45 protein-coding genes (1 of these 45 running past the window's edge) are annotated in these 57671 nt (G+C 72.5%); 10 read left to right on the top strand and 35 right to left on the bottom strand.

From position 1 onward, the window contains the following. From F5972_RS30510 to F5972_RS30500, 3 genes are all read right to left on the bottom strand, one after another. A protein-coding gene (locus F5972_RS30510) for a GNAT family N-acetyltransferase (RefSeq protein ID WP_150938477.1) crosses the window boundary here: on the bottom strand, positions 1–201 show its beginning. The gene continues 255 nt to the left of window position 1, outside the view; the window shows 201 of its 456 coding nt (coding positions 1–201); the start codon lies at positions 199–201; its stop codon lies beyond the left edge, outside the window. A 144-nt stretch (positions 202–345) separates the two neighbouring features. After that, positions 346–1344, bottom strand: coding sequence for an NAD-dependent epimerase/dehydratase family protein (locus F5972_RS30505; protein ID WP_150938476.1), 999 nt, complete (start codon positions 1342–1344; stop codon positions 346–348). Between the two features lie 89 nt (positions 1345–1433). Then, a complete protein-coding gene (locus F5972_RS30500) occupies positions 1434–2351 on the bottom strand; it encodes an SDR family oxidoreductase (RefSeq protein WP_150938475.1) in 918 nt (305 codons plus the stop codon). A 120-nt stretch (positions 2352–2471) separates the two neighbouring features. Between F5972_RS30500 and F5972_RS30495 the strand changes: the two genes are divergently transcribed. After that, positions 2472–3038 carry a TetR family transcriptional regulator gene (locus F5972_RS30495; RefSeq protein ID WP_150938473.1) on the top strand — a complete coding sequence of 189 codons (567 nt, stop codon included), beginning with the start codon at positions 2472–2474 and terminating at the stop codon, positions 3036–3038. A gap of 136 nt (positions 3039–3174) precedes the next feature. On the opposite strand, the gene F5972_RS30490 is transcribed toward F5972_RS30495, so the two are convergent. The 3 genes from F5972_RS30490 to F5972_RS30480 all read right to left on the bottom strand — a co-directional run bounded on the left by F5972_RS30490 (position 3175) and on the right by F5972_RS30480 (position 9119). Next, positions 3175–4368: a YncE family protein gene (locus tag F5972_RS30490; RefSeq protein WP_150938471.1), complete on the bottom strand. Its 1194-nt coding sequence runs from the start codon at positions 4366–4368 to the stop codon at positions 3175–3177. Between the two features lie 267 nt (positions 4369–4635). Beyond that, a complete protein-coding gene (locus F5972_RS30485) occupies positions 4636–4947 on the bottom strand; it encodes an STAS domain-containing protein (RefSeq protein ID WP_150938469.1) in 312 nt (103 codons plus the stop codon). Beyond that, a complete protein-coding gene (locus tag F5972_RS30480; protein WP_150938467.1) occupies positions 4947–9119 on the bottom strand; it encodes a SpoIIE family protein phosphatase in 4173 nt (1390 codons plus the stop codon). The genes F5972_RS30485 and F5972_RS30480 overlap by 1 nt, the downstream gene beginning before the upstream one ends. A 282-nt stretch (positions 9120–9401) precedes the next feature. Here F5972_RS30480 and F5972_RS30475 point away from each other — a divergent pair, with 282 nt between their 5' ends. The 4 genes from F5972_RS30475 to F5972_RS30460 all read left to right on the top strand — a co-directional run bounded on the left by F5972_RS30475 (position 9402) and on the right by F5972_RS30460 (position 14239). Next, positions 9402–10787 (top strand): NtaA/DmoA family FMN-dependent monooxygenase, encoded by a 1386-nt coding sequence (locus F5972_RS30475; protein ID WP_150938465.1) that lies wholly within the window; start codon positions 9402–9404, stop codon positions 10785–10787. Then, entirely contained in the window at positions 10784–11971 is a 1188-nt protein-coding gene (locus F5972_RS30470) for an LLM class flavin-dependent oxidoreductase (protein WP_150938463.1), read from the top strand. The genes F5972_RS30475 and F5972_RS30470 overlap by 4 nt, the downstream gene beginning before the upstream one ends. 70 nt (positions 11972–12041) lie before the next feature. Further along, the gene (locus F5972_RS30465) at positions 12042–13097 is read left to right on the top strand and encodes an LLM class flavin-dependent oxidoreductase (RefSeq protein WP_150938461.1); all 1056 of its coding nucleotides are present in this window, start codon (positions 12042–12044) and stop codon (positions 13095–13097) included. Then, positions 13094–14239, top strand: coding sequence for an LLM class flavin-dependent oxidoreductase (locus F5972_RS30460; RefSeq protein ID WP_150938459.1), 1146 nt, complete (start codon positions 13094–13096; stop codon positions 14237–14239). The genes F5972_RS30465 and F5972_RS30460 overlap by 4 nt, the downstream gene beginning before the upstream one ends. A 48-nt stretch (positions 14240–14287) precedes the next feature. Here F5972_RS30460 and F5972_RS30455 read toward each other — a convergent pair whose 3' ends face one another. The 12 genes from F5972_RS30455 to F5972_RS30400 all read right to left on the bottom strand — a co-directional run bounded on the left by F5972_RS30455 (position 14288) and on the right by F5972_RS30400 (position 28362). Continuing rightward, the gene (locus F5972_RS30455) at positions 14288–15718 is read right to left on the bottom strand and encodes a serine hydrolase domain-containing protein (RefSeq protein WP_191910391.1); all 1431 of its coding nucleotides are present in this window, start codon (positions 15716–15718) and stop codon (positions 14288–14290) included. A 266-nt stretch (positions 15719–15984) separates the two neighbouring features. Next, the gene (locus tag F5972_RS30450; RefSeq protein WP_225312036.1) at positions 15985–17031 is read right to left on the bottom strand and encodes an LLM class F420-dependent oxidoreductase; all 1047 of its coding nucleotides are present in this window, start codon (positions 17029–17031) and stop codon (positions 15985–15987) included. Continuing rightward, positions 17028–18044: a glutathione S-transferase C-terminal domain-containing protein gene (locus F5972_RS30445; RefSeq protein WP_150938457.1), complete on the bottom strand. Its 1017-nt coding sequence runs from the start codon at positions 18042–18044 to the stop codon at positions 17028–17030. Before F5972_RS30445 ends, F5972_RS30450 begins: the two co-directional genes overlap by 4 nt. A gap of 68 nt (positions 18045–18112) precedes the next feature. Beyond that, a complete protein-coding gene (locus tag F5972_RS30440) occupies positions 18113–19270 on the bottom strand; it encodes an NAD(P)/FAD-dependent oxidoreductase (protein WP_150938455.1) in 1158 nt (385 codons plus the stop codon). Continuing rightward, positions 19267–20919, bottom strand: coding sequence for a dipeptide ABC transporter ATP-binding protein (locus tag F5972_RS30435; protein WP_191910390.1), 1653 nt, complete (start codon positions 20917–20919; stop codon positions 19267–19269). Before F5972_RS30435 ends, F5972_RS30440 begins: the two co-directional genes overlap by 4 nt. Further along, the gene (locus F5972_RS30430; protein WP_150938454.1) at positions 20916–21779 is read right to left on the bottom strand and encodes an ABC transporter permease; all 864 of its coding nucleotides are present in this window, start codon (positions 21777–21779) and stop codon (positions 20916–20918) included. The genes F5972_RS30435 and F5972_RS30430 overlap by 4 nt, the downstream gene beginning before the upstream one ends. Next, positions 21780–22739, bottom strand: a complete 960-nt coding sequence (locus F5972_RS30425; protein WP_150938452.1) for an ABC transporter permease — start codon at positions 22737–22739, stop codon at positions 21780–21782. Then, positions 22736–24385, bottom strand: a complete 1650-nt coding sequence (locus F5972_RS30420; protein ID WP_150938450.1) for an ABC transporter substrate-binding protein — start codon at positions 24383–24385, stop codon at positions 22736–22738. Before F5972_RS30420 ends, F5972_RS30425 begins: the two co-directional genes overlap by 4 nt. A gap of 85 nt (positions 24386–24470) precedes the next feature. Next, a complete protein-coding gene (locus tag F5972_RS30415) occupies positions 24471–25583 on the bottom strand; it encodes a sensor histidine kinase (RefSeq protein ID WP_150938448.1) in 1113 nt (370 codons plus the stop codon). Next, complete coding sequence (locus tag F5972_RS30410; RefSeq protein ID WP_150938447.1) at positions 25576–26286, bottom strand: response regulator transcription factor; 711 nt, start codon at positions 26284–26286, stop codon at positions 25576–25578. The genes F5972_RS30415 and F5972_RS30410 overlap by 8 nt, the downstream gene beginning before the upstream one ends. Before the next feature lie 5 nt (positions 26287–26291). Next, positions 26292–26960, bottom strand: coding sequence for a VanZ family protein (locus F5972_RS30405; RefSeq protein WP_225312035.1), 669 nt, complete (start codon positions 26958–26960; stop codon positions 26292–26294). A gap of 142 nt (positions 26961–27102) precedes the next feature. Further along, positions 27103–28362: a serine hydrolase domain-containing protein gene (locus F5972_RS30400; protein WP_150938443.1), complete on the bottom strand. Its 1260-nt coding sequence runs from the start codon at positions 28360–28362 to the stop codon at positions 27103–27105. Between the two features lie 91 nt (positions 28363–28453). Between F5972_RS30400 and F5972_RS30395 the strand changes: the two genes are divergently transcribed. Further along, entirely contained in the window at positions 28454–28648 is a 195-nt protein-coding gene (locus F5972_RS30395) for a hypothetical protein (RefSeq protein WP_318527646.1), read from the top strand. Here F5972_RS30395 and F5972_RS30390 read toward each other — a convergent pair. Then, a complete protein-coding gene (locus tag F5972_RS30390) occupies positions 28624–30714 on the bottom strand; it encodes a WD40 repeat domain-containing serine/threonine protein kinase (RefSeq protein ID WP_150938441.1) in 2091 nt (696 codons plus the stop codon). The genes F5972_RS30395 and F5972_RS30390 overlap by 25 nt on opposite strands. Positions 30715–31040: 326 nt before the next feature. On the opposite strand from F5972_RS30390, the gene F5972_RS30385 reads away from it, so the two are divergent. Beyond that, positions 31041–31733: a GNAT family N-acetyltransferase gene (locus F5972_RS30385; RefSeq protein WP_150938439.1), complete on the top strand. Its 693-nt coding sequence runs from the start codon at positions 31041–31043 to the stop codon at positions 31731–31733. 95 nt (positions 31734–31828) lie between these two features. Continuing rightward, positions 31829–32440, top strand: coding sequence for a DedA family protein (locus F5972_RS30380; protein WP_150938437.1), 612 nt, complete (start codon positions 31829–31831; stop codon positions 32438–32440). A 30-nt stretch (positions 32441–32470) separates the two neighbouring features. On the opposite strand, the gene F5972_RS30375 is transcribed toward F5972_RS30380, so the two are convergent. The 8 genes from F5972_RS30375 to F5972_RS30340 all read right to left on the bottom strand — a co-directional run bounded on the left by F5972_RS30375 (position 32471) and on the right by F5972_RS30340 (position 40802). Next, positions 32471–33703 carry a sensor histidine kinase gene (locus F5972_RS30375; protein WP_150938436.1) on the bottom strand — a complete coding sequence of 411 codons (1233 nt, stop codon included), beginning with the start codon at positions 33701–33703 and terminating at the stop codon, positions 32471–32473. 105 nt (positions 33704–33808) lie between these two features. Beyond that, positions 33809–34948 carry a sulfite oxidase gene (locus tag F5972_RS30370; protein ID WP_225312034.1) on the bottom strand — a complete coding sequence of 380 codons (1140 nt, stop codon included), beginning with the start codon at positions 34946–34948 and terminating at the stop codon, positions 33809–33811. Positions 34949–34985: 37 nt separating this feature from the next. Further along, a complete protein-coding gene (locus tag F5972_RS30365) occupies positions 34986–36302 on the bottom strand; it encodes a lanthionine synthetase LanC family protein (RefSeq protein WP_150938432.1) in 1317 nt (438 codons plus the stop codon). A 120-nt stretch (positions 36303–36422) separates the two neighbouring features. Then, on the bottom strand, positions 36423–36629 hold the full coding sequence (locus F5972_RS30360) for a hypothetical protein (protein ID WP_150938430.1): 207 nt from the start codon (positions 36627–36629) through the stop codon (positions 36423–36425). A gap of 29 nt (positions 36630–36658) precedes the next feature. Next, positions 36659–37216 carry an NADPH-dependent FMN reductase gene (locus tag F5972_RS30355; protein ID WP_150938428.1) on the bottom strand — a complete coding sequence of 186 codons (558 nt, stop codon included), beginning with the start codon at positions 37214–37216 and terminating at the stop codon, positions 36659–36661. A gap of 88 nt (positions 37217–37304) precedes the next feature. Next, the gene (locus F5972_RS30350; RefSeq protein ID WP_150938427.1) at positions 37305–37811 is read right to left on the bottom strand and encodes a flavin reductase family protein; all 507 of its coding nucleotides are present in this window, start codon (positions 37809–37811) and stop codon (positions 37305–37307) included. 215 nt (positions 37812–38026) lie between these two features. Next, entirely contained in the window at positions 38027–38467 is a 441-nt protein-coding gene (locus tag F5972_RS30345; RefSeq protein ID WP_150938425.1) for a hypothetical protein, read from the bottom strand. Between the two features lie 73 nt (positions 38468–38540). Continuing rightward, complete coding sequence (locus F5972_RS30340; protein WP_150938423.1) at positions 38541–40802, bottom strand: catalase; 2262 nt, start codon at positions 40800–40802, stop codon at positions 38541–38543. Between the two features lie 323 nt (positions 40803–41125). Here F5972_RS30340 and F5972_RS30335 point away from each other — a divergent pair, with 323 nt between their 5' ends. Together F5972_RS30335 and F5972_RS37555 are read left to right on the top strand one after the other, a co-directional pair. Next, positions 41126–42712: a glycosyl hydrolase gene (locus tag F5972_RS30335; protein WP_191910388.1), complete on the top strand. Its 1587-nt coding sequence runs from the start codon at positions 41126–41128 to the stop codon at positions 42710–42712. A 405-nt stretch (positions 42713–43117) separates the two neighbouring features. Then, entirely contained in the window at positions 43118–45697 is a 2580-nt protein-coding gene (locus tag F5972_RS37555; protein WP_191910387.1) for an LVIVD repeat-containing protein, read from the top strand. Between the two features lie 91 nt (positions 45698–45788). On the opposite strand, the gene F5972_RS30325 is transcribed toward F5972_RS37555, so the two are convergent. The 8 genes from F5972_RS30325 to F5972_RS30290 form a co-directional block, all read right to left on the bottom strand. Next, positions 45789–49346, bottom strand: a complete 3558-nt coding sequence (locus tag F5972_RS30325; protein WP_150938418.1) for a lectin — start codon at positions 49344–49346, stop codon at positions 45789–45791. Between the two features lie 75 nt (positions 49347–49421). Beyond that, complete coding sequence (locus F5972_RS30320; protein WP_150938416.1) at positions 49422–50255, bottom strand: sugar phosphate isomerase/epimerase family protein; 834 nt, start codon at positions 50253–50255, stop codon at positions 49422–49424. After that, complete coding sequence (locus F5972_RS30315) at positions 50252–51475, bottom strand: substrate-binding domain-containing protein (RefSeq protein WP_150938414.1); 1224 nt, start codon at positions 51473–51475, stop codon at positions 50252–50254. Before F5972_RS30315 ends, F5972_RS30320 begins: the two co-directional genes overlap by 4 nt. A 13-nt stretch (positions 51476–51488) precedes the next feature. Beyond that, positions 51489–52421 (bottom strand): ABC transporter permease, encoded by a 933-nt coding sequence (locus F5972_RS30310; RefSeq protein ID WP_150938412.1) that lies wholly within the window; start codon positions 52419–52421, stop codon positions 51489–51491. Beyond that, positions 52418–53419, bottom strand: coding sequence for an ABC transporter permease (locus tag F5972_RS30305; protein ID WP_150938410.1), 1002 nt, complete (start codon positions 53417–53419; stop codon positions 52418–52420). Before F5972_RS30305 ends, F5972_RS30310 begins: the two co-directional genes overlap by 4 nt. Next, positions 53416–54846: a sugar ABC transporter ATP-binding protein gene (locus F5972_RS30300; RefSeq protein WP_225312051.1), complete on the bottom strand. Its 1431-nt coding sequence runs from the start codon at positions 54844–54846 to the stop codon at positions 53416–53418. The genes F5972_RS30305 and F5972_RS30300 overlap by 4 nt, the downstream gene beginning before the upstream one ends. A 732-nt stretch (positions 54847–55578) precedes the next feature. Next, complete coding sequence (locus F5972_RS30295) at positions 55579–57414, bottom strand: ThuA domain-containing protein (protein WP_225312033.1); 1836 nt, start codon at positions 57412–57414, stop codon at positions 55579–55581. Positions 57415–57544: 130 nt separating this feature from the next. Beyond that, a complete protein-coding gene (locus tag F5972_RS30290; protein WP_225312050.1) occupies positions 57545–57664 on the bottom strand; it encodes an RICIN domain-containing protein in 120 nt (39 codons plus the stop codon). Positions 57665–57671 lie beyond the last annotated feature (7 nt).

Here is a 57671-nt window from a genome sequence, read left to right as displayed (position 1 = left end):
GTCCAGCCTCTTGATCGCCCCGCAGCCCACCACGGCGCCGCCGTCCAGCACCGACCAGAACGTGACCTCCGGACGGCGGAGGCCGTCGAGGTCCAGGGCGTGCTTGCTCTCCGGGGGCGTGACGGACCGCATCTCCCGCAGGTGTTCCTCGAGGAACTCGGCGATCTCCGGGCCGGACAGGTCGTCCTCGACGATTCTCATCGCGCTCGCTCACCTGGATCGTGACTGACGGATCATGTCTGACGGGACACCAGGATGCCATCCCGCCCGGCCTGCCCCGTACAGGTGGATCAGCGCGACCGGATCAGTACGCCCGGCCCGCGCGGGCATCGCGTCGTGCCCGGCTCAGCCCAGCGGCGCGGCGGCGAACTCCCGCATGCCCTCGGCGAACCCGACGCGCGCCTGGAAGCCCAGCTCCGCCCGCGCCCGGTCCGGCGAGGCGACGATGTGCCGCACGTCGCCGAGGCGGTACTCCCCCGTCACGACCGGGCCCGGCCCGCCCCGCGCCGCGGCCAGTTCCGCGGCCATCTCCCCCACCGTGTGCGGCTGTCCGCTCGCGACGTTGTACGCGGACAGGGCGCCCTCCCGCCCCGCGGCGAGCGCCGCCAGGTTGGCCCGCGCGACGTCGCGGACGTGGACGAAGTCGCGCCGTTGACCGCCGTCCTCGAAGACGCGCGGGGCGCGCCCCGCCTCCAGCGCCGACCGGAAGATCGCCGCGACCCCCGAGTACGGCGTGTCCCTGGGCATCCGGGGACCGTAGACGTTGTGGTACCGCAGGGCGACGGCGACGCCGCCGGTCTCCCTGGCCCAGTTGGCCGCGAGATGCTCCTGCGCCAGCTTCGTGGTGGCGTAGGCGTTGCGGGGATCGGCGGGCGCGTCCTCTCCGATCACCGCCGGCGTTAGCGGCGAGGCGCAACCGGGGCAGCGCGGCTCGAAGATCCCCCGGTCGAGGTCCTCGGCGGCCCGGGGACGGGGCCGGACCGGCCCGTGCTCGCCGCACTCGTACGCGCCCTCGCCGTAGACGACCATGGACGACGCCAGCACCAGGCGGCCGACGCCGTGCCGCGCCATCGCCGCCAGCAGCACGGCCGTGCCGTACACGTTCACCGAGGCGTAGTCGGGCAGGTCCGCCACGTCGACGCCGAGGCCGACCTTGGCCGCCTGGTGGACCACCGCGTCCACGCCCGGCAGCAGGCGGCCGGCGGCCGTCTCGTCGCGCACGTCTCCGCCCTCGACGCCGCCCGCCCGCACGTCGAGGCCCGTCACCTCGTGCCCGGCCGCCGTCAGCGCCTCGGCGACGTGACTTCCGATGAACCCGGCCGAGCCGGTCAGCAGCACCTTCACGCGCCGAGGGTAGACCGCCGCCGCCCCACTGGGGCCGCTCCGGGCGCGGCCGTTCGCGACCCGTAAGATCTTCCGCCCGCCCCCGGCCGTCAGGAGAAGTAGTGACCCTTGCCGAGGTCGTCGAGGAGGCCGGGCTGCACCGGCCGCCAGCCGAGCAGGTCGCGGGTCAGCGCGCTCGACGCCGGGCTGTCGGCCCCGACGACACCGCCCAGCCAGCCGAAGTGCGCGCTCGCCTCCTCAGGGGCGACCGAGACCACCGGCAGGTCCAGGTGACGGCCGATCACCTCGGCGACGGCCCGGATCGGCACACCCTCGTCGGCGACGGCGTGCAGCACCGTCCCCGCCGGGGCCTTCTCCAGCGCCAGCCGGAACAGGTGCGCGGCGTCGAGCCGGTGCGTGGCGGGCCAGCGGTTCGCCCCGTCGCCGACGTGACCGGAGACGCCCTTCTCGCGGGCGATGCCGACCAGGGCGGCCATGAAACCGGGGTCCCCCTCGCCGTGCACCGTCGGGGGAAGGCGCACGACCGACGACCGCACGCCGTGGGAGGCCAGGGAGAGCGTCAGCAACGCCGTCTCCAGCCGCCCCCGGGGGCCGCCGCCCGGATGCGCGGAGCCCGGCTCGATCCCGTCCTGCTCGGTCGCGACGGCTCCCGGCTTGAGGCCGAGGGTCCCTGAAGCGATCACGAGCGGCCGTCCGGTGCCCTGGAGCGCCTCCCCGAGCGCCTCCACGGCCCGGCGGTCCGCGCCGACGGCCTCCCCGAAGCCGCCCGAGAAGGCGATGTCGTGCTTGAACGCGAGATGGATCACCCCGTCCGACTCGGCGGCCTCGCTCCGCAGGGTGCCGAGGTCGTCGAGCGTGCCGAGACGCACCCGCGCCCCGGCCCGGGTGAGGGCTTCGGCCGAGGCGTCCGACCGGGCCAGCCCGGTGACCTCGTGACCCGCGCCGATGAGCTCGGGCACGACGGCGGAGCCGATCCAGCCCGACGCCCCGGTGACGAAAACGCGCATGAGAGAACCTCCCGACGGGTGACCGTCCCCGGCACACGGCCGCGCACGGGGACTGATGTCAGTCACTGTCGTCAGCATACGCCACGATGTCAGTGACTGTCATGCGGCTACGATCAGGACATGGGTCGATGGGAGCCGGACGCGCGCGGCCGGTTGGAGCGGTCGGCGCTGGAGCTCTACGCGGAGCGCGGGTTCGACCAGACCACGGTCGCGGAGATCGCCAGGCGGGCGGGGCTCACGGAGCGGACGTTCTTCCGGCACTTCGCCGACAAGCGCGAGGTGCTGTTCCACGGCTCGCACGCGCTGGAGGAGCTTCTCGTGGACGCCGTCGCGGGCGCGCCCGAGACCGCGGCGCCGATGGACGCGATCGCGACGGCGCTCGGCGTCGCGGGCGGCATGTTCGAGGAACGCCGCGAGTTCGCGCGGCGGCGCCAGGCCGTCGTCGCCGCGCACCCGGAGCTGCGGGAGCGCGAGCTGATCAAACTCGCGTCGCTCGCGGCGTCCCTCGCCGGGGCGCTGCGCGGGCGCGGCGTGGCCGAGCCGGCCGCGAGCCTGGCCGCGGAGGCGGGCATCGCCGTCTTCAAAATCGCCTTTGAACGCTGGGCCGGCGACGCCGGCGGCCCGGACCTGCCGCGGCTCATGCGGGAGTCGCTCGACGAGCTGAGGGCCGTCACCGCGGGCGCGTGATCGCCGCCGGACGCGGGACAGATGACGCGGGACAGAAGTCACCGGGCGGCGCAGGTCACCCGAAGCCCGGGCCTGCCGGCGGCACAGGTCGATCAGAGGCGCAGGTCGTCAGAGGCGCAGCGCACCGAGGCACGGCTCACCGGAAGACGCCGGTGTGGCCGAGCGAGTAACGGCCGGGCTGCGGATACACGCACAGCCCGTGCGGCCCGGCGCCGACGGGGATGGTGTGGAGGACCCTGCCGGTCCGGGTGTCGAAGACGTAGACGACGCCGTGGTAGCGGCCGCTCAGCCACAGCTTGGTGCCGTCGGCCGAGACGCCGCCCATGTCCGGGGAGCCGCCGCCGGGGATGCGCCAGACGTCGACCACCTTCCGCTGGGCGAACGACACGACGGAGACCGATCCCTCGCCGCGGTTCGACACGTACAGGTGGCGCGAGTCGCGGCTGGCGTAGAGCCCGTGCGCGCCCCGGCCGGTCGGCATGAACCGGACGACCTCGTACGTCGCCGCGTCCACCAGCCACACGCCGTGCCGTTCCATGTCGGCGACGTAGAAGACGCGGCCGTCGGGCGACAGCTTCACGTCCTGCGGCATGCTCATGTGGCCGAGGTGGACGCGGCGGATCAGCCTGGGCGTGCGCCAGTCGACGACGACGAGGTCGCCGCTGAACTCGCAGCTGGCCAGGAACACCGAGCCGTCGGCGGTGAAGTCGCCGTGGTTGACGCCGCGGCAGGGCAGCGGCAGCGAGCGCAGCCGTCTCATGCTGTGCGGGTCGCGCAGGTCGAGCCGGTTGTTCCGCTCCGCCATGACCAGGGCGTACGCGCCGTCCGGCGAGAAGTACAGGTTGTACGGGTCGTCCACCGGCACCGGCCGGCCCGGCCTGCCGGTGCGCGGGTCGATGGGGGTGAGGAAGTTGCCCCGGTTGTTGTTCACCCACAGGGTCTTCAGGTCCCACGACGGCACCACGTGCTGCGGCAGCGCCCCGACGGTGAAGTGCCGCACGATCCGGTACGTCTCCGGGTCGATGACGTCGACCGTGCCGCTCTCGCTGTTGGGCACGTAGACCAGGGAGCGGAACCCTTTGACGACCGGGCTCAGCATTCCGGGCCGGTCGGCCGCGTAGACGTCGGTCGGCCCCGCCCCCTCCGGAGGCGCGGCGGCGCCCCGTGACCGCGCCGGGGACGGCGACGCGGAGGGCGTCACCGCCCGTGGCACGGGCCGGGACGCGGGCGGCCCCGCGGCGCAACCGGCGAGGACGAGCCCCCCGAGGACCGCGAACACCCCGGTCACCGCCGCGGTCTTCCGCGCTCCTGTGACACCTGCACCTGTCACGCATGCCCCCCGACATGGCGGGCGGCGCCCGGCCCCCCGTACGGTCACGACGACCGGCCGCGGGCGGCGGCTGCGCGGCGACTACTGCACGGCGACTACTGCACGGTGACTACTGCACCATGACTGCGAGACGGCGGAGACGCGGCTGCGCGGCTGGTCGGCGCGACGCTAACGCCCCCGCGGAGCGGCACGGAGGGGGCTTTACCCGGTCTTGCACGGCGCCTTCCCGGCGCGCGACGCGCCGGTTCGCGGCGGCCGGCGGGGTCGCTACGACGTGATGGGGGCCTCGTGCTCGGCGCTCTGCACGGGAGCGAGCCCGGCGAGCCCGGAGATGTCCAGGACGGGGGTGAGCAGCGGGTTGGCGATGAGGGTGATGTGGTCGGCGTGGGCGAACAGGACGCTCAGGCCGGCGCTGTCGAGGTATTCGACGGCGGTCAGGTCCAGCACCAGGGGCCCCGGCATGTTGCCGAGGGCCTCGGCGAGCGCGTCGGTGTTGCTCATGTCGATCTCGCCGGTGGCCGTCAGCAGCGCGGCGCCGTCGGCGCGGCGGCTGGAGGTGAGGGTGAGGGGCGTGGTCATCAGGCGATCCTCGTGTGCATGTCGACGATGGTGCCGGACGGGCCGGGCGTGATGGTGACCTGCTGCATCATGGCGCGCATTAGGGCGACACCGCGCCCGCGGTGGGTGTTCTCCTCTGCCTTGGGAGACTTCCAGCGGCCGGTGTCGGCGACGACGAGGCGCAGGTTGTCCACGAAGGCCTCGGCCCGCAGGCGGACGATGTCGCCGGGGGCGTCGCGGTGACCGTGCTCGATGGCGTTGGCGCACGCCTCTCCAGCGGCGACCAGGACGTTCTGGATGGTCTGGGCCGGCAGGTCGCACTGGGCGAGCCAGGTCCGCAGCGCCCTGCGGACGGGCGCCAGCTGGGACGACTCGGCCGGGAAGGCCATCTCCAGCGGGGCGGGGTGGCGGTAGAGCAGCAGGGCGACGTCGTCGTCGTACCCGTCGGCGGGCGCGAGCCGCACCATCACCTGCGTGGCGAGGTCGTCGACCGCGGCGTCCCGGCCGTCCTGCACGGCCCGGCTGGCCTGGTCGATGCCCGCGTTGAGCGGGCTGCGGCGGCGCTCGACCAGGCCGTCGGTGTAGAGCATGAGCGTGGCGCGCGCGGGGATGACCGCCTGGCCCTCCGGGCGTTCCGCGCCGGGCCGGACGGCCAGCGGGATCGACCGCCCGTCTTCGAGCAGGCGGGTGGTGCCGTCGGGGTGGGCGAGGATGCCCGGCGGGTGCCCGGCGCTGGAGTAGGTCAGCACCCCGGTCTCCGGGTCGAGCACGCCGCAGAAGACGGTGGTGCACTTCGCGCCGGGGACGCCGGCGGCGAAGTGGTCCAGGGCCATGAGCGTGCGCGCCGGGCTGGCGTCCTGCAGGAGCAGCGCGCGGCAGGCGCTGCGCAGCTGCCCCATGACGGCGGCCGCCTCCACGCCGCGCCCGACGCAGTCGCCCACGACGATGCCGATGTTCCCGCCGGGCAGGGCGATGGTGTCGTACCAGTCGCCGCCGACCTCCAGGGGGCGGGTGGCGGGCTCGTAGCGGACGGCGAACCCTTCGGGCAGGTCGGCGGGGCCGAGGATGGCGCGCTGCAGCGCGATCGCGGTCTCGCGCTGCTGGTCGATCTGGTGCGCGCGGACGAGCCCCTGGGCGAGGTGCCCCGCGAGCAGCGACAGGAGCAGCTCGTCCTCCCGGGAGAACGGCCGCTGGTCGCCCAGCTCGACCCACAGCGCCATCGGGCCGTCGGGGTGCTCCAGCAGCACGCCGACTCCGCTGCGGTCGGCGGCCGGGGTCAGCAGGGGCCGCCGGCGCAGGCCGGTGAGCGCCTCGCGGCGTCCGGCCGGCAGCGCGCGCCAGGCCAGCGAGGCGTCGGTGGCGGTCAGGGTGGGGTCGCCCTCGTGCTCGAAGACGGCGGCCAGCACGTGCCGGGCGCGCCACAGGGTGCGCAGCTCTCCCAGCGCCCCCGACAGCGCGTCGGTCAGGCTTCCGGCCTGGGACAGCGACGTGCTGAGGGAGGCGAGGGCGCTCTCCCGCTGGATGGCGTAGTGCTCGGCGGTGACGTCGCGGAAGGTGCCGACGACGACCTGGCGCCCGGTGTCGGGGTCCTGCGCCTGGTTGAAGGTGACGCTGATCCACAGCCGGTGCCCGTCCCGGTGGGTGACCGGGATGGTGTAGCTGCCCTGGCCCGGGCCGACGAGGCCCGCGAAGGCGTCGGCGACCTGCTGGTGGGCGGCGGGGTCGACGTCCCGGTCCGGCCACCACGGGTGGATCGGCGTGTACGGCAGGCCCTCGGGGCCGTACCCGAGCATGTCGGCGAACGCGCTGTTGATCTCGACGACCGCGCCGTTCTCGTCGCAGACGAAGAACGCCTCCTGCAGTGAGTCGACCAGCGCCGTGCGCCAGCGGGCCTGGTGCTGGCGCAGCCGCGCCATCTCCATGTTGGCCCGCACCCGCGCGAGCAGCTCCGCGGCGGCGAACGGCTTGACGAGGTAGTCGTCGGCTCCGGCCTGCAGGCCCTCGATGGACGCCTCCTGGCCCGCCCGCGCCGACAGCAGCAGCACGGGGACGGCGGCGGTGCGCGGATCGGCCCGCAGCGCCGCGACCAGCGCCAGGCCGTCCAGGCGCGGCATCATCACGTCGCTCACCACGAGGTCGGGGGCGTCGGTGCGGATGGCGTCCAGCGCGTCCTGCCCGTCGCCCACGGTGTCGACGTGGTAGCCCGCGCCCGTGAGGAGCCGGACGAGATATCCGCGCATGTCGGCGTTGTCGTCGGCCACCAGCACCCGCGCCGGGACGCCCGCGGGGCGGGGGGCGGAGGGATCCTGGGCGGTCAGCTCCATGTCGTCCCCGCCGGACGCGGCGGCGTCGTCCGCCGGCAGCCAGCGCAGGGCCTCCTGGACGAAGGGGTCGGCGGTGGCGGACGCCACGCTGCCGCCGGCGGCCGTCGTGATCGCCTCGGCGGGCAGGTGCGCGGCGCCGAACGGCAGGCGGATGGTGAAGCGGGTGCCCTCGCCCTCGGCGCTCTCGGCGGCGATGGTGCCGCCGTGCAGGCCGACGAGCTCCTGCACGAGCGCCAGGCCGATGCCGCTGCCCTCGTTGGAGCGCGAGCGGGCGTTCTCGATGCGGTGGAACCGCTCGAACAGCCGCGGCACCTCGTCGGCCGGGACGCCGATGCCGGTGTCGGTGACGGTCACCACCGCGTGGCCGCCCTCCCCGCGCACCGACACGCCGACCGAGCCGTCGAAGGTGAACTTCAGCGCGTTGCTGAGCAGGTTCAGGACCACCTTCTCCCACATGCCGCGGTCGATGTAGACCGGCTCGTCCAGGGGACGGCAGTCGACCGCGAAGTCCAGGCCCGCCTTGTCGATGGCGGAGCGGAAGAGGCTGGCCAGCTCGGCGGTGACCGCGGCCAGGTCGACGGGCTCGTAGCGGGCCTGCATCCGGCCGGCCTCGATGCGGGAGAAGTCGAGCAGGGTGTTGACGAGCTTGCCCAGCCGCAACCCGTTGCGGCGGATGGCCTCCAGCTCCTCGCGCACCTGCGGGTCGGCTCCCTGCAGCCGGTTACGCAGCTCCTCCACCGGTCCCATGATCAGGGTCAGCGGGGTGCGGAACTCGTGGCTGATGTTGGAGAAGAAGACGGTCTTCGCCCGGTCGAGCTCGGCCAGCTCCTCGGCCCGCCGCTGCTGCGCCTGGTAGCTGCGGGCGCTCGCGATCCCCGCGGCGACGTGCCCGGCGGCCAGCTCCAGGAACCCGCGGTAGCCCTCGTCGAGGGGCCGGTACCGGTTGAGCGCGGCCACCAGGAACCCGTACGGCGCGCTGCCCTGCTGGAGCAGCGGCACCAGCAGGGCCTGGGCGGGTGGCTCCGGCCAGCCACCGGACGGCAGCTTGGCGAACCCGGCGGCGTCGAGCTCCACGAGCACCGACTCCCCCCGGGCCGGCGCCGCCATGGGCCACACCGCTTCGCCGGAGTCGCGGGCCGGCAGGGTCAGGGGGGCGGCCGGGTGCCCGGCGGAGATGCCGGTCACGCCCGCCAGCCGCGCGCCGCCGTCGTCCTGGAAGAGATAGGTCAGCGTGAACGGGAGGTCGTGCTGGTTGTGGCCGAGCTGGCGGCAGGTGAAGGCCAGCATCTCCTGCTCGGTGCGGACCACGCTGGGGTCGGAGCCGAGATCGCGCAGGGTCGCCATGCGGCGCTCGCCGACCACCCGCTCGGTGTCCTCCATGACGACGCACAACATGCCGACCACCGCGCCGGAGTCGTCGCGCAGCGGGCTGTAGGAGAACGTGTGATAGCTCTCCTCGGGGTAGCCGGACCGCTCGAGGAACAGCAGCAGCGCCTCGTCCCAGGTGGCCTGTCCCGTGGCGAGCACGGTGCCGATCCGGGGACCGATGTCGTCCCAGATCTCCGCCCACACCTCGCTGGCCGGCCGGCCCAGCGCCCACGGGTACTTGCGCCCCAGGGTGTCGCGGCGGTAGGCGGCGTTGCAGAAGAAGGTGAGCTCCGGGCCCCACGCCATCCACATGGAGAACCGGGACGACAGCAGGATGCTCACCGCGGTCCGCAGGCTCTGCGGCCACTCGTCCGGCGGCCCGAGGGGGGTCGCCCGCCAGTCGATCTTCGCGAGGTCCCGGCCGATCTCCTCGTCGGCGGTGAACACGTCGGCGCCGGCCGCCGTCACCGGCCCCGGCTCGGCGTCGTCACTGAGCGCCACTACGCCACCCCTTCGTTCGCGCCGGCCCGGCCACCGCTCGCCCGGTCCCGGTCGCCGCGTCCCGTCACCGCGTCCGCCCAACCCTGGAGCAGATGGGTGACGTGACGGAGAGGATAGGTCAACCCTCCGTCAAGAGGCCAACCGGGGTCCGTCTCCGGACGGCCGGGACACCGGTCGCGGCGGCGATCGGTCCTGCTCCTTCGATCAGTTCCACGGTGACGATTGACGCAAAAACCCTTAATACCTACTGTATTACTAGGTTTCCCTCATCAGGAGCGCCCGATGACCAAGCAGATCCATCTCGCCGCGCACTTCCCGGGCGTGAACAACACGACCGTGTGGTCCGATCCCGCGTCGGGCAGCCAGATCGACTTCGAGTCGTTCCGCCACCTGGCCAGGACCGCCGAACGGGGCAGGTTCGACTTCTTCTTCCTCGCGGAGGGACTGCGGCTGCGCGAGGCGAAGGGCCGCATCCACGACCTCGACGTCGTGGGCCGTCCGGAGTCCCTGACCGTCCTCGCCGCGCTGGCCGCCGTCACCACCCACCTGGGACTCGCCGCGACGGTGAACTCCACCTTCAACGAACCGTACGAGGTGGCGAGGAGACTCGCGTCGCTCGACCACCTGAGCGGCGGCCGGGCCGCGTGGAACGTGGTGACCAGCTTCGACGCCTTCACCGGCGAGAACTTCCGCCGCGGCGGCTTCCTGGACGAGTCCGACCGGTACAGCCGGGCGAAGGAGTTCCTGGAGACCGCGAGGGAGCTGTGGGACTCCTGGGCCCCCGACGCGGTGGCCGCCGACCCGGAGGCGGGGCGGTTCCTGCGGCCCGGCGGCGTCACCGCCTTCCGGCACCAGGGCCGGCACTTCGACATCTCGGGGCTGTTCAACGTGCCCAGGGGCCCGCAGGGCCATCCGGTGATCATCCAGGCCGGAGACTCCGACGAGGGCCGCGAGTTCGCCGCGTCCTCGGCCGACGTGATCTTCAGCAGGCACAGCAGGCTGGAGGAGGGCCGCGCCTTCTACCGCGACGTCAAGCGCAGGCTCGCGGCGTACGGACGGCGGCCCGAGGACCTCAAGATCCTCCCGGCGGTGACGTACGTGCTCGGCGACACCGAGGCCGAGGCCGCCGAACGGGCCGCCGAGATCCGCCGCGCGCAGGTCGGCCCGCAGCAGGCGATCTACTTCCTGGAGGCCGTCTGGGGCCGCGACCTGTCGGCGTACGACCCGGACGGGCCGCTGCCCGACGTCGAGCCCGACCTGGACGAGGGCGTGTCCAGAGGACACGCGGCGTTCCGCCGCGACCGCGGCGAGCTGGTGGCCAAGTGGCGCGCCCTCGCCGAGGAGAAGAACCTGTCGATCCGGGAGCTCGCCATCGAGGTCTCCGCGCCGCAGACCTTCATCGGCACACCGCGCACCGTGGCCGACGAGATCGACCACTTCGTGCAGACCGACGCCGCCGACGGCTTCATCTTCGTGCCCCACCTCACCCCGGGCGGGCTGGACGAACTTGTCGACAAGGTCGTCCCGCTGCTGCAGGAGAAGGGCGTCTTCCGGGCCGAGTACACCGGGCCCACCCTCCGCGACCATCTCGGCCTCGCCCCCCGCGACCCGGCTCCGCGCGAGCCGGCCGCCCCCGTGCCGGCCCCCCGTACGAAGGAGAACCGATGACCCTGCACCTCGCCGTCGCACTGGACGGGGCGGGCTGGCACCCGGCCGCCTGGCGGGCCGAGGGCGCGCGACCGGACCGGCTGTTCACCCTCGCCTACTGGGCGGACCTCGTCGCGGAGGCCGAACGCGGCCTGCTCGACTTTGTCACCTTCGAAGACGCCCTCGGCCTGCAGTCGACCCGCCTGAACGAACCCGACGAGCGGCTCGACCAGGTGCGCGGACGGCTCGACGCGGTGCTGATCGCCTCCGGCGTCGCGCCGCTGACCTCGCGGATCGGCCTCGTGCCGACCACCGGCACGACCCACACCGAGCCGTTCCACGTCGCGATCGGCATCGCCTCCCTCGACCACATCAGCGGCGGCAGGGCCGGCTGGCGGCCCCAGGTCTCGGGCCGCCCCGACCACGCCGCGCACTTCGGCCGCCGGGTCCTGCCTCCGCTGGACTTCTCCGACCGCGCCGATCCCGCCTTCACCCGGCACGTGGCCGGCCTGCTCGGCGAGGCCGCCGACGCGGTGGAGGTGGTCCGCCGGCTGTGGGACAGCTGGGAGGACGACGCCGAGATCAGGGACGTCGCGACCGGCCGGTTCGTCGACCGCGAGAAGCTGCACTACATCGACTTCCAGGGTGACTGGTTCAGCGTGAAGGGCCCCTCGATCACGCCGCGCCCGCCGCAGGGGCAGCCGCTCGTCACCTCCCTCGCCCACGACCGGCAGCCGTACGAGTTCGCCGCCCGGGCCTCCGACGTCGTGTACGTCACGCCGCGGGACCGGGAGGACGCCTCGGCCATCGTCGAGCAGGTGCGCGAAGCGGAGGCCGCGACCGGACGGGCGGGGCCGCCGTTGAAGGTCTTCGCGGACCTGGTGGTCTTCCTGGAGACCGGCGGCGCGGCCGACCGGAAGGCGCGGCTCGACGACCTCGACGGGGGCGAGTTCGTCTCGGACGCCCACGTCTTCACCGGCACCCCGGAGGCGCTCGCGGGCCTGCTGCTGAGCTGGCGGGAGGCGGGGCTGGACGGATTCCGCCTCCGGCCGGGCGAGCTGCCCCGCGACCTGGTGGCGATCACCCGGGGCCTGGTGCCCGAACTGCGGGCGGCGGGCGCGTTCCGAACGGCGTACGACACCGGGGACCTGCGCGGGCGGCTCGGTCTGCCCCGCCCCGCCAACCGCTACGCGACGGCGTCATGAGCGGGGCCGTCAGCGGCGTCACCGCTCCGGACGGCGCCGTGCCGCTCACCGGCGGGGAGGTGGTCCGGGCGTGAAGTTCCTGGCCATGACGCTCGGGTTCCACCTGCCGCATCCGCTGACCGGCGAGCTCAAGTCGCCGGCGGAGCGCTTCCGCGAGATCGTGGCGAGCGCGGTGCTCGCCGAGGAACTGGGCTTCGACGGCTTCGCCTTCGGTGAACGGCACGAGCGGCCGTTCCTGTCCTCGTCCCCGCCCGTGGTGCTGAGCCACGTCGCGGCGCTGACCCGCCGGATCAGGTTGTTCACCGCGGTGACCACCCTCAGCCTGCTCGATCCGGTCCGGGCGTTCGAGGACTACTCGACCCTCGACCACCTGTCCGGCGGGCGGCTGGAGCTGATGATCGGCAAGGGCAACGGCACCGCCCAGGCGGAGCTGTTCCACGTCACCGGCGAGGACCAGTGGGACCGCAACCGTGAGGGCTACGAGCTGTTCCGGCGGCTCTGGCGGGAGGACCGGGTGACCTGGTCGGGCCGCTTCCGGCCGCCGCTGGCCGACGCCGAGGTGCTCCCCCGGCCGCTCCAGCGGCCGGTGCGGGTCTGGCACGGCAGCGCCACCAGCAGGGAGTCGGTGGACCTCGCCGCCCGCTACGGCGACCCCCTCTTCTCCGCCAACGTCACCAACCCCGTCGAGCCGTACGCGGAACTGGTGCGCTACTACCGGGAGCGGTGGGAGCACTACGGCCACGACCCGGCCGACGCGCTGGTCGGGGCGGGCAGCGCGGGCTACTACGCCACGCCGCGGTCGCAGGACGCCGTCGAGACCTACCGGCCGATCTTCGACGCCCGGGTGGCGTTCCTGGAGAAGCGGGGGCTCGACCCGGTGTTCCACACGCTGGAGGACGCCATCGAGCGCAGCTCCATCCTCGTCGGCAGCCCCCAGCAGATCGTCGACAAGGTGCACCGCTATCACGAGCGGCTCGGCCACGAGGTGCTGCACGTGCAGGCGGAGGCCGACGGGCTGACCGACGGGCAGCACCGGGCGTCGCTCGAACTGTTCCAGAGCGACATCGCCCCCGTCCTGCGCGCGCAGATCCCCAGCAGGCCGTTCCCCACCGGAGGACCCGCATGACCCGCCTGTCCGTTCTCGACCTCGCCCCGATCTCCTCCGGAGCCACCGCGCGGGACGCCCTGCGCAACACCGTCGACCTCGCCCGCCGGGCGGAGGACGCCGGATACCACCGCTACTGGCTGGCCGAGCACCACCTCACCCCCGGCGTGGCGAGCTCCGCGCCCGCGGTCCTCATCGGCGCCGTGGCGGCGGCCACCCGCCGCATCCGGGTCGGCTCCGGCGCGGTCCAGCTCGGCCACCAGACCCCGCTCACCGTGGTGGAGCAGTTCGGCACCCTCGACGCGCTGCACCCCGGCCGCATCGACCTCGGACTCGGCCGCTCCGGCCAGCGCGCCCGGGAGCTGCTCGCCACCCCGCCGGAGGGGGCCGCACCCGCCCCCACCGACCCGCCCGCCACGGAGGCGCGGACGGTCAAGGGCCTGCTGGTCCCGCCGCCGTTCTCGTTCACCTCGCTCGCCAAGCACCCGCTCTTCGCCCTGGCCGGGGCGCTGCTGCAGCAGCCGGGCGCGCGGACGCCCGACTTCGCCGACCAGGTCGACGAGATCATCGCGCTGCTGGCCGGCCGCTACCACTCCGACGAGGGGCACGAGGCGCACGCCCAGCCCGGGGAGGGCGCCGCGGTGGAGCTGTGGGTCCTCGGCAGCAGCGGCGGTCAGAGCGCGCAGGTGGCGGCCGAGCGAGGGCTGCCCTTCGCGGCGAACTACCACGTGAGCCCGGCCACCGTGCTGGAGGCGGTCGAGTCCTACCGCGACGCCTTCAAGCCGTCCCGCGACTATCCCGAGCCGCACGTCATGGTGTCCGCCGACGTCCTGGTCGCGCCCACCGAGGAGGAGGCCCGCCGCGTGGGCGAGCCGTACGGGCTGTGGGTGCGCAGCATCCGGTCCGGCGGGGGCGCCGTCCGATATCCCTCTCCCGAGGAGGCGTACGCGCACGAGTGGAGCGAGGAGGACCGGGCGCTCGTAGCGGACCGGGTGGACACGCGGTTCGCGGGCACCCCCGAGAAGGTGGTGGAGGGGCTGCGCGTGCTCAAGGAGGCGACCGGCGCCGACGAGCTCCTGGTGACCACGATCACGCACGACCACGCCGACCGCGTCCGCTCCCAGGACCTCCTCGCCGAGGCGTGGTCGGACGCCGGATTCTGAGCACCGGATCGCCGGGGGCGGCCTGGGTGACGTGGAGCCCGGCGTCGCCTACGCGACGTCGGGCCGTGTCATCAGCGGCGACCGCAGATGCGGCACCAGATCGGGGCTGGTCAGGGGCACGATGTTCCACGTCGCCACCGCCGTCCCCGCGACGGCGTCGACCACCAGGCGGACCCGGTGCGGGGTGGTGACGACGTAAAGGTCGGCGACGAACGTGCCGCCCTGCCACGCGCCGGTCGCGACGACGGGGCGGCCGAGCGGCGAACTCTCCCGCCACCCGCCGTGGCCGGCCTCGACGTCGAGGAACGACCCGAATCGCAGGAGCCATCCGCCGTCCACGGGATCGACGGTCACCGGGGTTCCGCCGGGCAGCGCCGAACCCTCCGCGGAGGCGTCGATTGTCGCCGTGACGGAACGCCCCGGGTCCGCCGAACCCGGTACCGGCGCGAGTGACAGCCGCCGCAGCCGATCGGCGAGGATCTCGTCGTCGCGGGTGCTTCCCGCGTGGTCCATGCCGGGCAGCAGGCACTCCCATATCGCGTCGAGCACCGCCTGCGCCCGCGTGTGAGCACCGGTCACGGCGACCACGAGATCGTGCGACGGGACGACCACGCACTGCTGGCCGAAGGAGCCGTCACCGTGGTAACCGTGACGCGACACCCAGAACTGGTAACCGTAACCGCACAGGTAGTCGGCGTCCCCCGATCCGTCCTCGGACGGCAGGGTGCCGATGTGCCGCCGGGTCGCGAGCTCCACCCACTCGCGCGGGACGAGCCGCCGGTCGCCCCAGAGGCCTCCGCGCAGCAGCAGCTCACCGAAGGCGGCGACGGCCTCGGTCGTGAGGTGCAGTCCGTGGAATCCGAAGGCGGCACCGCTCGCCACCCGGTCCCACTCGGCGTGGCCGACGCCCATCGGCTCGAAGAGGCGCTCGCCGAGCAGTTCCGGCAGTCCGCGGCCCGTGACCCGTTCCACCATCCGGGCCAGGACGAAGGTGGTCGGATTGTCGTAGGCGTGCCGCGTTCCCTCGGCCTCGGGAAACGGCACGCGCAGGAAGCCCTTGACCAGGTCGCCCGGTTCCAGTTCCCAGGCCTGGGCGAGGCTGTCCGTGCGGTGCCCGGTCGTCATGGACAGCAGGTGGTGAACGGTGAGGCGGCGTCCCCGCGCCGAGATGCCGGCCGGAACGTGGCCGGGCAGCACGTCCACCACACGGTCGTCCAGCGAGAGCAGCCCGTCGGCGATCGCGAGCCCCACGGCGACCGAGGTGAACGACTTCGTCAGCGAGTAGAGAAGGTGCGGGCGTCCGGCCGAGTACGGCGCCCACCAGCCTTCGGCGACGACGTGACCGCGGCGTACGACCATGAGGGAGTGACACTCGACGGACCGCGCTTCGAGCCGGTCCAGCAGCGCGGCGAGAGCGTGGGACGACACGCCTGAGGCGGCCGGTGCCGAGCGCGGCAGGAGGGTGCGCTGAGAAGGCATCCGGGCAGCCTAACAAATCCGCTAAATCGAGTTACGGGACAACAATGGCACCGGCCCCCTTCGACCGCCTCCGCCATCACCATTGATTCCCCTCGAAGGATTTCCTCCTTTTGCTGCTACACCTGTGCGAGAGGCGAATCGCATTGGTGGCGGTGGTCCTGGCCCGGACGCTTCGACGGGCTCCGCAGGTGCTGAACCCGCACCGGTGACGGCGGCAGCCTGAACCGGCACCGGTGACGGCCGCCGCGCGGGCGACGGCCGGAGGATCAGCTCCGTCTCGGGCCCGCCTGATCCTGCGGGACGCGCAGGGCGGCCAGCACCTCCGGCAGCGCGCCGGGTGCCGCGTCCAGTTCGGGGGTCGGGGTGATGTGGAGCTCGACCGCGGTGACGCCGGGGTGGAGATACCGCGCGATGTGGGCACGGCACTCCTCCGGCGAGCCGTGCACCCACAGCTCGTCCACGACCGAGTCCGGGAGCGCCTCGGCCGCGCCCCGCCGGTCCCCCGCGTCCCAGGCCGCCCGTGACGCGGCCAGGGCGTCGCCCCGGCCGAGCCAGTCGTGGAACGCGCGGTAGGGCGGCTGGTTGAGGATCCAGCCGAGGAAGGCACGTCCGGCCGCCCTGGCGTACACCGTGTCGTCCGTCGGGGTCACGAAGATCTTGACGACCAGTTCCTGCCCGCCGGCGGGCGGCCCGGCGGCCTCGACGATCCTCGGCACCTCGTGGGCGGCCAGCACGTTGGTGATCGCGCCGTCCCCCTCGGTGAAGGCCAGCTTCAGCATCCCGGGCCGCAGTGCGCCCACGATGACCTTCGGCCGCACCGGGGGACGTCGCCGGAGCTCGAAGTCGATCGAGAAGGTCTCGTACGTCTCCACGACGTGCTCCCCGTCGAAGGCCCGCCGCAGGAACCGCAGCAGATCCCGCACATGCGCGTACGGCCGGCCGTGCGGGCGGCCGTTCAGCGCCGTGACGTGGGCGGGGACGGACGAGCCGATGCCGAGCAGCACCTCGCCCTGGCCCAGCTCGGCCATGGAGGCGGCCGTCTGGGCGAGCACGCCGGGGCCCCGGGTCTGGGCCGGCAGCACCCCCGTGCCCGCCCGCAGCCCCGGCGACCAGGCCAGTGCCGCGGTCAGCGCGGTCAGGCCGTCGTAACCGCCGCCCTCCCCGGTCCACACGTCGCCGTAGCCCAGCGAGGGCAGCGCCTCGACGATCTCCCTGTGCCGGTGCAGCCCGAGCCCCGCCAGCGGCAGCGTGACCCCCCAGCGCACCGCGCCCGCCGGCGGGACGCCTCCGGACAGCCCGCGCGGGATGCTCACACGTGCTCCCCGGTGAGCGCCTCGCGGCCGTGCGGCTCGTGCCAGTCCGCCTCGTGCGGCGCGACCTCGATCCGCACCGGCCCGTCGCCGGAGGGGGCGGGCCTGCCGGAGACCCGGAACGCGGCGAAGTCGGTGGTCTCGCGGAACGCCGGGATGCCGTACAGGTCCCTGGCGTACGCCCAGAGGTTGGGGTAGCCGGTCAGCGGCCTCTCGCTGATCCCGGCGAGCGGGTTGTGCAGCAGGTCGAACCGGGCCAGCACCACCCACAGCTGCACGTCGGACTCGGTGAGGCGGTCGCCGAACAGGTAGCGCCGGCCGGCCAGGCGGGCGTCCAACCGGTCCAGCGCGGCCGTCACCTGGTCGCGCCGCCGCTCGTACTCCCCCTGCGTCGAGGCCCTGGCGACGAGATTCACCCCCTGGCTGACGTCGCGGGCGATCTCCTCGTCCAGCACCTCGATCTCGCCGCGCAGGTCCGCCGGGTAGAGGTCCAGGCCCGGGCCGGCCCACTCGGCGAACGCCGTGCCGAGATCGAACGGGATCAGGGCGTATTCGTTGCTGACGATCCGTTTCGTCTGCCGGTCCCACACCACCGGCACCGAGATGTGGCCCGGATATCCGGGCTCGGTGGCGTCGTACGCCTCGGACAGGAGCGTGAAGCCGTTGACCGGGTCGGGGCCGCGCCGCTCGCGGAACGCCCAGCCGCGCGCGTCCCGGTCGTCGTCGACGTACGACAGCGACACGACGTCCCGCAGCCCGGCGAGGTCGCGCACGATGGCGACGCGCTGCGCCCACGGGCAGGTGTAGGAGACGTACAGGTGGTAGCGGCCGGGCTCAGCCGGGTATTCGCCGGACCCGCCGGCGGTGATCCGGCCCTGGAACGGATAGAGAGGCCCCGGCCGATCGGTCCGGCCCGGTCCGTACGGGCCGTGGGCGGCGACGTCGGCGGGGCTCGCGTACGCGGGCGCGTGGCTGGGTGCCTGGGTGGATGTCGGGGTGGGCGCGTGGGTGGTCACGGGGGTGTGTCTCCTTGTCGATCTGGGGCGGTCGATCTGGGGCGGTCGATCTGGGGCGGTCCGGGACGTCAGCCGAGGATCCTGGCCGTGCCGAACCCGGCGGCCAGCTTCGCGCCGGTGGCGAAGCGGCCGGGGCCGAAGGCGGCGAGGCGGGGATCGGGGTCGCCGAGCAGCAGCCGGGCGACGTGGTCGCCCCAGGCGGGCGCGAGCTTGAAGCCGTGGCCGCTGGTGCCGGCGTCGACGTAGACGTGCTCGCCGACCTGGCCCGTGACCGGCTGCCAGTCGGGGCTCACGTCGTACAGCGAGGCCCAGCCGCCGGTCACCCTGGCCCGGCGGCGGGCCGCGGAGCGCACGGCGGAGGCCGCGGCGAGCGCCTCCAGCTCCTCGGAACGCGGGCCGGGGACGTCGTCGGGGTCGGCGGTGGACGCCGGGACGACCCCGCCGGTGAGGTACTGCGTGCGGGGCTGCGGGGTGGTGTAGTAACCACCCGGCAGGTCGATCAGGACGTGCGGCACGAGCCCGCCGGCGTCGGCGGGGTCGTGCTCGGAGACCGCGACGACGTGCCGCTCCACGGTCAGCGGCAGGTCCACGCCGAGCGGCCGCAGCAGCGCGGCGGTCCACGGCCCGGCGGCCACGAGGAGCCGCCCGGCCCGGTGGACCTCGCCGTCGGAGGTGGTCACCGCCGCCCCGCGGCTCTCCTCGGCGAGCGCGACGACCGGGCGGTGCGGGTGGAACACCGCGCCGTGCCGCCGCGCCGCCGCGGCCAGCCCGACCGTCGCGGCGTACGGGTCGGCGTACCCGGCGTCCGCCTCCCAGACGGCGACCGCGACGCCGTCGAGGTCCAGGCCGGGCAGCCGGGCGGGCAGCGCCCCGGCGCCGACCAGCTCGCTGCGGACGCCGAGCTTGGCGAGCCGCGCGGCGGTGTCGGCCGCCGCGTCCACGTCGCCGGGCCCGTGCAGGTAGAACGCGCCGGTCCGGCGGAACCCCGACTGGTGCCCGCCGGTGCGCTCCTCGAAGCCGGCGAGGAACGCGATGCCGTCGCGGGCCGTCTCCGCCAGGAACGGGTCGGTGTAGTAGGCCCGGCAGATGCCGCCCGACCGGCCGGTGGGGCCGCCCGAGACCGGGCCCCGGTCGAAGACGGCGACGGACACGCCGCGCCGGGCGAGGTGGAACGCGGCGGCCGCGCCGTGCACGCCCGCCCCGACGATCGCGATGTCGTACGTCATGCCACGGCCTCCCGCTCGTGCCGCCGCGAATCGAGGCGCGGGATGGCGGCCAGGAGCTCCCGCGTGTACGCCGCGGCCGGCTCGGTGAAGATCGTGCGGACGTCGCCGGACTCCACCACCCGGCCGTCCTTCATCACCAGTACCCGGTCGCTGACGTGGTGGATCACGCCGAGGTCGTGGGAGATGAACAGGTAGGCCACACCGAGCTCGGCCTGCAGGTCGGCGAGCAGGTCGAGCACCTGCGCCTGGATCGACACGTCCAGCGCCGAGACCGGCTCGTCGCAGACGATCACCTGGGGCCGGGGGGCCAGCGCCCGGGCGATCGCCACCCGCTGCCGCTGCCCGCCCGACAGGCGCAGCGGCCTGCGGTCGAGGATCGACGCGTCCAGGCCGACCTGCGCGAGCAGCTCGACGGCCCGGTCGCGCCGGGTGCGGCGCGGCTCGCCGCCGACGGCGAGGGCCTCGCCGAGGATCCGCCGTACGGTGAAGCGGGGGTCGAAGGAGCTCAGCGGGTCCTGGTAGATCACCTGGATGTGCCGCCGCAGCGCGCGGCGACCGGCGGAGCCGAGGCCCCGCCAGGACCTCCCGTCGATCTCCACCTCGCCCGCGTCGGGTTCCACCAGCCCCAGCACCAGGCGGGCCGTCGTGGTCTTGCCCGAGCCCGACTCGCCGACGAGCCCGAGCGTCTCCCCCGCCCGCAGCTCGAACGACACCCCGTCGACGGCCGCGCGGCGCAGCCCGTCCGGCCCCGCGAACGACTTGGCCAGCCCGGACGCCCTGACCACCACCTCGCCGGGCGGCACGGCCGGCGCCGGAGGCGGCGCCGAACCGTCCTCGCGCACGGTGAGGCGGGTGCCCCTGCCGTGCTCGGAGGGCACCGCGGCCAGCAGCCCCCGGGTGTAGGCGTGCCGGGGGGCGCCCAGCACGTCCCCGGTGGGGCCCTCCTCGACGACCACGCCGTCCTTCATCACCAGCACCCGGTCGGCGAGCTCGGCCACCACCGCGAGGTCGTGGCTGATCAGCAGCAGCCCCGCCCCGGCCCGGCGGCGCTCGTTCAGCAGCCGCAGGATCTGCGCCTGCACGGTGACGTCCAGGGCGGTGGTCGGCTCGTCGGCGATCAGCAGCCGGGGCTCGCAGGCGACCGCCGAGGCGATCAGCGCCCGCTGCCGCAGCCCGCCCGACAGCTGGTGCGGATACTGCGCGGCCCGCAGCTCGGGCTCCGGCACCCCCACCTCGGTCAGCAGTTCGACCACCCGTCGCCGCACGTCCGCGCGCGGCACGGTCCCGTGCAGCCGCAGAGTCTCGGCGATCTCCTTGCCGACCGGGCGGAGCGGGTCGAGCGAGACCAGCGCGTCCTGCAGGACGTAGCCGACCTCGCCGCCGCGCACCGCCCGCCACTGCCGTTCTCCGTACGCCGTGACGTCGCGGCCGGCCACGACGAGCGACCGGGCGGTGACCTCGGCGCCGGGTCCGGTCAGCCCGATCAGCGTGCGGGCGGTGACGCTCTTGCCCGAGCCCGACTCCCCCACGATGGCGACGCACTCGCCCGGGCGCACCGTGAAGGAGATCGAGCGGACGGCCTGGACCTGGCCGAACGAGACCCGCAGATCGGACACCTCGACGATCGGGGCGACCCGTTGTTCGGTCACGACAGTCTCCCTTCGACGCGCCGCTGCAGGTGGCGGCCGACGACCGTGACGGAAAGGACGGTGAGCGTGATGGCGAGCCCCGGGAAGACCGCGACCCACCAGGCGACGGAGAAGTAGTCGCGCCCGGCCGACAGCATCGCCCCCCACTCGGGCGCGGGCGGCTTCGGGCCGAGGCCGAGGAAGCTCAGCGACGACGCCGCGACCAGCGCGGTGCCCACCTCGATCGTGGCCACCACCAGCAGCGGCGCGAACGCGTTGGGCAGCACGTGCCGCGTGATGATCCCGGCCCTGGTCAGCCCGAGCGAGACGGCCGCCTCGACGTACCCGGACCTGCGGATGACCATGGTCTGGGCGCGGACCAGGCGCGCGTACCCCGGCAGCGTGTAGGCGGCGATGGCGAAGACCGCGTTCAGCGTGCCCGGGCCGACGATGGCGATGACCAGCAGGGCCAGCAGCAGTCCCGGCAGCGAGAGCAGGATGTCGACCAGGCGCATGGCGACCTCGTCGAGCACCCGGCCGCCGAGCGCGGCCAGCAGCCCGACGAGGGTGCCGCCGGTCACCGCGACGGCGGTGGCGGCGAGCCCGGCCAGCACCGACGGCCTCGTGCCGTACACGATGCGGGTGAACATGTCGCGGCCGTTGGCGTCGGTGCCGAGCGGGTGCCCGCCGCCCGGGGGCCGGAGCGCGGCGACGGCGTCGGTGAGGTCGGGCGAGCCGTGCGCGACCAGGCCGGGCGCCACCGCGATCACGGTCACGGCCAGCAGGAACGCCGCGGCGGCCCAGACGCCGGCCCGCGGCGCCCGCCGCCGCCGTCCGCGCCCCACCACCACGGCGGGCGCGGCAAGGGTGGACGTGGTCACTCAGGCACCTCGCAGTCGCGGGTCGATGGCCAGGTAGAGCAGGTCGAGCAGGATGTTGATGACGACGTAGAGCAGCGAGGCGATCAGCACCACGCCCATCACGACCGGCAGGTCCTTGTTGCCGACGGCCGCGAGGGTCAGCCGCCCGATGCCCTGCCGGGAGAAGACCGACTCGATGATCACGGCCCCGCCGAACAGGAAACTGACCAGCCATCCGGCCAGGGTGACCGTGGGCAGCAGGGCGTGCCGCAGCGCGTGCCGCAGGCGCACGCCGAGGTCGGACATGCCGCGCGAGCGGGCGGTGAGCACGAACGGCTCCTCCAGCGTGAGCTCCAGGCCCTCGCGCAGCACCTGGGTGAGCATCGCGATGACCGGGATCGCCATCGCGACGGACGGCAGCACCAGGCTCTCCGGCCCGTCCCCGCCGGTGGCGGGGAAGATCCCCAGCCCGAACGAGAAGACGGTGAGCAGCAGGATCCCGGCCCAGAACGACGGGATGGAGATGCCGATCAGCTCGATGCCGGAGAACACCGCCCGCGCCCACCGGCGGCCCGCGGTCAGCACCGCCACCGTGACCGAGACCACGACCGCGAGGGCGAACGACGCGAGCATGAGCTGGACGGACGACCCGACCTGCTCGCCGATCGCCGAGGCGACCGGCTGGTGCAGCTGGTACGACTGGCCCAGGTCGCCGTGCAGCACCCGGCCCAGGTAGGCGGCGTACTGGACGGGCAGCGGCCGGTCCAGCCCGTAGTCGGCGATGATCCGGGCGCGGACCTCGGGCGTGACGGTGCTGCTGCCGATGAGCAGGTCGACGACGTTGCCCGGGGTGAGATGGAGGCCGGCGAACGCGACCGTGACCGCGCCCCACAGCACCAGGACGGACGTGCCCAGCCGCACCAGCACCGGGCGGACCACCCGGGCGCGGGCCCGGGTGGCCGGTACGGCGACGGCGGTCATGCCTGCTCGACCCAGGCGTCGTAGAAGGTCGGGTACGCCTGCGGCTCCCAGCCGATGCCGTGCGCCTTCTTCCCGGCCCCGAGCAGGTAGTTGAACACGTACACCGGGAAGACCGCGGCCTCGCCGGTGACCCGCTGCTGCACCTTGGCGTACAGCTCGGCCCGCTTGGCCTGGTCGGTCGTGTCCAGCGCCTCGCTCAGCCAGCCGTCGACGTCCTTGTCGGACAGGCGGGCGGCGTTCTGCCCGAACTTGGCGGCCGTGGGGATGGCGGAGGTGTCGAACAGGTTGCGCAGGGTGTCGCCGTCGGCCCGCTGCCAGCTGAAGTCGACGAGGTCGTAGTCGCCCTTGGGATACTTCTCCAGCCATTCGTTGACGGTGCCGGAGACGAACTCGACCTCGAAGCCGATCTTCTTGGCCTCGGCCTGGATCTGCTCGGCCAGCGTGTCGCGCTGCTCACGGGCGAACGACTTGAGGAACGCCCAGCGGATCGTCAGCCGCTTGCCGTCCTTGGTGCGGTAGCCCTCGGCGTCCTTCCCCGACCAGCCGGCCTCGTCCAGCAGCCGGGCGGCCGCCGCGGGGTCGTACTTCGTCTTTCCTTCGAGCGTCTTGTCGTACCCGTCGGTCGACGGGGAGATGGGGCCCGCGGCGGGCTGGAACGCCCCGAAGTAGAGGTTCCTGACGATCGTCGCGAAGTCGATGCCGTCGCGGAACGCCTGGCGGACCCGCTTGTCGGCGAACGGCCCGGAGGTCGTGTTCGGGTAGTAGTTGTAGTTGCCGCCCGGCGCCTGCCGCGTGGTGACGGTCAGCCGGGGATCGGCCTGCACCTGCTTGACGTTCACCGGCGGCACGCTGGCGATCCCGTCGACCTGCCCGCTGGTGAGTGCGCCGAGCCGGACCGAGTCCTCGGTGATGACCTTGATCTCCAGCTTGTCCAGGTACGTCTCACCGGTGTGCGCGGCGCCCTCCGGCGCCCAGTCGTAGCCGGGGTTGCGGTGGTAGGTGATGCCCTTCTGCACGACGTACTCGTCGATCACGAACGGCCCGGACCCGACGACCTTCTTGCACAGCGCGTCCTGCGGCTGCTTGAGCGACTTGGGCGACTCGATGCCGAAGTACGCCGTGGCCAGGGCGGACAGGAACGGCGAGTACGGCCTGCTGAAGTGGACCTTCACCGTGTGCGGGTCGACGACCTCGCTGCCCTTGTACGGCTCGATGTATCCCGCGGCGAGCTGCGACTTGGTCGCCGGGTCGACGATGTGGTCCAGGTTGGCCCTGACCGCCTCGGCGTCGAAGGCCGTGCCGTCGGAGAACCTCACGCCGTCGCGCAGGGTGAACGTGTAGGTCTTCTGGTCCGGCGAGACGGTCCATTTGGTGGCCAGCCAGGGGTGGATCTTCCCCTCGGCGTCCAGGGACACGAGCGAGTCCAGCGCCGGCCGGGTGAACAGGCCGGCCACGTCGGCGGGGCTCTGGTGGGGGTCGAGGCAGGTGGAGGGCTCGGTGTTGACGGCGAACGTCAGCGTGCCGCCCTTGACCGGCCCGGCGGGCGCCTTGCCCGCCGCGGTGTCCTTGCCCGTCGTGCCGCAGGCGGCGAGGGCGAGGACCCCCAGGAGCGAGAGGCCGGCGGATAAGCGCGTGTTCGTGGACATCGAGGGGAGAGCCTTTCTGAGAAATACCTACAAACAAAGTAGGAAAACTCGGATAAGCTGTCAACGTCCGAGGCCGGAAACGCTCCTACGGCGTGCCGGGAAGCCGTACGGTGACGAGGAGACCGCCGTCCGGGCCGGGGGCGAGATCGAGCGTCCCGTTGTGGGCGCGGACGACGCTGTGCACGATGGCCAGGCCGAGACCGGCGCCGGCGTGCTCGTCGGTGCGGACGCGTTCGGTTCCGCGCTGGAAGGGCTCGGTGAGGGTCGGTATCAGCTCCGGCGGGAGCGGGCGGCCCGTGTTCTCGACCCGCAGCAGGCTGGTGCCGCCGTAGGCCTCGGTGTGGACCGTCACGGTGCCCCCGGCGGGGAGGTTGTGGACGATGGCGTTCTGGACGAGGTTCGTCACCATCCGCGCCAGGAGCTCGGCGGAGCCGTCGGTGCGAGCCGCCCCGCCGGTTACGTTCAGCGTGATCCGGCGTTGTTCGGCGAGGGGAAGCAGCGTCTCGGCGGCCTCTTCGGCGGCGAGGGAGAGATCGACGCTCTCGCGGGTGAAGTCGCCGCGGTCGCCGCGGCTGAGCAGCAGGAGGGCCGCGGTGAGGTCGATCGCCCGCTGGTTGACCGTGTGCAGCCGGTCGAGGAGTTCGTCCCGGTCTCGCGTGGGGTCCCGGCGGGCGACGTCGAGGAGCGTCCGCGAGATCGCCAGCGGCGTGCGCAGTTCGTGGGAGGCGTTCGCGGCGAACCTCCGCTGCTCGGCGACGTGGGACTCGAGCCGGTCGAGCATCGAGTCGAACGCGTCGGAGAGCTCCCGGAACTCGTCCCGGCGGCCCTTCATACGGATCCGGTGGGTCAGCGACCCGTTCGCGGTCGTCCGGGCCGCGTCCGCGATCTGGGTGAGCGGTGCGAGCATCCGGCCGGCCAGGATCCATCCGCCGAGCAGGCCGAACGCCAGCAGAAAGGCCAGTGCCTGGGCCGCGCGGGGGACGAAGGCGCGCTGCAGGTCGGTGCGGTTGGGGATGAACCGCAGGGGCGCCGCCCCGGGCGGGCCGGCCCCCGGCCCGGTGCCGAGCGCCCCGTCGGGCACGTAACGCAGCAGGAACACCCACACCACGGCCAGCAGGAGAGCGCCGGCGAGCATGAGGAACCCGGCGTAGCTGAGGGTGAGTTTCAGCCGGGTGCTGAGCCCTCGGCGCCTATCCATGCGTGCTGCCGGGCCCCGCCCCCGTGACTGTGCCGGTGCCGGTGCCGGTGTCGATCCGGTAGCCGACACCGGGCACCGTGGCGATGACCCATGGTTCGCCGAGCCGTTTGCGCAGCGCGGAGACGGTGATGCGCACGGCGTTGGTGAGGGGGTTGGCGTTCTCGTCCCAGGCCCGTTCCAGCAGCTCCTCGGCGCTGACGATCCCGCCCTCGGCGGCGACGAGGACCTCCAGCACGGCGAACTGCTTGCGGGTGAGCGCGACGTAGCGTTCGCCGCGGAAGACCTCCCGGCGGAAGGGGTCGAGCCGCAGGCCCGCGATCTCGCGAACCGGGGGCCGGGCGTACGCCCGTCTGCGGTCGAGCGCCCTCAGCCGCAGGACGAGCTCCCGGAGCTCGAACGGTTTGGTGAGGTAGTCGTCGGCGCCGAGCCCGAACCCGGAGGCCTTGTCGTCGATCCGGTCGGCGGCGGTGAGCATGAGGATCGGGATGCCGCTGCCGGAGGCGACGATGCGCCGGGCGACCTCGTCGCCGGAGGGACCGGGAATGTCGCGGTCGAGGACCGCGATGTCGTAGGAGTTGACGCTGAGCAGTTCCAGGGCGGAGTCGCCGTCGCCCGCGATGTCGGCGGCGATCGCCTCCAGCCGCAGACCGTCCCGGACGGCTTCGGCCAGGTAGGGCTCGTCCTCCACGATCAGCACGCGCATGCCGCTCAGTCTGCCCGTGCTCGTACCCGTGCCGGCACCGGCACGGGGCGAGGCCGGTTCTGCGGGGCCTCCGCCACGGCACGCCACCAGCGGCGCGACGCCAGCCCGAAGAGCACGGCGCCTGCGGCGTTGACCAGCACGTCGTCCACCGACGACACCCGGTCGAGCCGCAGGACGTACTGCAGAATCTCGACCACGGCCGAGCAGGCCGCCCCGAGCGCCAGGATCCGCGGCAGGGACGCCGGCGCCGCGAAACGCAGCGGCGCGAAGAACCCCAGCGCCGCGAAGATCAGCAGGTTGCCGCCGATCCCGAGCGGCCCCATCGTGACCAGGTCCCGCAGCGGGACCAGGTTCACCCGGCCGGGGACGATGCCGGCCCCCGGGCCCGGCATCAGAGTGATCCATACGAACGGCACCGTCCCGTAGACCATCCCCACCTCGGCCAGCGACCTCCGCCACGCCGAGGCGACGCCGGCGGCCCGCCGGAGGAGTGTCAGACCCCACGCCACCAGAGTGGCCGCCGGCAGCCCGGCCAGCGTCATGAGCAGCACGCCGTTCTCCGTGTCGAGGCAGCCGTGCCACCGCCCGGCCAGGCATGCCGGAGCCGCCATCATGAGCGGCCGCACGGCGAACGCGGCGCCCGCCAGACCGAGGATCGCCAGGCTGAAGAGCACGATCAGGCCTGTGTGGCGGGATGGTGGTGCTGACGGGGACGCGCGGTGATCCATGCCCCTATTGAAGACGGAGGGCCGTTGCGGTGGCGTATGCGATTCCGCATACACCGGCGATACACGGAACGCGGGCGCCTCCGGCGCCTCAGCCGCCCGTACCGCCGCCGGGCGAGGCCCCGGTGACGGCCGACAGCTCCTGCCCGATGATGTCCACCAGCGGCGCGCTGTCGTGGTTGGCGAGGATGACGCCGACCCAGCCGGTGTCGGGGTAGATGCTCCAGTTGGCGCCGATACCGGGGTTGCCGCCGGAGCGCTGGTACGCCCACTGGCCCTCGACGATGTCGGTCGCGATCCCGTACGCGGCGAACGACGCCTGCCCGTGGGGGGCCTTGGCCGCGGTGAGCACGTCGGCCCAGGGCCGGTCCAGCACCGTGCCGTCGCTCAACGCCCGCGCGAACCGGACCAGATCCGGCGCGGTGGCGAAGCCGCCGTCCCCCGGGGCGTCGATGAAGGCGCGTCCCGGGTTCTTGCCGAGTATGTACGGGTACGGGCTGCCCTTGTCCAGGTTGCTGAGGGCGTCCACGACGCCGCCGCCGGCCACCTCCATGTACGGGTGCGCGATGTTCCCGCCGGTGATCCACTGCGGCCTGGTGTGGAACGCCGAGCCGGTCATGCCGCAGCGCCGGAAGATGTTCTCCTGGACGTAGTCCCAGTACGTCGTGCCGGACACGGCCTCCACGATCAGCGCGGGAATGGTGGCCTCCGCCTCCTGGTGGCCGGTGCTGGGAAGGCCGGGAACCCCTGTGAGCCTCGCCTGCCGGACCCGCCGCTCGTGATACTCGTGCACCTCGCTCCGGCTCTGGAACACACGTTGCACGTCCTCTTTCGGCATGTCCAGCCCGGAGGTGCCGGACAACAGGTGATGGATGGTCACCTGATCGGCGATGTCCTCGGCGAAGCCCGTCAGGTGGGCGCCCACCGTGTCCGTCAGCTTCAGTTTGCCCTGCTGGGCCAGCTGCAGGACGGCCACCGCGTGGAACGGCTTGCCCGCCGAGCTGAGCGCGAACGCCGTGTCCTCGCGGTTGCGGATCCTCCTCTTCTCGTCGGCCATGCCGTAGGCGCGGGACAGCACCGTACGGCCCCGGTGCGACAGCAGCACCACGCCGGAGAACCTGCCCTCGGCGGCGAGCCGCGCCACATACCGGTCGTAGGCCCCGCCGGGCAGGGTGTCCGGCGGGATCCGGTCGCCGCGGTCGCCCGGGTCGCTCCGGTCGCTCCCTGGACGATCCGGCCGGGGCGGTGTGGCCGGGCTCGGCACTCCGGCCGCCGCCACACCGGCGGCCGCCAGCCCGCTCCACTTGACCAGCTGCCGCCGGCCGACATCACGTACCGAATCCGAGTCCATGCGCACGGTCCTTTTCCGGTCGGGAACCGGCGCTCACAGCGAGCGCCGCGGATCGTGTCCCACTGAAGAGGCCGGGCCGTTGCGGCGGCGTATGCGCTTCCCGATACGCCCGCGATACACCCCCGCCCGCCGCGTGGTGCGCGAGTACGCGGCGCCGGGCGTCGACGAGTTCGTCCTGTCCGGCCGGCCCCACCTGGAGGAGGCGTGCCGGGTCGGCGAGTACGTCCTCCCCCGCCTCCGGTCCGCAGAGCCCGCCGCCGCTCATGCGGGGTACGGTGCGTATTGAAAGAACGGCACGTCGTCCCCGCCGCCCACGTAGTCGACCAGGGTGGCGGTCGTACGACCCTTCAGGTCCTTGACGAAGGTGTCGCCTTCCGGCCTGTCACCGGTCGCGTCGTTGTAATCGGTCTCGTAGCAGACCGCCAAGTGATCGTCGTCGTACCAGCCGAGGAGGCCGCCCAGCCCCACGTAGAGGCCGCCGCGGCGTTCGCCCGACCGCGCGTCCCACACGCAGTCGTCCAGGCGATCCCGCGCGTTGTCGTCGTTCGTGCACCGGGTGACCAGGTATCCGCCGGACGGCGAGACCGGCCCGTCCACCAGCCCTTTGAAGGGCCCCTTCAGCTCGCGTACCAGCCGGCCGTCGAGATCGTAGAAACGCACCGCGTAGCGGAACGTGGAGCCCGAGCTGGCCACGACGCCGTCGCTCGTGTGGTTCCACCAGAAGCGGTCGGGGGTACGGCCCGGTATCGACAGCAGTTTCGGCCGCCAGGTCGCGGTGTCGACCACGATGAAACCGCGATTGTGGTAGACCTCCTCGCCCGGCACCGTCATCAGCAGCTTCCGCCCGTCGGGTGACCAGGCCACGGGACCGTCCGCCGGCGCCGGGAGGCGTATCACGCGCCAGGAGTCCGACCGCCAGTCGTGGATCGTCAGTGCCTTCTTGTCGTCGTCCCCGATCTCGGCGCCGAGCCAGCCGTCCGGGGAGTTCGCCATCCACCGCGTCTTCGGGTCCACCTCGAACCGCCCGGTCCGCGGGTTCAGCCGGTAGTCGCCGTAGGCGACCAGAGCCAGCCGGCCGCCCGGGTCAGCGGACAGCCTGGCCTTCGTCCCGGGCAGCGGCCCAGGGGACGGCCGCATCGCTTTCGCCGCGACCGCCGGGATGGACGGGCGAGCCGACGACGACGCGGTTCCTTTCCGCGGCGTCGGGCCGGTGGCGCTCTCCCGCGCTTCCGGCGCCGTCCCGTGCGGGACGAGCCAGGCGACCGACAGGGCGACGACGACCGCCGCGGCGCCGGCTGCCGCGGCGAGCCCGATCAGGCGGGAGCGACGGTGTGAACGGACGTCGCCGCCCACCGTGGCAACCGATCCGGCGGACGGAGGGCCGGCGGACGGAGGGCTCGTCGCCGTGGCCGGGCCCGGCCACCCGCCGACGGAAGAACCCGTGGACGTCACGGGCCGGGCCTCCTGGGAGAGGCCGGTGGACGTCGGCCTGGCAGCCCGCTCGCGGGGCCCTCCGGACCGCTCTCCGCCCGCAGCGGGCGCGGACACTCCGCCCAGGAGGCCGAGCAGCAGTTCCTGCGCGGTCGGCCGGGCCTCCGGATTCTTCGCGAAAGCCCTCTCCGTCAGCGTGCGCAGTGGCCCCTCCAGGGCCCCGAGATCCGGTTCGTGGTTCAGGATCCGATTGATGATCACGGGGATCGACGTCTCACCGAACGGCGCGTGCGCGGTGGCCGCGTAGACGATGGTGGACGCCCAGGCGAACACGTCGACCGACGTGGTGAGCGCCCCTTCGGAAAGCTGCTCGGGCGCCATGTAGGCGGGGGTCCCGACGACGCCCGAGGAGACCGACGCAGTCACGTCCAGCAGGCGCGCGATGCCGAAGTCGATGACCCTGGGGCCGTCCGGGGCGAGTATCACGTTGCTCGGCTTGACGTCGCGGTGGATGATGCCGGCCTTGTGGATGGCGACCAGCGCGGTGGCGGTCCCGATCGCCAGGCGGTGCAGGGCGGCGCCCGACCGGGGCCCGTCCGTCTCCACGGCCTCACGGAGCGACGGCCCTTCGACATACTCGCTGACGAAGTACGGCTGACCGCCGTCGACGTCGACGTCGACGTCGACGATCCGGGCGGTGCAGAAGGGATCGACGCGCTGCGCGGCCCTCAGCTCCCGCTCGAAGACGGACCGGGTGCGCGGATCGGTGCTCATGTGCGCATGCAGCCGCTTCACCGCGACCGGTCCCGCCGGGGATTCCGCCAGGTAGACGACACCCTGGCCGCCACTGCCCAGCCGCCCTGCCAGCCGGTAGGGGCCGATCGCCGGTGGGTCCCCCGGTTGCAGCGGCCCCGCAGCCATGGGCCCTCCGAAACTCCAGCGCCACGTACGTCACCAGTGATCATAGGCCGCCGTGGACAGGTGTGCTTCGGGCCGCGGCACCCGTTTCGGGATCGGAGCCTGACCGGCGTCGATCAGCGGCCCTCGTGGAGACCGCGCCTGATCTCGTCCTCATCTTGGGGGCAGGCAGATTGATATACCATAAAGACCTACATGTTTAGTAGGTTTATTCCCGCACCCTCAGACGTACGGACGACGGGAGGTCCGATGGTGAAGGCATACCTGTCCCCCCATCAGCATGGTTCGGCAGGCGCCGGCCGGGGCTGCGTGAGGCGGGGTGAGGCGCGGTGAGCGCCGGGCATCCCCTCGACAACCCCGTCTGGGCGTCGCTCACCGGCCCCCACGCCCACCTCGCCGAACGGCACGGCAACGCGTTGCGCTACCCCGTCGACGTCTCCCCCTTCCACACCCTGCCCGACGATCCCGGCCCCGGCGACTGGCACGACCTCGCCGTGCTCGCCGGGCCCGGCGCGACGATCCCGGTCACCGGCGTCACCCCTCCCGACGGGTGGGAGGTGGTGGCGCACGGCGCCGGCGTGCAACTGGTCGGCGACGACGTGGTCCCCGCCTGGGACGACGAAGCCGTCCGCCTGGGGGCGGCCGACGTCCCGGACGTGCTGGACCTCGTGGAGCGCACCCAGCCCGGCCCGTTCCGGCCGCGCACCATCGAGCTCGGCGTCTACCTGGGCATCCGCCGCCGCGGCGCGCTGGTCGCGATGGCCGGGGAACGGCTGCACCCGCCCGGCTGGACGGAGATCAGCGCGGTCTGCACCGACCCGGCCTTCCGGCGGCAGGGCCTGGCGGCCCGGCTGGTGCTGGCCGTCGCCGCCGGCGTCCGCGCCCGCGGCGAGATCCCGTTCCTGCACGCCGCCGAGAGCAACGTCGACGCCATCCGCCTGTACGAGACGCTCGGCTTCCGCCTCCGCCGCCGGACGACCTTCACCGCCGTCCGCGTGCCCGCCGACGTACCGGTCGCCTGAGAACCGCACGCCGGGCGCCTCGCCGGGGCACGGGTGGAGACCGGTCCGGGTGCGCGGTCGTGTGACGATGTCCGGAGGGGCCACCTGGAGGACACGTGGATGCGATCGTCAACTGGCTTTCGGGCCTGTCGGGCATCGTGGTCTACGTGGTCGTGGCCGCTCTGGTCTTCGCCGAGGACGCGCTGTTCGTGGGGTTCGTGATCCCGGGCGAGACGGCCGTCGTGCTGGGCGGCGTGCTGGCCGGCCAGGACAGGCTCTCGGTCTACTGGCTCGCGCTCGTGGCGGTGCTGGCCGCCGTCGCGGGCGACAGCGTGGGGTACGCCATCGGCCGGCGCGTCGGCTCCGGCCTCCTGGACACGCGCCTGCTGCGCCGCCGCCGGGAGCGGGTGGAGCGGGCCCGGGAGATGGTGCGCCGGTGGGGGCCCCAGGCGGTGTTCCTCGGCCGGTTCGTCGCGTTCCTGCGTGCCCTGATACCGACCCTGGCCGGGGCCGCGCGGATCGAGTACCGGCGGTTCCTGCTGTTCAACGTGCTGGGCGGAGTGCTCTGGGGTGTCGGATACACCCTCCTGGGCTACTTCGCCGGGACGGCGTACCGGCAGGTGGAGTCGGCCGTCGGCGGGGTGGCCGCGGCCGTCGTCGCCGCGGCCGTAGTGATCGCCCTGGTCGTCTGGCGCGTCCGCGTGCACAGGAGATCCCCTCGCTCGTGAAGCCCGCCGGAGGACGGCGGCGGCTCGCGATCAGCCACGGACGCTCCGCTTCGCGGGAAGGGCGGCGTCCTTCCCACAGGCACCGAGCGGGAGCCGGGCCGCGAGGACGAAGCCGCCACCGGGAGCCGGTCCCGCGGTGAGGCTGCCGCCCAGCAGGGCGACGCGCTCCCTGATGCCGGCGAGCCCGTAGCCCGCGCCGCGCAGCGGCGGGGTCCTGGCCGCCTTCTGCCCGCCGGGTACCGCACCACCACCCGCTACACCGCCCCCCGTACCGCTCTCCACACCGTCCGCTGTGCGGCTCGGGGTGTTGACCACAGCGATGTCCACGTGGTCGCGCTCGATCGCGCCGGTGATCCGGACGTCGGAGTCGGGGGCGTGCCTGCGCACGTTGTTCAGCCCTTCCTGGACGAGCCGGTAGCACACGTGCGTCACCTCCGGCGGCAACGCCCCCGGGGGGACGTCGAGCCGGACGTCGACCCGCAGCCCGGCGGCCCTCGCCTCCTCGGCCAGGCGGGCGACCGCCTCGGCCGCCTCCACCACCGGCACGTCCTCCCGGCGGAGCATGGTGAGCAGCTGACGCAGCTCGCCGAGCGCCTCGACGCCCTTGTCCTCGATCCCCTCGGCGAGATCGGGGATGTCGGCGGGGTCCACCGGATCACGGATGAGACCCGCGTTGAGGACCATGCCGGTGACCGCGTGCGTCACCGTGTCGTGCAGCTCCCGGGCGATCCTGCGCCGCTCCTCCAGGACGGCCGACTCCTCGCGCTCGCGCGCCCCGGCTCTCAGCTCATTGAACCGCCGCCGGTGGTCGTACACCCAGGTGCCGACCAGCGCGGGCAGGTAGACGAGCGTCAGCGCGCGCACCACGCTCAGGTAGAAGATCCGGTCTGTGTAGGGGTTCTCGTAGTCGACCACGAGATACACCGCCATGAGCGCCAGCGCCACGTACGTCCACGAGCGCGTGCGGTGCTCCGCGGTCATCGAGAAGACGGCGAGGACCATCGGCACCGTCTGGCCCACGAGGCAGGCGCAGACCACACTGGCGACGATCGCCGGCCAGGGGGTGTAACGCCGCAGCAGCATGGTCGCGGCGGTGAGCGATCCCACGGCCAGCTCCACCGGTTGCGACGTGCCGTCCCACAGCGAGAAGGAGTGACCTATCACCGTCGTCGGGATCGTGAACGCGATGACGGCGGCGGCGAGCAACAGGTCGACCAGCACCGCGCCATGTGACGTGCGAATCTCCCCCAGCATTCGCCACATATGCGCACTTTTGCCCGTTTATACGGACGCTCATGCCCCTCGTGTGTAGATCTTCGCGCGGACCGCGCACCCGCCGTCGCCGCCGCCGGCCTCCCGCGCCGCCGATCAGGTCACGACGACCGGATGGCGTACCACCGCGTCGAACGCGTATCCGAGCCGGTTGTACGTGGCCCGCTCCGGCTGCACGGCGCCCGTCTCGTCCACGGCCCGGGCCAGCAGCCCCGCCTCACCCGCGCCGAGCGGCGTCCAGCGGAAGGTCCACCTGACCCACCCGCGCGGGCTCCTGTCGCCGTGCAGGTGCGCGGGCCGCCACGACACGCCCTCGTCGTCGCTGACGTCCACCCGGACCACGCGGCCGTTTCCGGACCACGACCGGCCGTGCAGCAGGTGGCCGCGTCCCGCCCGGAGGCGGGCCGGCCAGGGAAGCTCGAAGGCGCTCTTCACTCCCGTTCTCGTGAGCGGAGGACCTCCCCCGGGCGGGTGGCCGGGGCCGTGCATGCGGTAGAGGCGGCTGCTCCACGGCGACTCCAGCGGCTCGGCCGACACCTCGGCGTCTCCCAGCCACTTGATCCAGGCGATCCCGGCCCAGCCCGGCACGACCAGCCGCGCCGGGAAACCGTGGTCGGGCGGCAGCGGCCGCCCGTTCATCTCGTACGCCACCAGGACGTCGTCCAGTGCCTTGGCCATGGGGAGGGGGCGGCGCACCCGGCCGAGGTTCTCGCCGCCCTCGACGTAGTCGGGGTCGAGCCCGCGCGGCATCAGCGCCACCGCACGGGCGGTCATCCCCGCCCTGCCGAGCAGCGCCGCGAGCGGCACGCCCCGCCACCGTGCCACCCCCACCGCTCCCAGCCGCCATGGGGTGCCGGACACCTCCTCGCCCTGCTGCTCCCCGTACAGGCTCCGGCCGTTGCCCGCGCACTCGACGAACGCCGTCATCTCCTCGGCCGGCATGGCGAGCAGGTCACGGTAGGTGAACGAGACCGGGCCGCCGCGCAGCCCGCTCCCCCACAGGGTGAGCCGCCACGTGGCCGCGTCGATCAGTGGCGTCGACGTGTGGTTGCGGACGAAGAACAGCCGGCCGGGCGTCAGGTCGCCCTCGCCCCGCAGTGCCTCCCACCGCGTCTCGGCGTTGGTGCCGTGTACGGCGAACAGGCGGGCCGGCAGCGGCTTCCGGATGCCGGGCGGCGACTCGGGGTCGTCCGTCGTGGTCGGGGTCGTGGTCGTGGTCGTGAAGCGTGGATCCACACGCCACCTCCGCGCTGTCGGTGCCTCGGACACTCCACTAGCTCGCCGGCCTCCGCAGGGCGACGGCCGGCAGGGGGATGGGCGGGAACGGGTTGTCGGGCAGCAGGATGACCCGGCGCGGCCGGTCCGCCTGCCCCGCCGCGTCGAGGTGCAGCAGCGCCGCCCCGATCCCCGCCGCCCCGGTCAGGTAGCCCGTGTCGGCCGACACCTCGCCGGGACGCTGCCGCCGGTACGCCTGGTACCAGCGGTATCCCCGGTCGTCGTAGCCCGTAGCCCTGCCGATCAGATGGTCGGCGAGCCTGCGGGCGAACTCCAGGTGCTCCTGCTCCCCCGTCGCCGCCCACAGGCCCACGTACAGCTCGATCAGCCCGGCGGTGCCGCAGCACTGGCACGCGACGTTCCACAGGCCCGCCGTCTGGCGGAAGGGCGCGCCCGACTCTCTGACCCCCGCGGCGAGCCGCCTCACCCAGTCGAGTTCGCCGCTGTCGCCGGTCACGCGGTAGAGCTCGTAGAACATGCGCGCGACTCCGGCGGACCCCGAGCAGTAGCCCAGGTAGTCGCCGATCACCGCGCCGCGCCCCGTCGCCACGCTCGCGGCCCTGACGACGCCCGCGCCGCGGTGCGCCGCGTCGAGGAACGACCGGTCGCCCGTCGCGGCGTACAGGCGGGCGAGCAGGAAGGCCGTTCCGGCCGCGCCGGTCAGGAAGCCGGGCGCCGCCGCCTCGCCGGGAAGGACGGGGCAGGTCGCGGTCTCCTCGCGGGGGCCGGCCAGCCGCGCGATCCGCCGGCCCGCCTCGACCGCCATCTCCTCGTAGGCGGGCACGCCCAGCGCGGTGGCGGCGCGCAGCAGCCCGAGGACGACGCCGCCGTCGCCCCGCAGGGTGGGATCGCCCGACCAGCCGATCCCGCCGCCGTCGAACGCGCGGGCGCTCCGCACGATCCGGTCGGCGACCGCGACCGCCGTGGCCTCGAACCGCTCCTCGCCGAGCGCCCAGCCCGCCTCGGTCAGCGCGAGCACGGCGCCCGCCAGGCCGTGGTGGAGCGAGACGTCCCCCTGCTCGGGACACGTCGCGGCGAGATAGCGGGCCCCGGCGCGGGCGTCCTCCAGGTAGGCCTCGTGCCCGGTTCCGGCGGCGAGCTCCAGGAAGAACAGCACGATCCCGGCCGCCCCGGAGTGCAGGGACACCGGCCCGCCCGCCGTCGCCGGCCTGCCGTACGGGTCGGGGTTGGCCCGCCACCGCCTTCCGCGCTCGTCGTCCACGGCGGCCGCGCGGATCCACCGTCCCGCCATGATGGCCGCCGTCAGCGGAGTCTCTGCCCGCTCACTCGACGAGCGGATCGGGTCCCTGCCCATGGGGTTTACTATCCCACAAATCCAGTAGGTAATACCAACTTTTCGATCACGGACAGCCACTTTCCCCGTACCGTGCGATCCGATACCCGCGTGGCGGTGGCCGGCCCCGGGATACCCGGGTCAGCGCCGCGAACCGGAGCGCCACCGGAGCCACCGGGCTCCGGTCGCGTGCTCGCCCTCCTCGGGTGCGGCGTCGTCGTCGGGCAGGTCGTACCAGTGCGTGTCACCGGGATAGCGGCCGGGCGGCGCATCGCCCTGGATCTCGGGACCCTCCCCGGCGGCGCCCCGCAATCCGTCGCCCGCCCCAACGCCTGCTCCGTCTCCCACAGCATCCCCCGCGACACCGGCCCGGCCCCTCACGCCGTGACCTTGCCCTGCGCCGCCGGGACCTGCGTGGTCACCTGGGCTGCCACCTGCGCGATCACCTGCGGGGCGACCCGGTCGGCCCAGCCGCCGAGGACCCGGTCGAGGTCGGGGATCTCGGACTCCCGCAGCGCCAGGCCGGGGGTGGGCACCAGCGCGCCCAGCTCGACCAGCACGGGGCGCAGGTGCAGCTCGACCGCCAGCGCGTGGCGGGCGTCGCCCATGACCAGCAGCGGCAGGGCCACCGTCCCGGTCAGCGCGCCACCCGGGAGACGGTCGAGGAACGCCTTGAGCAGCCCGGTGTAGGTGGCCTTGTAGGTGGGGCTCGCGACCACGAGCACGCTCGATCCCGCGACCAGTTCCAGCGCCACCTCCACGCTCGGCGAGGGGCCGGGGGTGAACAGGTGCGGGCCGAGCGCGGAGAGGTCCACGACCTCGGGCGGCGCGCCGTGCCCGATCCGCGATCCCAGCGCCTCGGCCGCCGCCACCGCCACGAGACGCGTACGGGAACCACCGCGCGGATTGCCGACCAGTGCCACGAGAGAGCTCATGACGCCACCCCGCGGGCGTCCGGACGGGAGTTGCCGTAGATCATGGATGATCCTCCAGAGAAGAAGGGGGCCGGAAGTCCCCGGGCGATCACGAGTGCTCGACGAACCGGCCGAAGCGGCCCTGGTGGTAGAGGAGCGGACGCCGCGGCCCGTGCAGATCGGCCTGGGTGACCAGGCCGACGACGAGGATGTGGTCGCCCATCCCGACCCGCTCGTACGGCAGGCAGATCAGGTGCGCGGAGACGTCCTCCAGCAGCGGCGCCCCGAGCGGCCCGGGACGCCAGCGGGTCGGCGTGGCGAAACGGTCGGCGCCCTTCCGGGCGAACCGGGCGGCGAGATCGGCCTGGTCGCTGGTCAGCACGTTCACCGCGAAGTGGTCCGCCTCGCGCAGCGAGGGCCAGGTGGTGGACGCCTGGTCAACGTAGAAGGAGACAAGTGGCGGGTCCAGGCTCACCGAGGAGAACGAGGTGGCGGTCAGGCCCACCGGAACTCCCCCGCTCTGCGCTGTGATCACTACGACGCCCGCGGCGTGCACCGCGAGCGCGCGCCTGAAGCCGTCGGCGTTCAGAGCGGGGCCGGGCAGAGTCTCCGTCATGGGACCTCCGTGCGTGTTCACCGCTGCCCGGAACCCCCCGTCGCGTGGGCGGAGCAGCGCTACATTCCCTACTAAATTAGTCTGTTTACTTGGTTTTGGGAAGTGTCGTCACGCTTCAACAGGAGGGCCGGACAGCCGACCGGCGCCGGGCCACGCGCGTAAGCGTGGCCCGGCGCCGGTGGAAGGGAGATCAGGAGGCGGGAGATCGGGGAGGATCAGGAGTCGCGCCGGCCGGGGGCGCTGATCGGGTTGACGCTCCATCCGCTGACGTCGTCGGCCCGGATGCGCCAGGTCGCTCCCGGACCCTGCGGCAGATGGTCTCCGGTCACCGTGAAGGCGTCGACGAGGTGCAGGTAGGCGGGGAGCTCCGGCTCAGGAGCGCTCCCGCCGGCGAGCGAGGCGGCGGTGTGGCGCTCACGGCGCTCCCTCGCCTGCTCGGCGACGGGCGTGAAGAAGTCCTCGAGTCCCTCCCCCTCGCCGTTCCCGGACCTTGACCGGCGGATCTGCGCGACGACCGCGGCGGCGTACTCCTCGGCGGAGACGAGGACGCCGGTGATGACCGCGCCGTTCACGGAGAGGGTGACGCTCATCTGTCCCCTGGTCGTGTCGACGGCGAACACCAGGGCCTGCAGGACGGGGTCTGCTGCGACGTTCATGAACGCTGATTGCCCCCGGGACGACGGGACATGCCTCGTCGTCCCGGGTGTGCGCGCGATCAGGCGCGCGGCGTCAGGCGACCGAGGCGGGGAACCGCTCCCAGACCCGGTGGGAGCTCATCAGCCGCCGCACGCCGGAGAGGACCTCCGTGGCGGAGTCGCCGTTCACCACCCCCGGCGCGCCGGTGATCCCGGCCCGCGCGAGCACGGTCGTGCCCGCGCCCCAGGCGCCGATCGCCTTGGCGTGCCGCCAGCACTCGTCGACCAGGAGCGTCACGCGCGGGTCAACCGCGGCGGAGTCGCCCGCGCCCGCCTTGGCGTCGCGTGCGGGCAGGGCGTCGGGCGCCGGCGCGGGGGCCGTCGCCAGCAGCAGCGCGTCGAACTCGATCGACCGGGCGGTGGCGAAGGTCCGCTGCACGGGAACGTCGTCCAGCATGCCGCCGTGCGAGGCGATCACCAGCGGCACCATGCCCGCCGCGAACACGGCCGTACGGAGTTCGCGTACGGCGCCCAGGTCGGCGCCGTCGTCGGCGACGATGCCGACCACGCGGCCGTCGGGCGGCCACTCCCCACCCACCTGCGACAGAGCGGCGCTGGGCGCCGGGTCGGCGAGCGGCAGCGTGGGCTCCGGCACGGGCAGGCCCAGCCCGGTGGCGACCTCCCGGCAGAGCACCGGGTCGATGTTCGCCAGGCACCGGAGCTGGCGTTCCTTGATCGCCTGCTCGTAGCACTTGCCCAGCTCGAAGGTGTAGGCGCGGATGATGTGCTCCTTCTCCACCGGCGACATGCTCAGCCAGAACAGGCGCACCTGGCTGTAGTGGTCGCCGAAGGACGCGGGGTTGGCCCGGACCTTCCGCGCCTGGGCGACCTGGACCGGCGCGTCGACGAACGCGTTCTCGGCGTCGCCCGCGACGAACGGGTTCCCGCCGTCGAGGGAGTTCGGCCGGTACGGCGCGACCCCGGCGTGGACGGCGTGCTGGTGGAAGCCGTCCCGGAGCATGTCGTTGACCGGGCAGCGCGGGCGGTTGACCGGGATCTGCGCGAAGTTCGGCCCGCCGAGCCGGGTGATCTGGGTGTCGAGGTAGGAGAACAGCCGCGCCTGCAGCAGCGGGTCGTTCGTCACGTCGATGCCCGGCGGCAGGTGGCCGGGGTGGAAGGCCACCTGCTCGACCTCGGCGAAGAAGTTCGCAGGCGTCCGGGTGAGCGTCATCCTCCCGATCGCCTGCACCGGCGCGAGCTCCTCAGGCACGATCTTGGTCGGGTCGAGCAGGTCGATGCCCTCGAAGGTCTCGTCCGGCGTGTCCGGGAAGACCTGGATGCCGAGCTCCCACTCGGGGTAGGCGCCGGCCTCGATCGCGTCGTAGAGGTCGCGGCGGTGGAAGTCGGGGTCCATCCCGCCGAGCATCTGCGCCTCCTCCCAGGTCAGGGAGTGCACGCCGAGCTTCGGCTTCCAGTGGAACTTGACCAGCGCCGTCTCCCCCGCCTCGTTGACCAGGCGGAAGGTGTGGACGCCGAAACCCTCCATCGTCCGGAAGGAGCGCGGGATGGCGCGGTCGGACATGTTCCACATCGTGTGGTGCTGCGCCTCGGTGTGCAGGGAGACGAAGTCCCAGAACGTGTCGTGCGCGCTCTGCGCCTGCGGGATCTCCCGGTCCGGGTGCGGCTTGCCCGCGTGGATGACGTCGGGGAACTTGATCCCGTCCTGGATGAAGAAGACCGGGATGTTGTTGCCGACGAGGTCGAAGGTGCCCTCGTCGGTGTAGAACTTCGTCGCGAACCCCCGGGTGTCGCGGACCGTGTCGGCCGACCCGCGGGAGCCGAGGACGGTGGAGAACCGCACGAAGACGTCGGTCTTCCTGCCCTTCTTGAGGAAACCGGCCTTTGTCACCGTCTCGGCGGTGCCGTACGCCTCGAACACTCCGTGGGCTCCGGCGCCCCGGGCGTGGACGACGCGCTCGGGGATGCGTTCGTGGTCGAAGTGGGTGATCTTCTCGCGCAGGTGGTGGTCCTGCAGCAGGGTCGGGCCGCGTTCCCCCGCCTTCAGCGAGTGGTCGGTGTCGCGCAGCCGCGCTCCCTGCGCGGTGGTGAGATAGGCGCCCTGCTGGGCCTTCGCGGCGGCGGGCGCCCCGGTCTCCGCCCCTGTCGGCGTGACGGTCGCGGGAGCTCCCTGCTCCTTCTTGGGCGGCAGCGGGTCGTGCGGCGTCGTCGGCTCCTCCAGGGTCGCGGGGGCGCTGCCCGGCGACCCGGGAACGTCCGGCGTCAGGAACTCGGCCACCTTCTCGGCGGCGTTCTCCACGACGTCCTTGACAACCTTGGCGGGCTTGCTGGCATCCATTTCGGCGCGTTCCTTTACGAGCGGCGATGAGCAGATCCGCGCGCATACCCGCAGGTGAGGACGGGAAACCTGTCGGCGGCGACTCCCGATCGATGAAAGCGTTTCAGACGGCCGAATCCACCCGACCGGCATAAGGGGAGGTGAACCGGCCTGCCCGGCGGCGTCCCGGCGACCTTCCGTTGACTTCGGCCGTGACCGGTGGTTACGGTCGCGGCGCGATCACAGGTATGGGTGATCTGAGCCGAGCACGGCCGGCCGAGCCCGCGCCGCGAGCCCGTACGGGAAGTGAGGCGGAGGCCGTGAAGCTCGGAAGGACAGCGGCGATGATCGGCGTGGTCGCGGCGATGTGCCTCACGACGGTGCAGGCCAGTGGCGCCGTGGGCACGGGTACCGCCTCGGCGGCGGCGGCGGTCTGCGCCCGGCCGCCTCAGACGGCGAACGACCAGGCGAGCGCCGGGGCCGTCGCCGTGCACCGATACCTGTACTCGCTGACCTGTGACACGGCGCCGGCCGACGGGGTGATCTCGGGCCAGAACGTCGGGCACGGCCCGCAGGCCGCCGACACCACCGGCCTGCTCGGCTACCCGCGGCTGATCGACCGGCTCGCCCAGCAGGCCGGGCACTACACGGGCATGGCGGGCCTCGACTACGAGCACGACCAGATCTTCACTCCGCAGCAGCTGAGCCTGGCCAACCAGGTGCTCGCCGGTCACGCCGGGCGTGGCGGCCTGGTCACCGTCAACTTCTCGCCGCAGAGCCCGTGGCTCAACGACGAGTCGGACATCGCCGGGAACCCGGGTGTCTGGACCAACACCCGCACCGACAACGGCCAGCTCGACGGCGTACGGCTCGCCGATCTCCTGGACCAGAACACCCCCGCCGGGAGGGTGTGGCAGCGTAAGCTCGCCCGCGTCGCCGACGCGCTGACCCAGCTGCGCGACGCGGGGGTCGTGGTGCTGTGGCGCCCGATGCAGGAGATGAACGGGTTCTGGTTCTGGTGGGGCACCACCCTGCAGAAGGACGGCGCGACCGTCTACGTCCAGCTGTGGCGCTCGATGTTCCAGTACTTCACGCAGGTGCGGCACCTGGACAACCTGCTGTGGGTCTACTCCCCGGCGACCTACCCCGCCGATCCGGGGCAGCAGACCGCCCAGAACATCAGGTCGGCCGCGTGGGCCTACCCGGGTGACGCGTACGTGGACATCGTCGCCGGCACGTCCTACGACGACAACCTGTCCATCCCGAACTACCTGGACTACCTGCGCATACCGAAGGTCGTCGGGGAGGCGGAGTACGGCCCGGGCCTGTCCGGCGCGCACGTCACGGCGGGCAGCTTCGACGACAGGCGGTACGCCACGCGGCTGCGGCAGGACTATCCCGCCGTCGCGTACTGGGTCTCCTGGCACGACTACACCCTGTCGGCGACCGAGACCGCTCACCTGTCCCTGATCGCCAACCAGAACGCCGCGAACCTGCTGAGCGATCCATACGTGATCAACGTGGACCGCGTCGCGATCCCCTCCGGGCCGAGCCCCAGCCCCAGCGCCTCCCCGAGCAGGACCCCCAGCCCGTCTCCGAGCCCGTCCCCGAGCGCGGGGGCCGGCGAATGCGCCGCCGTCTATCAGACGACCGGCGGCTGGCCGGGTCAGTTCCAGGGGCAGGTCACCGTACGCAACACCGGACGGGCGGCGCTCAACGGCTGGACCGTGTCCTGGACGTTCCCCGGCGGCGCCACCGTCGCCCAGGTCTGGAACGGCGACGCGAGCCCGTCGAGCGGCTCGCGCGTGGTCGTCAGGAACGCGTCCTACAACGGCGCGCTCGCGGCCGGCGGCTCGACGACGTTCGGGTTCATCGCCAACGGGTCCGGCTCCGGCAACACGCCGGGCAGCGTGGCCTGCACCCCCTCCTGATCTCGCCCTCCCGATCCCGCTCCTCTCACCTCGCCTGCGGGGGCATCGGCGGCACGTCCCGCCGATGCCCCACAGGCATGGTCAGATATGGCAACTTACGCAACGAATCCATCACGGTAACCGCTTTCAAATCCCGTGAGCTGCCTGTCCGTATTAATCAGATATGTCGTCCTATGGACCATGAAAATCCTTTCCGTTACAGTTCGCGGGAACCACCAATGGGATCTTCCCCCAGGTCGGCCTCGTACGGAGGCGGTGCCAGGTCCCTGGTCGTCCACCGGACTCGCGCCGGCTCCGGGGGAAGGTGCCGTGAAGAAAGGGAAACGGCCCGTGACGAGTAGCCGTTTGGCGCGTGGGGGACGCGCTCGACTACGCAGGCTGGGAATCATCACCACTTTGGGAGCGATGCTCCTCGGACTGGCGTCCACCACCACCACGGCGGCCTCGGCCGACACCGACCCCCGCGTCGGGCTCGGCGCGGGCTGGCTGGACGCCCAGGAGGCCGCCGGCAACGTGCAACTGCTGGCCCACCTGGACAAGCCGGAAGGGTTCGTCCAGCCGTCCAATCCGGGGAACTCCGCCTACGCCAACTCCGACCTGGCGTTCGCCGGCGACTACGCCTTCTCCGGCAACTACCAGGGTTTCAACATCTACGACGTCTCCAACGGCGGCAGCCCCGTGCTGAAGACATCGGTGATCTGCCCCGGCGGGCAGGGCGACCTGTCGGTGTACGGGAACCTGCTGTTCATGTCGGTCGAGGAGACCCGCGGCCGGATCGACTGCGGCACGCAGGGCGCGAGCGGCACGGTCAACCCCGACCGGTTCCGCGGCGTGCGCGTCTTCGACATCAGCGACGTCAGCCGGCCGGTGCAGGTGGCGGCGGTGCAGACCTGCCGCGGCTCGCACACCCACTCGCTGGTGACCAGTAAGAGCGAGCCGGAGAACGTCTACGTCTACGTCTCCGGCACGGCCGGGGTGCGCTCCGGCCAGGAGCTCGCGGGCTGCGCCAACACCGCGGCGGACGACCCCGGCACCTCGCTGTGGAGGATCGAGGTCATCCGGGTGCCGCTGGCCGCACCGCAGAACGCGGCGGTCGTCAGCCGGCCCCGGCTGTTCGCCGACCCCGGCACCGGGGCGATCGACGGGCTGCAGAACACCCCGCCCACGCAGCAGCACCCCTCGGGCACCAACTGGTCGCCGCGGCCGGTCACCAACCACTGCCACGACATCACGGCGTACCCCGAGATCGGTCTCGCCGCCGGAGCCTGCGCGGGCAACGGCATCCTGATCGACATCTCCGACCCGGCGAACCCCAAGCGGCTGGACGCGGTCTCCGACCCGAACTACGCCTACTGGCACTCCGCCACCTTCAACAACGACGGCACCAAGGTCGTCTTCACCGACGAGTGGGGCGGCGGCTCGGGCGCGCGCTGCCGGGTCACCGACGAGCCGTCGTGGGGCGCCAACGCCATCTACGACATCGTCGGCGGCAAGCTGCAGTTCCGCAGCTACTACAAGCTCCCCGCTCCGCAGACGACCACGGAGAACTGCGTCGCGCACAACGGCTCGCTGGTCCCGGTCCCCGGGCGCGACATCATGGTCCAGGCCTGGTACCAGGGCGGGCTGTCGGCGTTCGACTTCACCGACTCCCGCAACCCGAAGGAGATCGCCTTCTTCGACCGCGGCCCGATCAGCGCCACCTCCCTGGCGCTCGGCGGATACTGGTCGGCCTACTGGTACAACGGCCACATCTACGGCAACGAGATCGCCCGCGGCTTCGACGCCTTCAAGCTGACGCCGAGCCAGTTCCTCGACCAGGCCGAGATCAACGCGGCCGCGAGCGTGCGGCTCGGCAAGTTCAACACCCAGGCCCAGCCGAAGCTGACCTGGGAGCCGAGCTTCGACCTGGTCCGGGCGCGCTACGCGCAGGCCTTGCGGACGGGCAGGATGTCCACGGGCGCCGCCACATCGGTGAAGGTGTCGATCGACAAGGCCGAGGAGCTCAGCCAGAAGGGCCAGCGGCAGGCCGCCTCGGCGCTTCTGCTGAGTGCCGCCAAGCCGCCGCTCAAGGAGTCGGACAAGGAGCAGGCGGCTCTGATCGCGGCACTCAAGGACCTCGCCGCGGCGCTGACCGCGACGCAGCCGGCCGACAGGACCGCGCCGGTGACGAGCGCTGCGGTCGACCCGGTGCGGCCGGCCGGCGACTGGTTCACCGGTCAGGTAAAGGTCACGCTGACCGCCGCCGACGAGGTGGGGGGCAGCGGCGTCGACCACACCGAATACAGGCTGGACGGCGGCGCCTGGACGCCCTACACCGCTCCGGTCGTCCTGTCCGGTGACGGCGCGCACGCGGTGGCGTACCGCTCGGCCGACAAGGCGGGCAACGTCGAGGACATCAGGACCGTCACGGCCAGGATCGACGCCACGGCCCCGGTCACGACCTCGACGGTCCCGCCGGCGAACAGCGGCGGCGAGCACGAGGGTGACGTGCAGGTGACCCTCTCCGCGACGGACGAGACGTCCGGCACGGCGCGCACCGAGTACGCGCTGGACGCCGGTGACTGGACGCCGTACACCGGCCCGGTCACCGTCTCCGGCCCGGGTGAGCACGTGCTGCGGTACCGCTCGGCCGACAAGGCCGGCAACGTGGAGGAGGCCAAGCCGGTCAAGCTGACCATCGCCACGCCCGCTCCGCGCGTCCCGCTGACCGTGACCGCCTCCTCCCGCTGCGTGGGGACGTCGGCGCACGTGGCGGTCACGGCCGTCAACGACGCCGAGGCGCCGGCGACCGTGGCCCTGACGACCCCGTACGGCGCCAAGACCGTCGAGGGCGTGGCCCCGGCCAAGCAGGCCTACCAGTCCTTCAACGCGCGGGCCGGGCAGCTCGCGGCGGGCACGGTGACCGTCACCGGGACCGCCGTGATCGGCGGCAAGCAGGGCACCACCTCGTACGAGGTCGCCTACAACGCGATCAGCTGCGCCTGACCGCACCCGTGGTGACCCCGGCGGATAGAAAGCGGGGCCGGCCGAATCGGCCGGCCCCGCTCCTTATCGGGGTGCGAAGGTCACTCCGCGATCAGACGCGGGTCCACTTCTGGTTGTTGCCGCCGGTGCACGACCAGATCTGCACCTTCGTGCCGTTGGCCGTGCCACTGCTTGCCACGTCGAGGCACTTGTTCGCCCCGACCGCGGTGATCGTGCCGTCGGAGTTCAGGCGCCACTTCTGGTTGTTCTGGCCGTTGCAGTCCCAGATGATGACCGCGGTGCCGTCCGCCGTGCCCGCGCCGTTCACGTCGAGGCACTTGTTGCCGTAGACGCGAAGCTCGGACGCGCTGGTGGAGGTCCACTTCTGGTTGTTGCCGCCGTTGCAGTCCCAGATCAGCACCGTCGCACCGTTGCTCTGCGACGCGCCGTTGACGTCCAGGCACCGGCCCGACGCCACACCCCGCAGCGCGCTCGTCCCACCCGCGGGCGGGGTCGGCGACGCCGACGGAGACGCGGACGGGGAAGCGGACGGCGAGACGGAGGGCGACGGAGAGGGCGAGGAGGTGCCCCCGTCCTGGGCGACGCCCTTGCCGTTGAAGGTCAGCGAGTCGAAGTCGAACGAGTTCGCCGTCGACCCCTTGAACACGACGTAGAGGTCGCCGGTGCCACCCGGGTTGGTGACCTGCACCGACGGGAGGGAGACGTAGTTGTTCCATCCCCCGGTCGACGGCACCGAGCTGGAGGCGACGAGCGTCCCGGTCGGCGAGCCGGCGTGCAGTTCGATGGAGGCCCCGGTGCTGGAGGGCGCCGACACGCGGAAGGACACCGAGTCGATCCCCGACAGGTTGACCGGCGTGTAGGAGATCCAGTCACCGTTGGAGATGTCGCCGACGCGCCTGCCGCCCTCGGCTCCGGACTCGTCGACGACCCGGACGCCGCTGGAGCCGTTGTAGTGCTCGGCCTGCTTGTGCTTGGGCTGCAGGGTGATGCCGGCGTCGCCCTTCAGGCCGCCCTTGTCGGTGTAGGACGCGCCCAGGACGTAGTAGACGTTGGCCGCCTCGTCATGGCCCGAGGCGGTCGTCGTGACCGTCCCGGAGCACCCGGTGAACTGGCCGGTGTCGTGGGCGTGCTGGTCGTGGCCGAGCGCGGTGAACACGTTGACCTTGGAGCAGTCGACGGTGCCGTCCTCGGGGTCGGTGACGTTGACCGTGTAGGACACCCGGTCACCGAAGTTGATGAACCCACCGTCCGGCGGCGCCGAGAAGACGACCTTGGGACGGGTGTTGCCGACGGCGATGGTCAGCGTGATGCTGCCCGTCTTCCCGCTCGAGTCCCGTACGGTCAGCTTGGCGGTGTAGGTGCCGTTGGCGTTGTAGGTCTTCGTCGGGTTGGCCGCGGTGGAGGTGGTGCCGTCGCCGAAGTCCCAGCTGTAGGTGATCGCCTCGCCGTCGGGGTCGGACGAGCCGGCCGAGGAGAACGCGACCGTCAGCGGCGCGGCGCCCGAGTCGGGGCTGGCGCTCGCCTTGGCGATGGGGGCGCGGTTACCGACCACGTAGTCGATCCGGTAGATGGCGTCGTCGGTGTTGGCGTGGCCGAAGCCGTTGCCCCAGTCGGCCATGTAGAGCGCGCCGTCAGGGCCGAACTTCATGTCGATCGGCGCGTGCGGGGCGATGTTCGCCACGAACGGGTTGATCTTCAGGAGATTGCCGGAGGAGTCGAGGCGCATCTCCTTGACGAAGTTGCGGCTCCACTCGTACAGGAAGGTCCCGCCGTCGAAGTACTCGGGGAACTTGCGGTCGGAGGTGCTGGCCGCGTCGTAACGGTAGAACGGGCCGCCCATGGGGGCCGCGCCGCCGCAGCAGTTGATCTCCGGGAACTCCGCCGAGGCGTGGTAGTTGTACCAGACGGTCGCGGGCTTGGCGGCCGGCAGGTTGGTCAGGCCGGTGTTGTTGGGCGAGTCGTTGACCGGCGCCGAGCAGTTGAACTTCGCCCCCGAGGTGTTGGTGGAGAAGTTGAAGTCGTTGAACGGCGTGTTGTTGCCGGTGCAGTACGGCCAGCCGTAGAAACCGGGCTGCTTGATCAGGTTCCACTCGACCGTGCCCTCGGGGCCGCGGTTGGCGTTGGCGCTGCCCGCGTCCGGCCCGTAGTCGCCCACGGAGATCCAGCCGGTGACCTTGTCGACCGAGAAGCGGAACGCGTTGCGGAAGCCCATCGCGTAGATCTCCGGCCGCGTCTTGGCCGTGCCCGGAGCGAACATGTTGCCCGACGGGATCGTGTAGGTGCCGTCGGACTCGGGGTGGATGCGCAGGATCTTGCCGCGCAGGTCGTTGGTGTTGGCCGCGGACCGCTGGGCGTCGTAGTGCTCCCGGCCCGGCCGCTCGTCGATCGGGGCGTAGCCGCTGGAGGCGTTGGGGTTGGTGTCGTCACCCGGGGCGATGTAGAGGTTGCCGCCGGGGCCGAACGTGATGTAGCCGCCGGTGTGGCCCGGCTCGTCGACGTTGCGGAACGCCGGAACCTCGATGATCTTCTTCTCGCTGCTCAGGTCGAGGCTGGTGCCGTTGAAGGTGAACCTGGACACCCGGTTCACCTCGCCGCCGTTGGAGGGCGAGTAGTTGATGTAGATCCAGCCGTTGTTGGCGAAGTTCGGGTCGAGCGCGATCCCGATACCGCCGTCCTCGCCGCCATCGTACACGGACAGGGTGCCGATGACGCGAGTGCTGCCTCCGCCCGCGGGGATCAGGTTGACCTTGCCCGAGCGCGAGATGTAGAAGACCCGGCCGTCGGCCGCCACGTCCAGCTCCATCGGCTGGTCCGGCGCGCCGTCGAGGGTCACCTTCTGGAAGCGGGCCGTGATCGTGCCGCCGCAGTCGCCGGGCTCCGCGCCCGCCGCCCACTTCACCGCGCCGAGCAGGTGCTGCTTGAACAGCGGCTCGGAGTAGGAGGACGCGTTGTGGCCCATCGCGGTGGCCCACACCCGGCCGCCCTCCGGGTTGTGACACCAGGAGATCGGGTGGTCGGCGCCCATCTTGTTCGCGCCCGCGTCATAGGTGGTCTCGTCCGCGGTCACCAGCACGTGCACCGAGCCGCGCATGTTCTTGTCGAAGTTGTACCACTCCTCGGTGCGGGTCCACCGGTCCGGCAGGCCCTTGGTCGAGGGGTGGACCTTGTCGGCGACCTTGGCGGTGCCCTGCACGATCGACGAGTGCTGCGTCATGTGCGCGCCGGCCAGCACGGTCTGGTCCCACCAGGGGAACTGCGACTCGATGTTCATGTCGACGGCGTTGTGGATCGCCACGACGCCGCGGCCGCTGCGCACGTAGGCCTGCATGGCCTGACGCTGCGCGTCGTTGTCCCACACCATGCCCGACGTCTGGAGCATGATCACCGCGTCGTAGTTGTTCAGGTTCGACGTGGTGAAGACGGAGGAGTTCTCGCTCGCGTCGAGCTGGAAGTTGTTGTCCGTCGCCAGCTGCTGGAACATCGCGATGCCGGCGGAGATGGAGTCGTGCCGGTAGGCGCCGCTCGCGGTCTTGCTGAACAGCAGCACCTTGAACTGTGGCGCCGCCGCGTGCGCCACGAGTGGCACCGCGGACAGCAGCAGCCCCAGCATGGCCGCGGCCAGTGCGGGGATCAGGCGTGATCTTCGCATGAAGGATCTCCTGGGGGGTTACCGGAAGGGGTCGGAGTTGCGGGGGGTCGTGGGGTTCTCCAGTCGGGTCTCCGGTCAGGTCGTGAGGGTGCGGAGGAAGGCGAGGCCGTCGGTGGCGAGGGCGTCCTGGCTGGGGGCCAGGGGACGCCAGACGGACGCCGCGGTGGCGATGGTCTTGTTGTCGGCGGTGAAGGACTCGATCACGAGCGGGCCGGTGTAGCCCACGTCGCGGACCGCCGCGGCGAAGCCCGGCCAGTCGAAGTGGTCCGCGCCCGGGGCGCCGCGGTCGGTCCCGCACACCTGGAGGTGCGCGATCCTGTCGCCCGCCAGCCGTACGGCCCGGAGCGGGTCCTTCTCCTCGATGTTCAGGTGGTAGGTGTCGAGCGCGAGCCCGCACTCCTCCGGGAGCGCGTCGAGCGCCTGCTCCACCGTGTTGATGACGCTGGTCTCGTACCGGTTGAGCGGTTCGACGCCGATCCTGACCCCGCGCTCGGCCGCGTACGCGACGACCGGTTTCAGGTTCTCCCGCAGCTCGCCGTAGACCGCGCGCCGCTCGTCCGGGCTCATCCGCCAGGCCCGGCCGACCGAGGCGTACGCGGGCCCGCTGACCGCGGGCGCGCCCACGGTCACCGCCACGTCCACGCAGTGCCGCAGGTAGTCCTGGGTGTCCCGGACGACCTGTGGCGAGGCGTCGACCAGCTCGCGCCCCGGCGGCATCGTGAGCACGACCGACGCGCCGAGCCCGAGCCCGTCCAGGAGGGCCGCCGCCCGCCCGGGGTCCCAGTCGCCGGGATGCTCGACCGGCAGCTCGACGACGTCGAACCCCCAGTCCGCGATCCGCGGCGCGAGGCGGGCCAGGGTCTCGTCGGTGAGCGGCGAGACCCAGACCCAGGTGTTCACCCCGATCACGACGTGCCGCCCCACTTCTCGGGGTAGCCGGGCAGGTCCTCACAGCCGCAGAGGGCGTAGTGCAGCGGCGGCATGCCGGGCTTGAGGTAGGTGGCGAGGTTCTCCTGGGTGATCGCCGGCTGCGGCAGGTTCCAGACCTTCGGCACCTGCTCGCCCTTCAGGACCTTGAGGGCCGCGATGACGGGGGTGCGCCACTGGTACGTCGGGTAGGTCGGCGCGATCGCGGTCAGCTTCGCGTCGCTCCACTTCTTCAGGAAGTCCTGCTGGTCCTCGCCGTTGATCGGCGGCACGGGCTGGCCGGCGTCCTCGAACGCCTCGACGGCCGCGACGGCGGTGGCTCCGGCGTCCATCCAGACGCCGTCGATCTTGCCGTACCGCTGGATGTAGTCGCTGACCACGCTCTTGGTCTTCGCGGCGTCGCCGTCGGTGAACTCCACGCCGACGACCTGCAGGTCGCTCTTGTCGAACGCAACCTTGGCCGCCGACCACCGGGTCTCCAGCACGTCCACGCCGGGCAGGATGCGCAGGGCCAGGATCTTCCCGCCTGCCGGCACCTTGTCGACGAGGAACTCGGCCGCCGCGGCGCCGAAGGCGTAGCCGCCGATCGGCTTGATGAAGGTCACCGGGCAGTCGGTCTGCACGCCCCGGTCGAACACGATGACCGGCACCTTCGGGCAGGCCCCGGACACCGCGGGGGTCAGCGTGGCCGTGGTGTTGGGCGAGACGATCAGCGCGTCGCAGCCCTTCCCCGTCAGTTCCGCGATGTCGGAGATCTGCTTGTCGTCCTTGCCCTCGGCGTCCAGGGCGGTGAACTTCGTGATCTCCTTGTGCAGGGCGACCTCCGCCTGCATGGTCTTCCAGCCGACCTGCCGCCACGGGTTGTCGACCGCGGCGTTGGAGAAGCACAGGTGGTACGGCCCGGCCTTCTTGTAGTCGGCGGTGTCGACGAGCTGGGGATCGATGGTCTGCTCCCACGGCTTGTCGGACGGGCCGGTCGGCTGGGCCTTGCGCATCGCCATCTGGGCGTCGTAGTCGGCCTGCACGAAGAACTTCGACTGCTCCCCGGTGCCCTTGTCCGCCGGTGCGGCGGACCCGGCCGGCGCCCCGGCAGGCGCCCCGGAGGCGGAGGGCGCGGGTTTGTCGCTGGTGCACGCCGCCACCGGCAGCGTCAGCACGGCGAGCGCGGCGGCGGCGAGGAACCGCCGCGAATATGAAAGCATCGTCTTCCTTCCCTTATGAGGCAGCCGCGGCTCTCGCGCGTGGGAAGCGCACGGCTCCCAGCGCCACCGCGGCGATGATGATCACGCCCTGTACGGCCGGCTCCAGCGCCCCCGAGATGCCGTACAGGTTGAGCAGGGTGAACAGCGCCTCCAGAGTGAAGGCGCCCGCCATCGCGGCGGCCACGGAGCCGCGGCCGCCTCCGAGGGCCACGCCACCGAGCACCACAGCGGTGATGGCCTGGAACTCCAGGCCCTTTCCGACTTGCGCGGACACTCCCGCGAAGCCGCCGAGCAGGATCGCGGCGACCGCCGCGGACAGCCCGGAGATCATGAACGCCACCGTCCGGACCCGGGCGACCCGGACCCCGGACAGCGCCGCGGCGCGGTCGTTGTCCCCGGCCGCGACCAGCGTGTGGCCGAACCGGGCGCGCGTCGCCCAGACGGCGGCCGCCGCCACCACGGCGAGGATCAGGACCGACCAGGGCACCGGGCCGAGGCTCCCCCGGCCCAGCTGGCGGAACTGCTCGGACAGGGCGCCCCGGGGCGACCCGCCCGTCCAGAGGAAGACCGCCCCCGACAGGATCAGCAGCATGCCGAGGGTCGTGATGAACGACGGGACGCGGAGCAGGGTGGTGACGACCCCGTTGACCAGCCCGACGATCAGCCCGAACGCGATCATCAGGGCCAGCACGGGCCAGGTCGCCTCCGCCGAGCCGTCGATGAGCCGGGCGGCGATCACCACCTCGGCGGTGACGAGGGAGCCGACCGACAGGTCGAACTCGCCGGACACGATGACGAAGTACTGCCCGGCCGCGAGGATCACCAGCGGCGCGGCCCGTTTGACGAAGGCGAGGAAGGCGGGCGGCTCCAGGAAGTACGGGTTCACGACCGCGATCGCGACCAGCAGCCCGGCCAGCACCACGAAGATCGGCAGCGCTCGTCTCATCTGGTCCGCCTCCCGCGGGCGTAGATCGCCAGGGCGGCCACCAGGATCACGCCCCGTACGACGTCCTTGGCGAAGGAGTTGACCTCAAGCTGGTTGAAGATGCTGTCGAGGACGGCGAGGAGCAGGACTCCGCCGACGGTCCCGGCCACCCCGCCGCGGCCTCCGGCCAGCGCGGTCCCGCCGAGCACCACCGCCGCGATCGACTCCAGGTCGTACCCGCCGTCGGTGCCGACCGTCGGCGCGCCGGCCCCGAGCCGGGAGGCGAGCAGCAGCCCGGCGATCCCGGCGCAGACCGAGCAGAGCACGTGGGCGACGACCACGACCCGCTCGGTGCGCACCCCCGAGAGGCGCGCCACCTCGGCGTCCCCGCCCACGGCGTAGATCCGGTAGCCCAGCCGGGTCCGGCTGAGCAGGAGCCACGTGCACGCCGCCACCGCGGCCCACAGCAGCGCCGAGACCGGCAGCGGCCCGATCCGGTCGTACCCGAGATGCTGGAACGACTCGGGCACGCTGCCGGCCGGTCCGTCGTACCGCGCGTCCAGCGCTCCCCTGACGACCAGCGCGACCCCGAGGGTGGCGATGAAGGCGTGCACCCGGAGCCGGGTGACGATCAGGCCGTTCGCCAGTCCGATCAGCGCGCTCACCGTCAGCGCCGCGGCGACCGCGGTCGGCACGTTCGCGTCGGCGCCCGCCATGATCTCGGCGGTGACCAGCGAGGTCAGGCTGATCAGGTAGGCCACGGAGAGGTCCAGGCTGCCGGCCAGGATCACCAGCGTCTGGCCGACGGCGACGATGCCCAGCGCCGCCGACCGCTGCTGGATGCCGACGATGTTCTCCTGGCCGAGGAACGTCCCGCCGTCCAGGGCGAAGACCAGCCAGCCGAGCACGACGAGCAGGACAAGCGCGACGTAGACGGGCCGCGCGGGCCGGTCGGCCGAGATCCTGCGGAGCAACGCGCCTCCGGCGGGCACGCGCCCGAGTTTCAGCTGCTGGGTCATGACGCGGCCGCCAGGCTCATCACGGCCTCCTCGGTGGAGCCCGCGGGCAGTTCTCCGGCGAGACGGCCGTCCCGCAGCACCACGATGCGGTCGCTCATGCCGATGAGCTCGGGCAGCTCGGAGGAGATCATCAGGATGGCCATGCCGTCCCGGGCGAGCTCGCGCATCAGGTCGTGGATGGCGGCCTTGGCGCCGACGTCGACGCCGCGGCTGGGCTCGTCGAACAGCAGCACGCGCGGCGCCACCGTCATCCACTTGGCCAGCACGACCTTCTGCTGGTTGCCCCCTGACAGCAGCCGGACCTCCTGGGCGGGCCGGGGCGGGCTGAGCCGCACGCGTTCGAGCAGCCGCTCGACCCCGGTGCGGGGCTGGGGCGCCCCGGTGGCCCGGGCGACGAGCAGGGCATTGTCGCGCACCCGCTGGTTGAGCAGGAGCCCCTCGGCCTTGCGGTCCTCGGTGACCAGGCCGATCCCCGCGGCGATGGCCTCGCGGACCGAGCGGGGGCGGCGGGGCGTCATCTCGCCGGTGGTGAAGGGCTCGGCGCCGAACAGCGCCTTGGCCAGCTCGGTGCGGCCTGAACCCTGCAGCCCGGCCACCCCCACGATCTCGCCCGCGCGCAGGTCGAGATCGATGTCGCGCAGCCGCGCGTTGCCGCCGCCGCGCACGCTCAGCAGCACCTCTCCGGGTGGATCGGCCGCACGGGGCGGGTAGTAGGAGTCGAGCTCCCGGCCGACCATCAGCCGGACCAGGCCCGCGGTGTCCAGGCTCGACGCCTCCGTCGTGGTGACCAGGGCGCCGTCCTTGAGCACGGTGATCCGGTCGGCGAGGTCGAAGATCTCGCGAAGCCGGTGGGAGACGTACAGGACCGCGATGCCGCGCGCGGTGAGCCGCCGCACCAGCGTGTAGAGCAGTTCCACCTCGTGGTCGGCGAGGGGGGCGGTCGGCTCGTCCATCACCACGATCCGGGCGTTCAGCGACAGCGCCTTGGCGATCTCGACGACCTGCTGCCGCGCGACCGAGAGCCGCCGGACGAGGTCACGCGGCCCGAAGGACTCCTCGCCGAGCGACTTCAGCAGCTCACCGGTCGCCGTCTCCATCGCCGCCCGGTCGACCAGCCCCCGCCGGACGGGTTCCCGGCCGAGGAAGACGTTCTCGGCGACCGTCCGCTCCGGTAGCAGGGTGAGCTCCTGGTAGATGATCGCCACCCCGGCCCGCTGCGCCTCGACCGGGTGCCCGAACGCCACGCTCCGGCCGTCGATCTCGATCGTCCCCTCGTCCGGGGCGTGCACGCCGGCGAGGATCTTCATGAGCGTCGACTTGCCCGCGCCGTTCTCCCCCACCACCGCGTGGACCTCGCCGGCGGACACCTCCAGGTCGACGCCGCCGAGCACCCGGACGCCCAGGAAGCTCTTGCCGATGCCGGTCATCCTCAGCACGCGGCCCGCCCTCCGGGACGTGGCGCCGGAGCGGCCGGGACGAGCCCCCGCGCCGTAGGGGGTGGGGAGTCATGCACGGGGATCTCCTAAACGGGGGGCGGGACTCGTGCCGGGCCGGGCGCATGGTTCACCCGGCCGGCCACCGGGGAGGAGGACCTGGCGGCCGGCCGGCGCGCGTTCCGCTCCGGTGGACGGCGGGTGACTCGGAAGGGATTCAGCCTGGTCACGCGGGAGCGGACGAACCGATTCGGGATGAAAATAGGTCTACCAAACTTCTGTTGTCAAGCACGCTTATTTTCCTGCTGCGGAGACTTCTTCTCCCGCACCGCACCAGAGTTTCGCCACCTTCCTGCGGAAGTTGCCCATTCACAGGACAATGGCCGTGTCATAGCGACCCGGGACCCTCAACTCGCGGCGATCGGAGACCTTCCGTCCAGGGGCGTGGACGAAATGAGTATGAAACTTTCATGCTCCGCCGGAGGCCGTGCCGAGCCTGTTTTCGCACCTGCGGACCCGCTCCCCCGGGCGGACAGCCGCACGCCTCTGACATGGGAAAAGGGACTCCTGGCACCATTGGGAGAAAATCCCCCGAATCGGCGCAGACCCTCCCTCGCGAAAAAACCGGCGCGGCCCGATCAGGGCCGCGCCGGAAGTCGCGCCGGGTACGGCGAGGGCGGAGTGGGACTCCGGATACCTCGCCGTTCCCCGGGTGGACGGATGGCCTCAGACGCGAGTCCACTTCTGGTTGTTCTGGCCGTTACATGTATAGATCTGCGCCTTTGTGCCATTGGCGGTGCCGCTGACGTCCAGGCACTTGTTGGCGCCGACCGCGGTGATGCTGCCGTCGGAGTTGAAGCGCCACTTCTGGTTGTTCTGGCCGTTGCAGTCCCAGATGATGACCGCGGTGCCGTTGGCGGTGCCGCCGCCGTTGACGTCGAGGCACTTGTTGCCGTAGACGCGAAGCTCACTGGCGCTGGTGGAGGTCCACTTCTGGTTGGTGCCGCCGTTGCAGTCCCAGATCAGCACCGTCGCGCCGTTCGACTGCGAGGCGCCGTTGACGTCCAGGCAGCGGTTCGACGCCACGCCCCGCAGCGCGCTCGTCCCGCCGGCGGGCGGGGTCGGCGACGCCGACGGGGACGCGGACGGGGAAGCGGACGGCGAGACCGACGGGGACGGGGAGGGGGAGGACGACGGGCCGCTCAGTTCCTTGATGCGGATGTTGCGATACGCCACCTCGTTGCCGGCGCCGTGGTTCTGGATGCCGATGTAGCCCTGCTGCAGCGAGCGGGCCGGATCGGTGTTGGTGAAATCGTTGATCTTGGTGCCGTTCAGGAACACCTGCAGCCGCTCACCCTCCACCAGCAGCTCATAGGTGTTCCACTGACCCGGCGGGTTCAGCGCCGCGTCGCGTGCGGCGAGATCCGCCGACTTGACCCCGTAGATCGCCCCGGTCGTCTTGTCCGCGGTGTCGGTCGCGTCGATCTGCACCTCGTATCCGGTGTTGAGCGCCGTGTTCGGGTCGCTGGTGGGCGGGAACCCGACGATCACCCCCGAGTTGGAGTCGCCGGTCATCCTCCAGTCGAGCTTGAGGGAGTAGGAGCCGAACTCCTTGGCGGCGTAGTACAGCATTCCCATGCCGCCCTGGGAGGTCAGCGTGGCGTCGCTGTTGGTGAACGACCCCGGCCCGACCTGCGACCAGCCCGTCGTCGACCCGTTGTACAGGGTCGTGTAGCCGTTCTCGGGACGGCAGTCGGCGTTCGTGGCCTTGGCCGCGTAGCGGATGCCGCCGAGGAGCAGGGTGCGGAAGTTGGAATCGGAGTACGACTCCTGGGTGTGCCCGAGCCCGGTGTAGAACGACCGGCCGGACGCCTGCGGGTGACACCAGGTGATCGGGTGGTCGCCCATGTTCCCGCCGCTGTAGCTGCTCTCGTTCAGGCTCTGCAGCACGTGCACGTTGGCGCGCGGGTTGGTGCGGTAGTTGTACCACTCGTCGGTGCGCGTCCAGGTCTGGCCGAGATGGGCCGTGGCCGCGTGCGCGCGGTCCTCCTCCTTGAGGGTGGCCTGCTGGATCGCCGGGTGGTCTTTGAACCAGGCGCCCATCAGCTGCCCGTAGTAGGGCCAGTCGTACTCGGTGTCGGACGCCGAGTGCACGCCCACGTAACCGCCGCCGCCGTCCACGTACGACTGGAAGGCGGTCTGCTGGGAGGCGTTCAGCACGTCGCCGGTGGTGCTGAGGAAGATCACGGCCTTGTACTGCGCGAGGTTGCCCGTCGTGAACGCGTTCGCGTCCTCCGTGGCGTCCACGGTGAAGTCGTTGGCGGAGCCGAGCGAACGAATGGCCGTGATGCCGGCGGGGATGGAGTCGTGCCGGAACGCGGCCGTCTTGGAGAACACCAGCACCTTGAAGGCGGCGGCCTGTGCGTGGGTGGCGGGGACCACCATCGTGGCGGCGGCGGCGGTGAACGCCACCGCGGCCGACGACAGGCGTCGCAGCACCGATGTCCTCCGGTCGCTCCCCGCGCCGCGCCCGGGCGCGGCGGGGGTCAGATCTCGCAGCATGGATGTCCTTTCGTCGCGGCGCCCGGCGCGGTTCCCGTTGTCTCGGCGTTGTTGTCTCGTCGAGGGGTGGGGCCGTGCCGGGCGTCGCATCAGGGGGTGGATCGGGTGGGAAGTGGTCTGTGCGAGGGCGTCAGACGCGGGTCCACTTCTGGTTGTTGGCGCCGGTGCAGGACCAGATCTGGACCTTGGTGCCGTTGGCGGTGCCGCTGCTCGCCACGTCCAGGCACTTGTTCGCCCCGACCGCGGTGATCGTGCCG

The sequence above is a fragment of the Microbispora cellulosiformans genome, from assembly GCF_008728085.1.
Classification (GTDB): Bacteria; Actinomycetota; Actinomycetes; order Streptosporangiales; family Streptosporangiaceae; genus Microbispora; species Microbispora amethystogenes.
The sequence above is the reverse complement of the archived record's forward strand: the minus strand, read 5'-3'. Positions and strand labels throughout refer to the sequence as shown.

Coding starts and splice junctions, on each gene's coding strand:
- F5972_RS30500 (WP_150938475.1), bottom strand. CDS start 2,351: ATGCGCGTTTTCGTCACCGGGGCGTCGGGCTGGATCGGCTCCGCCGTC.
- F5972_RS30495 (WP_150938473.1), top strand. CDS start 2,472: ATGGGTCGATGGGAGCCGGACGCGCGCGGCCGGTTGGAGCGGTCGGCG.
- F5972_RS30485 (WP_150938469.1), bottom strand. CDS start 4,947: ATGACCACGCCCCTCACCCTCACCTCCAGCCGCCGCGCCGACGGCGCC.
- F5972_RS30475 (WP_150938465.1), top strand. CDS start 9,402: ATGACCAAGCAGATCCATCTCGCCGCGCACTTCCCGGGCGTGAACAAC.
- F5972_RS30470 (WP_150938463.1), top strand. CDS start 10,784: ATGACCCTGCACCTCGCCGTCGCACTGGACGGGGCGGGCTGGCACCCG.
- F5972_RS30460 (WP_150938459.1), top strand. CDS start 13,094: ATGACCCGCCTGTCCGTTCTCGACCTCGCCCCGATCTCCTCCGGAGCC.
- F5972_RS30455 (WP_191910391.1), bottom strand. CDS start 15,718: ATGCCTTCTCAGCGCACCCTCCTGCCGCGCTCGGCACCGGCCGCCTCA.
- F5972_RS30440 (WP_150938455.1), bottom strand. CDS start 19,270: ATGACGTACGACATCGCGATCGTCGGGGCGGGCGTGCACGGCGCGGCC.
- F5972_RS30425 (WP_150938452.1), bottom strand. CDS start 22,739: ATGACCGCCGTCGCCGTACCGGCCACCCGGGCCCGCGCCCGGGTGGTC.
- F5972_RS30420 (WP_150938450.1), bottom strand. CDS start 24,385: ATGTCCACGAACACGCGCTTATCCGCCGGCCTCTCGCTCCTGGGGGTC.
- F5972_RS30415 (WP_150938448.1), bottom strand. CDS start 25,583: ATGGATAGGCGCCGAGGGCTCAGCACCCGGCTGAAACTCACCCTCAGC.
- F5972_RS30410 (WP_150938447.1), bottom strand. CDS start 26,286: ATGCGCGTGCTGATCGTGGAGGACGAGCCCTACCTGGCCGAAGCCGTC.
- F5972_RS30400 (WP_150938443.1), bottom strand. CDS start 28,362: ATGGACTCGGATTCGGTACGTGATGTCGGCCGGCGGCAGCTGGTCAAG.
- F5972_RS30395 (WP_318527646.1), top strand. CDS start 28,454: ATGCGCTTCCCGATACGCCCGCGATACACCCCCGCCCGCCGCGTGGTG.
- F5972_RS30390 (WP_150938441.1), bottom strand. CDS start 30,714: ATGGCTGCGGGGCCGCTGCAACCGGGGGACCCACCGGCGATCGGCCCC.
- F5972_RS30375 (WP_150938436.1), bottom strand. CDS start 33,703: ATGTGGCGAATGCTGGGGGAGATTCGCACGTCACATGGCGCGGTGCTG.
- F5972_RS30365 (WP_150938432.1), bottom strand. CDS start 36,302: ATGGGCAGGGACCCGATCCGCTCGTCGAGTGAGCGGGCAGAGACTCCG.
- F5972_RS30355 (WP_150938428.1), bottom strand. CDS start 37,216: ATGAGCTCTCTCGTGGCACTGGTCGGCAATCCGCGCGGTGGTTCCCGT.
- F5972_RS30350 (WP_150938427.1), bottom strand. CDS start 37,811: ATGACGGAGACTCTGCCCGGCCCCGCTCTGAACGCCGACGGCTTCAGG.
- F5972_RS30345 (WP_150938425.1), bottom strand. CDS start 38,467: ATGAACGTCGCAGCAGACCCCGTCCTGCAGGCCCTGGTGTTCGCCGTC.
- F5972_RS30340 (WP_150938423.1), bottom strand. CDS start 40,802: ATGGATGCCAGCAAGCCCGCCAAGGTTGTCAAGGACGTCGTGGAGAAC.
- F5972_RS30335 (WP_191910388.1), top strand. CDS start 41,126: ATGATCGGCGTGGTCGCGGCGATGTGCCTCACGACGGTGCAGGCCAGT.
- F5972_RS37555 (WP_191910387.1), top strand. CDS start 43,118: ATGCTCCTCGGACTGGCGTCCACCACCACCACGGCGGCCTCGGCCGAC.
- F5972_RS30325 (WP_150938418.1), bottom strand. CDS start 49,346: ATGCGAAGATCACGCCTGATCCCCGCACTGGCCGCGGCCATGCTGGGG.
- F5972_RS30315 (WP_150938414.1), bottom strand. CDS start 51,475: ATGCTTTCATATTCGCGGCGGTTCCTCGCCGCCGCCGCGCTCGCCGTG.
- F5972_RS30310 (WP_150938412.1), bottom strand. CDS start 52,421: ATGAGACGAGCGCTGCCGATCTTCGTGGTGCTGGCCGGGCTGCTGGTC.
- F5972_RS30305 (WP_150938410.1), bottom strand. CDS start 53,419: ATGACCCAGCAGCTGAAACTCGGGCGCGTGCCCGCCGGAGGCGCGTTG.
- F5972_RS30300 (WP_225312051.1), bottom strand. CDS start 54,846: ATGACCGGCATCGGCAAGAGCTTCCTGGGCGTCCGGGTGCTCGGCGGC.
- F5972_RS30295 (WP_225312033.1), bottom strand. CDS start 57,414: ATGCTGCGAGATCTGACCCCCGCCGCGCCCGGGCGCGGCGCGGGGAGC.